Source organism: Streptomyces sp. NPDC030222 (genome assembly GCF_055573115.1).
In genome coordinates this window covers 1-55,301 of the sequence record NZ_JBVICA010000007.1, presented here as the reverse complement: position 1 = coordinate 55,301, position 55,301 = coordinate 1, and the positions used below count along the sequence as shown (strand labels likewise).

The 55,301-nt window shown below is 70.7% G+C and carries 54 protein-coding genes, 1 pseudogene and 1 riboswitch (1 of these 56 running past the window's edge); of the genes and pseudogenes, 19 read left to right on the top strand and 36 right to left on the bottom strand.

The genetic code is table 11. The features are described from left to right. Window positions 1-160: the 5' portion of a helix-turn-helix domain-containing protein gene (locus ACZ4Z5_RS12545; RefSeq protein ID WP_468260672.1), read on the bottom strand. 89 nt of this gene lie to the left of the window's left edge; the window shows 160 of its 249 coding nt (coding positions 1-160); its start codon is at window positions 158-160; its stop codon lies off the left edge, out of view. A 176-nt stretch (window positions 161-336) separates the two neighbouring features. Between ACZ4Z5_RS12545 and ACZ4Z5_RS12540 the strand changes: the two genes are divergently transcribed. The 7 genes and pseudogenes from ACZ4Z5_RS12540 to lnt all read left to right on the top strand — a co-directional run bounded on the left by ACZ4Z5_RS12540 (window position 337) and on the right by lnt (window position 5,966). Next, complete coding sequence (locus ACZ4Z5_RS12540; protein ID WP_468260670.1) at window positions 337-789, top strand: hypothetical protein; 453 nt, start codon at window positions 337-339, stop codon at window positions 787-789. 418 nt (window positions 790-1,207) lie between these two features. Then, a complete protein-coding gene (locus ACZ4Z5_RS12535; protein ID WP_468260668.1) occupies window positions 1,208-2,605 on the top strand; it encodes an integrase in 1,398 nt (465 codons plus the stop codon). Between the two features lie 5 nt (window positions 2,606-2,610). Next, a pseudogene (locus ACZ4Z5_RS12530) lies at window positions 2,611-2,739 on the top strand (undecaprenyl-diphosphatase); the annotation flags it as partial. A gap of 66 nt (window positions 2,740-2,805) precedes the next feature. Further along, a complete protein-coding gene (locus tag ACZ4Z5_RS12525) occupies window positions 2,806-3,003 on the top strand; it encodes a hypothetical protein (protein ID WP_468260666.1) in 198 nt (65 codons plus the stop codon). A gap of 170 nt (window positions 3,004-3,173) precedes the next feature. Beyond that, window positions 3,174-3,350, top strand: a complete 177-nt coding sequence (locus ACZ4Z5_RS12520; protein ID WP_468260663.1) for a hypothetical protein — start codon at window positions 3,174-3,176, stop codon at window positions 3,348-3,350. 136 nt (window positions 3,351-3,486) lie between these two features. After that, entirely contained in the window at window positions 3,487-3,960 is a 474-nt protein-coding gene (locus ACZ4Z5_RS12515) for a nuclear transport factor 2 family protein (protein WP_468260660.1), read from the top strand. A 413-nt stretch (window positions 3,961-4,373) separates the two neighbouring features. Further along, a complete protein-coding gene (gene lnt / locus ACZ4Z5_RS12510; RefSeq protein ID WP_468260658.1) occupies window positions 4,374-5,966 on the top strand; it encodes an apolipoprotein N-acyltransferase in 1,593 nt (530 codons plus the stop codon). On the opposite strand, the gene ACZ4Z5_RS12505 is transcribed toward lnt, so the two are convergent. Further along, entirely contained in the window at window positions 5,887-6,795 is a 909-nt protein-coding gene (locus tag ACZ4Z5_RS12505; protein WP_468260655.1) for a Gfo/Idh/MocA family protein, read from the bottom strand. The genes lnt and ACZ4Z5_RS12505 overlap by 80 nt on opposite strands. Beyond that, a complete protein-coding gene (locus tag ACZ4Z5_RS12500) occupies window positions 6,792-8,021 on the bottom strand; it encodes an FAD-dependent oxidoreductase (RefSeq protein ID WP_468260652.1) in 1,230 nt (409 codons plus the stop codon). The genes ACZ4Z5_RS12505 and ACZ4Z5_RS12500 overlap by 4 nt, the downstream gene beginning before the upstream one ends. Before the next feature lie 90 nt (window positions 8,022-8,111). Between ACZ4Z5_RS12500 and ACZ4Z5_RS12495 the strand changes: the two genes are divergently transcribed. Then, a complete protein-coding gene (locus tag ACZ4Z5_RS12495) occupies window positions 8,112-8,762 on the top strand; it encodes a TetR/AcrR family transcriptional regulator (RefSeq protein WP_468260649.1) in 651 nt (216 codons plus the stop codon). 178 nt (window positions 8,763-8,940) lie between these two features. Then, a complete protein-coding gene (locus tag ACZ4Z5_RS12490; protein ID WP_468260646.1) occupies window positions 8,941-9,429 on the top strand; it encodes a hypothetical protein in 489 nt (162 codons plus the stop codon). Between the two features lie 291 nt (window positions 9,430-9,720). Here the strand turns inward: ACZ4Z5_RS12490 and ACZ4Z5_RS12485 are convergent, their stop codons facing one another. From ACZ4Z5_RS12485 to ACZ4Z5_RS12455, 7 genes are all read right to left on the bottom strand, one after another. Beyond that, entirely contained in the window at window positions 9,721-10,191 is a 471-nt protein-coding gene (locus tag ACZ4Z5_RS12485; protein WP_468260643.1) for a hypothetical protein, read from the bottom strand. A 153-nt stretch (window positions 10,192-10,344) separates the two neighbouring features. Further along, window positions 10,345-11,028 (bottom strand): uracil-DNA glycosylase, encoded by a 684-nt coding sequence (locus ACZ4Z5_RS12480; protein WP_468260641.1) that lies wholly within the window; start codon window positions 11,026-11,028, stop codon window positions 10,345-10,347. Between the two features lie 71 nt (window positions 11,029-11,099). Then, window positions 11,100-12,680 (bottom strand): ABC transporter substrate-binding protein, encoded by a 1,581-nt coding sequence (locus tag ACZ4Z5_RS12475; RefSeq protein WP_468260637.1) that lies wholly within the window; start codon window positions 12,678-12,680, stop codon window positions 11,100-11,102. 109 nt (window positions 12,681-12,789) lie between these two features. Next, window positions 12,790-13,548 carry an SDR family oxidoreductase gene (locus ACZ4Z5_RS12470; RefSeq protein WP_468260635.1) on the bottom strand — a complete coding sequence of 253 codons (759 nt, stop codon included), beginning with the start codon at window positions 13,546-13,548 and terminating at the stop codon, window positions 12,790-12,792. A gap of 17 nt (window positions 13,549-13,565) precedes the next feature. Next, on the bottom strand, window positions 13,566-14,327 hold the full coding sequence (gene fabG / locus ACZ4Z5_RS12465; RefSeq protein ID WP_468260632.1) for a 3-oxoacyl-ACP reductase FabG: 762 nt from the start codon (window positions 14,325-14,327) through the stop codon (window positions 13,566-13,568). Window positions 14,328-14,474: 147 nt separating this feature from the next. Beyond that, window positions 14,475-14,858: a DUF3037 domain-containing protein gene (locus ACZ4Z5_RS12460; protein ID WP_468260629.1), complete on the bottom strand. Its 384-nt coding sequence runs from the start codon at window positions 14,856-14,858 to the stop codon at window positions 14,475-14,477. Beyond that, window positions 14,855-15,706, bottom strand: coding sequence for a HipA family kinase (locus tag ACZ4Z5_RS12455; RefSeq protein ID WP_468260626.1), 852 nt, complete (start codon window positions 15,704-15,706; stop codon window positions 14,855-14,857). Before ACZ4Z5_RS12455 ends, ACZ4Z5_RS12460 begins: the two co-directional genes overlap by 4 nt. 775 nt (window positions 15,707-16,481) lie before the next feature. Here ACZ4Z5_RS12455 and ACZ4Z5_RS12450 point away from each other — a divergent pair. Further along, complete coding sequence (locus tag ACZ4Z5_RS12450; RefSeq protein WP_468260623.1) at window positions 16,482-17,279, top strand: ribosome hibernation promotion factor; 798 nt, start codon at window positions 16,482-16,484, stop codon at window positions 17,277-17,279. 162 nt (window positions 17,280-17,441) lie between these two features. Further along, entirely contained in the window at window positions 17,442-18,374 is a 933-nt protein-coding gene (locus ACZ4Z5_RS12445) for a universal stress protein (protein WP_468260620.1), read from the top strand. Window positions 18,375-18,486: 112 nt separating this feature from the next. On the opposite strand, the gene ACZ4Z5_RS12440 is transcribed toward ACZ4Z5_RS12445, so the two are convergent. From ACZ4Z5_RS12440 to ACZ4Z5_RS12410, 7 genes are all read right to left on the bottom strand, one after another. Further along, the gene (locus ACZ4Z5_RS12440) at window positions 18,487-19,017 is read right to left on the bottom strand and encodes a transposase (RefSeq protein WP_468260617.1); all 531 of its coding nucleotides are present in this window, start codon (window positions 19,015-19,017) and stop codon (window positions 18,487-18,489) included. A gap of 276 nt (window positions 19,018-19,293) precedes the next feature. Then, the gene (locus ACZ4Z5_RS12435; RefSeq protein ID WP_468260613.1) at window positions 19,294-20,823 is read right to left on the bottom strand and encodes a YfcC family protein; all 1,530 of its coding nucleotides are present in this window, start codon (window positions 20,821-20,823) and stop codon (window positions 19,294-19,296) included. Further along, complete coding sequence (arcC, locus tag ACZ4Z5_RS12430) at window positions 20,820-21,773, bottom strand: carbamate kinase (RefSeq protein WP_468260610.1); 954 nt, start codon at window positions 21,771-21,773, stop codon at window positions 20,820-20,822. The genes ACZ4Z5_RS12435 and arcC overlap by 4 nt, the downstream gene beginning before the upstream one ends. 32 nt (window positions 21,774-21,805) lie before the next feature. Further along, window positions 21,806-22,807, bottom strand: coding sequence for an ornithine carbamoyltransferase (gene argF, locus ACZ4Z5_RS12425; RefSeq protein WP_468260607.1), 1,002 nt, complete (start codon window positions 22,805-22,807; stop codon window positions 21,806-21,808). A gap of 71 nt (window positions 22,808-22,878) precedes the next feature. Continuing rightward, the gene (locus ACZ4Z5_RS12420) at window positions 22,879-24,102 is read right to left on the bottom strand and encodes an arginine deiminase (RefSeq protein ID WP_468260604.1); all 1,224 of its coding nucleotides are present in this window, start codon (window positions 24,100-24,102) and stop codon (window positions 22,879-22,881) included. 260 nt (window positions 24,103-24,362) lie between these two features. Further along, window positions 24,363-25,259 carry a universal stress protein gene (locus tag ACZ4Z5_RS12415; RefSeq protein ID WP_468260601.1) on the bottom strand — a complete coding sequence of 299 codons (897 nt, stop codon included), beginning with the start codon at window positions 25,257-25,259 and terminating at the stop codon, window positions 24,363-24,365. 269 nt (window positions 25,260-25,528) lie between these two features. Further along, entirely contained in the window at window positions 25,529-26,182 is a 654-nt protein-coding gene (locus ACZ4Z5_RS12410) for a cysteine hydrolase family protein (RefSeq protein WP_468260598.1), read from the bottom strand. Between the two features lie 120 nt (window positions 26,183-26,302). Between ACZ4Z5_RS12410 and ACZ4Z5_RS12405 the strand changes: the two genes are divergently transcribed. Beyond that, window positions 26,303-26,773: a pyridoxamine 5'-phosphate oxidase family protein gene (locus ACZ4Z5_RS12405; protein ID WP_468261482.1), complete on the top strand. Its 471-nt coding sequence runs from the start codon at window positions 26,303-26,305 to the stop codon at window positions 26,771-26,773. Between the two features lie 80 nt (window positions 26,774-26,853). Here ACZ4Z5_RS12405 and ACZ4Z5_RS12400 read toward each other — a convergent pair whose 3' ends face one another. Further along, entirely contained in the window at window positions 26,854-27,762 is a 909-nt protein-coding gene (locus ACZ4Z5_RS12400) for a LysR family transcriptional regulator (RefSeq protein ID WP_468260595.1), read from the bottom strand. Between the two features lie 74 nt (window positions 27,763-27,836). On the opposite strand from ACZ4Z5_RS12400, the gene ACZ4Z5_RS12395 reads away from it, so the two are divergent. Continuing rightward, window positions 27,837-28,820, top strand: coding sequence for a DMT family transporter (locus ACZ4Z5_RS12395; protein WP_468260592.1), 984 nt, complete (start codon window positions 27,837-27,839; stop codon window positions 28,818-28,820). On the opposite strand, the gene ACZ4Z5_RS12390 is transcribed toward ACZ4Z5_RS12395, so the two are convergent. Continuing rightward, window positions 28,811-30,142 carry an aminotransferase class I/II-fold pyridoxal phosphate-dependent enzyme gene (locus tag ACZ4Z5_RS12390; RefSeq protein WP_468260589.1) on the bottom strand — a complete coding sequence of 444 codons (1,332 nt, stop codon included), beginning with the start codon at window positions 30,140-30,142 and terminating at the stop codon, window positions 28,811-28,813. The two genes, ACZ4Z5_RS12395 and ACZ4Z5_RS12390, sit on opposite strands and share 10 nt — an antisense overlap. Before the next feature lie 36 nt (window positions 30,143-30,178). Between ACZ4Z5_RS12390 and ACZ4Z5_RS12385 the strand changes: the two genes are divergently transcribed. After that, complete coding sequence (locus tag ACZ4Z5_RS12385; protein WP_468260586.1) at window positions 30,179-30,862, top strand: pyridoxamine 5'-phosphate oxidase family protein; 684 nt, start codon at window positions 30,179-30,181, stop codon at window positions 30,860-30,862. 167 nt (window positions 30,863-31,029) lie between these two features. Here ACZ4Z5_RS12385 and ACZ4Z5_RS12380 read toward each other — a convergent pair whose 3' ends face one another. From ACZ4Z5_RS12380 to ACZ4Z5_RS12370, 3 genes are all read right to left on the bottom strand, one after another. Continuing rightward, on the bottom strand, window positions 31,030-31,986 hold the full coding sequence (locus ACZ4Z5_RS12380) for a DMT family transporter (protein WP_468260583.1): 957 nt from the start codon (window positions 31,984-31,986) through the stop codon (window positions 31,030-31,032). A 240-nt stretch (window positions 31,987-32,226) separates the two neighbouring features. Beyond that, window positions 32,227-33,219, bottom strand: a complete 993-nt coding sequence (locus ACZ4Z5_RS12375; RefSeq protein WP_468260580.1) for an EamA family transporter — start codon at window positions 33,217-33,219, stop codon at window positions 32,227-32,229. A 34-nt stretch (window positions 33,220-33,253) separates the two neighbouring features. Then, the gene (locus tag ACZ4Z5_RS12370; RefSeq protein ID WP_468261479.1) at window positions 33,254-33,787 is read right to left on the bottom strand and encodes a peptidase; all 534 of its coding nucleotides are present in this window, start codon (window positions 33,785-33,787) and stop codon (window positions 33,254-33,256) included. Between the two features lie 250 nt (window positions 33,788-34,037). Between ACZ4Z5_RS12370 and ACZ4Z5_RS12365 the strand changes: the two genes are divergently transcribed. Beyond that, window positions 34,038-34,466, top strand: a complete 429-nt coding sequence (locus ACZ4Z5_RS12365; protein WP_468260577.1) for a type II toxin-antitoxin system Rv0910 family toxin — start codon at window positions 34,038-34,040, stop codon at window positions 34,464-34,466. A gap of 99 nt (window positions 34,467-34,565) precedes the next feature. On the opposite strand, the gene ACZ4Z5_RS12360 is transcribed toward ACZ4Z5_RS12365, so the two are convergent. Further along, window positions 34,566-35,150, bottom strand: a complete 585-nt coding sequence (locus ACZ4Z5_RS12360) for a PadR family transcriptional regulator (protein WP_468260575.1) — start codon at window positions 35,148-35,150, stop codon at window positions 34,566-34,568. A 146-nt stretch (window positions 35,151-35,296) separates the two neighbouring features. Between ACZ4Z5_RS12360 and ACZ4Z5_RS12355 the strand changes: the two genes are divergently transcribed. Then, complete coding sequence (locus tag ACZ4Z5_RS12355) at window positions 35,297-36,118, top strand: PhzF family phenazine biosynthesis protein (RefSeq protein ID WP_468260573.1); 822 nt, start codon at window positions 35,297-35,299, stop codon at window positions 36,116-36,118. Between the two features lie 49 nt (window positions 36,119-36,167). On the opposite strand, the gene ACZ4Z5_RS12350 is transcribed toward ACZ4Z5_RS12355, so the two are convergent. Then, entirely contained in the window at window positions 36,168-36,950 is a 783-nt protein-coding gene (locus ACZ4Z5_RS12350) for a CPBP family intramembrane glutamic endopeptidase (RefSeq protein ID WP_468260571.1), read from the bottom strand. Between the two features lie 137 nt (window positions 36,951-37,087). After that, window positions 37,088-38,608, bottom strand: a complete 1,521-nt coding sequence (locus ACZ4Z5_RS12345) for a glutamate-cysteine ligase family protein (RefSeq protein ID WP_468260569.1) — start codon at window positions 38,606-38,608, stop codon at window positions 37,088-37,090. A gap of 487 nt (window positions 38,609-39,095) precedes the next feature. Here ACZ4Z5_RS12345 and ACZ4Z5_RS12340 point away from each other — a divergent pair, with 487 nt between their 5' ends. Both ACZ4Z5_RS12340 and ACZ4Z5_RS12335 read left to right on the top strand, forming a co-directional pair. Continuing rightward, a complete protein-coding gene (locus ACZ4Z5_RS12340; protein WP_468260567.1) occupies window positions 39,096-39,689 on the top strand; it encodes a hypothetical protein in 594 nt (197 codons plus the stop codon). Between the two features lie 355 nt (window positions 39,690-40,044). Then, window positions 40,045-40,251: a DUF5999 family protein gene (locus ACZ4Z5_RS12335; protein WP_468260564.1), complete on the top strand. Its 207-nt coding sequence runs from the start codon at window positions 40,045-40,047 to the stop codon at window positions 40,249-40,251. Between the two features lie 75 nt (window positions 40,252-40,326). On the opposite strand, the gene gcvP is transcribed toward ACZ4Z5_RS12335, so the two are convergent. Then, on the bottom strand, window positions 40,327-43,212 hold the full coding sequence (gcvP, locus tag ACZ4Z5_RS12330; protein ID WP_468260562.1) for an aminomethyl-transferring glycine dehydrogenase: 2,886 nt from the start codon (window positions 43,210-43,212) through the stop codon (window positions 40,327-40,329). A 208-nt stretch (window positions 43,213-43,420) separates the two neighbouring features. Then, a riboswitch (glycine riboswitch) is annotated at window positions 43,421-43,517 on the bottom strand. 113 nt (window positions 43,518-43,630) lie between these two features. Here gcvP and ACZ4Z5_RS12325 point away from each other — a divergent pair. Continuing rightward, entirely contained in the window at window positions 43,631-44,011 is a 381-nt protein-coding gene (locus tag ACZ4Z5_RS12325; RefSeq protein WP_468260559.1) for a PRC-barrel domain-containing protein, read from the top strand. Between the two features lie 362 nt (window positions 44,012-44,373). Here the strand turns inward: ACZ4Z5_RS12325 and ACZ4Z5_RS12320 are convergent, their stop codons facing one another. The 10 genes from ACZ4Z5_RS12320 to ACZ4Z5_RS12275 form a co-directional block, all read right to left on the bottom strand. Beyond that, on the bottom strand, window positions 44,374-45,843 hold the full coding sequence (locus ACZ4Z5_RS12320; RefSeq protein WP_468260557.1) for a DNA polymerase IV: 1,470 nt from the start codon (window positions 45,841-45,843) through the stop codon (window positions 44,374-44,376). A 77-nt stretch (window positions 45,844-45,920) separates the two neighbouring features. Next, entirely contained in the window at window positions 45,921-46,490 is a 570-nt protein-coding gene (locus tag ACZ4Z5_RS12315; protein ID WP_468260554.1) for a MerR family transcriptional regulator, read from the bottom strand. 188 nt (window positions 46,491-46,678) lie between these two features. Then, a complete protein-coding gene (locus ACZ4Z5_RS12310) occupies window positions 46,679-47,152 on the bottom strand; it encodes a bifunctional nuclease family protein (protein WP_067026588.1) in 474 nt (157 codons plus the stop codon). A gap of 53 nt (window positions 47,153-47,205) precedes the next feature. Then, window positions 47,206-47,949, bottom strand: a complete 744-nt coding sequence (gene ftsR, locus ACZ4Z5_RS12305; RefSeq protein ID WP_468260551.1) for a transcriptional regulator FtsR — start codon at window positions 47,947-47,949, stop codon at window positions 47,206-47,208. A gap of 17 nt (window positions 47,950-47,966) precedes the next feature. After that, a complete protein-coding gene (locus ACZ4Z5_RS12300) occupies window positions 47,967-48,854 on the bottom strand; it encodes an FHA domain-containing protein (RefSeq protein ID WP_468261477.1) in 888 nt (295 codons plus the stop codon). A 148-nt stretch (window positions 48,855-49,002) separates the two neighbouring features. Then, a complete protein-coding gene (locus ACZ4Z5_RS12295) occupies window positions 49,003-49,776 on the bottom strand; it encodes a DUF881 domain-containing protein (RefSeq protein ID WP_468261474.1) in 774 nt (257 codons plus the stop codon). 797 nt (window positions 49,777-50,573) lie between these two features. After that, complete coding sequence (locus ACZ4Z5_RS12290; RefSeq protein WP_468260549.1) at window positions 50,574-50,906, bottom strand: small basic family protein; 333 nt, start codon at window positions 50,904-50,906, stop codon at window positions 50,574-50,576. After that, window positions 50,903-51,817 carry a DUF881 domain-containing protein gene (locus ACZ4Z5_RS12285; RefSeq protein WP_468260546.1) on the bottom strand — a complete coding sequence of 305 codons (915 nt, stop codon included), beginning with the start codon at window positions 51,815-51,817 and terminating at the stop codon, window positions 50,903-50,905. Before ACZ4Z5_RS12285 ends, ACZ4Z5_RS12290 begins: the two co-directional genes overlap by 4 nt. Before the next feature lie 89 nt (window positions 51,818-51,906). After that, window positions 51,907-54,402 (bottom strand): sugar phosphate nucleotidyltransferase, encoded by a 2,496-nt coding sequence (locus ACZ4Z5_RS12280; protein ID WP_468260543.1) that lies wholly within the window; start codon window positions 54,400-54,402, stop codon window positions 51,907-51,909. 113 nt (window positions 54,403-54,515) lie between these two features. Further along, window positions 54,516-55,124, bottom strand: a complete 609-nt coding sequence (locus ACZ4Z5_RS12275; protein ID WP_468260540.1) for a CDP-alcohol phosphatidyltransferase family protein — start codon at window positions 55,122-55,124, stop codon at window positions 54,516-54,518. Window positions 55,125-55,301: the final 177 nt, after the last annotated feature.

Genomic DNA, 55,301 nt, shown 5'->3' with positions numbered 1-55,301 from the left:
GCCGCATGCGGGTCCGGTGTCCGAGCTCCAGCTGGTCCAGGTAGGCCCTGCTGATTCCGGCTCTTCGGGCGCACTCGGTGATGGACAGGCCGAGGTGCATGCGGCGTATGCGGATAGCCGCCCCGTTCACCAGGTGGGTGGTGGCTGGGGGTTCTGCCATGCACAGAATCTAGCGGCCACAGATAGACGAAGCTAGAGGAACCGACGGGTAACTTCTAGAAAGCTCTAACTTGCTCTAGGTGATCGACTTAGGTGACCCTTAAGAGTCGGTTAAGTTCCGGTCATGGCCGATAGGCGTTTCTGGCAGTAGCTGGAGGTAGCTGCGATGATGCGGCCATGGCTGCCCTGACAGATCACACGACGACCGAGCTGCAGCGGCTTGCCGCCCTCGTCCGGCAGCGACGCATCACGCTCGGCATCACCAGCAAGGAAAAGGCTGCGCGCGAGTGCGGCGTCGCAGTCATGACGTACCGCGCCGTCGAGGAGGGGCGACGGGTGCGGGACACGACCTACGCCAAGATCGAGGCGAGGTTCGGCATGGTCCGCGACTCCTGCCTCGCCGTCCTCGCCGGGGCCGACTCCATCAAGCTGACCGATGGCAGCGAGCTGATCGAGGGCGCCCTCATCAGCCAGGCCTCCCCGCGCGAGCTCGAGAGCAAGGTGAAGTCAGCGGTCACAAGTGCGGCAAGCCTGACGACGCCGGACATGTCGCTGGAGCGAGTTGAGAAGCTGCGGGAGCAGGTTGTGGAGGAGCTGCGAAAGTGCGGCATCCTGCCAAAGGCATCCTGATCTGCGTACAACCTTTTCGCCGTTACTCAATCGTGACATGCCGACTATCGGTTAAGCCTCAACTACCAGTAGCGACACGCCTGTGACGCGTGACACAGTGGCGTGCACCTGGGGGGTCTCTCACACCACCAAGGGGGAGACCTATGAGTACCGTCATCACTCTCGACCAAGGGCCAGAAGGCCTGGCTCACGCATTCAGGATCAACGACGAGATGGTGTGCGTTCTGACCCCCAGCGCAGCCACGGACCCGGAAGTCCAGCAGAAGGTCCGGAGACTGATGTCAGGTCAGAATGTGGACTGCAGGATCTGCCGCGGGTGCCCCGTCGGCACGGCAGAGTAAGCGCAGTCAGACGCGGAGGCCGACGGCGAGAGGGGCCGCCGGCACCGCTTACCAAACGCCAGCAGCAGGGAGCACGCATGCCCTATGTGGAGTGGCGCGGCGCCAAGTGCAGGGTCCGGTGGGACACCGGCCGGGTACATCCCGAAACCGGCAAAAAGATCTACGACGGCAAGTCCGGCTTCACCGACGAAGACGAGGCGTACAACTACGGCCTCGACAGGGAATCAGACGTCCGCAACGACCGCTACATCAGTCGCCGTGACGGCGCCACCTCGGTCGCGGAGTACGCCAGGACATGGGTCGATACCCTCGATGTCGGTCACCTGCGGGAGAAGGCCATCCGGTCCATGCTGCGGCTGTACATCGAGCCCCGATGGGGCGCGACTGCAATCGGCGACGTCAAGCCTTCCATGTACCGCGCGTGGAAGAAGGACCTCAAGGCTCTGCCCAACGTGGGCGAGAAGTACGGAGAGGAAATCCTCACCGTCTTCTCCATGCTCATGGACGACGCGGTGGACGACGGGCTGCGGCCGGCCTCACCTGTACCGAAGGGGCGCAAGCAGCGCCGCGGCAAGTACAAGAAGAAGCCTCGCGAGCGGAAGCGCGAGATGCGCATTGAGGACGTTCACCAGCTGGCCTGCAATGCCCTGGCCTACTGGGGGCTGGCCGGCTTCGTCTTCATATGGACGATGGCCACCACCGGCATGCGTCCCGCCGAGTTGTACGCGCTCCGCCGTGTCTACTCCCATCCCGCCTGGCCGGCCGCCGATCCGCTCGATGACCCCGACGAGGCCGACCGCGAGGAGCGGCATGCCGAGGAGCTGGAGCGCTACGGCGTGGACCTGATGCCCGCGGTCCGCGTGCAGTGGCAGCACCAGAGGCAGGACGGCGTACTGAAGCTGTTCCCGCCGAAGTACGAGAGCAGGCGGACCCTGGTCGTGCCGCCGTTCCTGGCGGAGCTGCTGGAGCTGCTGCTGAAAAGCCACGACGGCGAGTACGTGTTCCGGTCGATCACCGGCGGCCTGCTGGCGAACGCCAACTTCACCTACCACTACTGGCGTCCGGTCGCCGACGGCCGCGGTGAGTCGCCTGAGTTCGAGAGGGTGCGGCTGGGGCAGCGGCAGACGGTGACGTCGCGGCGCCCGGTGCCGGAGATCCCGGCGACCCCCTACGCGGGCAAGCGCCTGTACCTGTTGCGGCACGGGCACAAGGAATGGATTGACGAGGCGGGCGGCGTGCACTCGCGCATTGCGGTCGAGACGCGCATGGGCCATGAAGTCGCGGGCGTGGAGGGGCTGTACGCGAACGTGACAACGGCGATGGAGCGGCGGATGATGGACTCGTTGCAGGAGCGCTTCTTGCGTTTCGTGCGGGAGACGGGGTGGGAAGCGGCGACCGCTTCTCCCAGTTCTCTCCCACTCGATCTTGCCGAGTGGTGGAAACGGCAGGTCAAGGCCGCCAAGAGCGTTGTCTGATGCATTGGTTCATGAAGTTCATCACCACCAAGAGCTTCATGCCGTTCGTGATCTACCGCATCATCCTCGGTCTGCTCCTGTTCGCCCTCGTGGGCTTCGGCGTCCTGGAGCCGAACGCGGGCCAGTTCGAGTGACGACGATCGGGCCGTGACCCTTCGGGCCGTTCACCGGTTGAAAAGGGCATGAAGAAGCGTGCCGTAATGGCTGTCCTGACCTTCGCGACCGGCGCTGTGATCGCTGCGGTGTCCCCGCCGGCCAACGCCACCCCGGGAGACGGGGGGCTCCTCGACTCGGACCGGCTGAACTCCTCGGGTCTGCTGGACACCGCGGTCGAGGCCGCCGACACGGCCACCGCGACCACCGGGACGCTGCAGAACGGCACCATCGGACAGCAGTGACCTCGGAGGAACGGACCCGACGACCCCGTGTTCCGGTGCGGAACACGGGGTTCGCCGTTCCCGGGCGGTGCCTCGCCGGACACCGAGTGGAGTCCCTTCGTTCATCTACGTGACGGACGCCACCGCGGAAATGGCCACGGGCTGTCAGTGGGGGCCCGTAGGGTTGTCGTATGTCCATGACCCCTCCGGCCCTGAACGCTGTTCCGTCCGAAGCCGCCCTGGCGAACGAGCGCATCCGCGCCCTCGTCGACGAGCGAGCGGACGAGGTATGGCCCGCCGAGGAGTACGAGGTCCTGCTGCTGGAGTGGGCTGCCGCGATCCACGGCAGCATGACCTGCGCGGCCTGACACAGGACGTTCGCTCACGTCCGCGCCTCCAGGACGCGTACGCGCGGGACGCCGGACTCCGCTCCGGACGCCCCCGCTCGCACCCGCCCCCTGCACGGCTCTTGGCCTGTCCGGCGGATTGCCCGACACTGAGCCGATGACGCAGCGTGTGGATCTCGCGACCGTGATGGACCGGCTGGCTGTCGACGCGTTGATCACCGGCTACGCGATGGCCGTGGACGACGCGGACTGGGCGGCGTACCGGGCCCTCTTCGCACCCGGCGGGCGGGCCGACTACCGCGGCGCCGGCGGTGTGGAGGGCCCTGCGGGCGAGGTGGCGGACTGGCTGGCGGAGACCATGCGGATGTTCCCGGTCCGACAGCATCTGATCGTCAACCGGCGGATCACCCTGGAGGATCTCGGCGGCTTCCCGGGCGACCGGGCGGCGGTCCGGGCCGACTACGTCAATCCGATGCGACTGGACCCCGGCGGGAACGGCACACCGGGGACCTCGGGAGCGCCGGACTTCGTGTCCGGTGGCCGCTACACCTTCGAACTGCTGCGGGCGGCCGACGGCTGGCGGCTGTCCAGCGTGGCCGTCCACGAGAAGTGGCGGCATCCGGACCGGTGACGGACTGCCGGCAGCGGGCGATCGGCCGGCGGCGGGTCGGCGCCCTGCGGGAGGCGACGAGCCGGTTGCATGGAGTCCGCGGGTCCCGCATCCGGCAGGTTTCATGGCGCCCACGGATCCGGCATCCGGCATCCGGCAGGGTCCATCGTGTCCTCGGATCCGGCGACGGGCGGGTTCCATCGCGTCCGCGGACCGGCAACCACTGGTTCCGCCGCAACCACTGGTTCCGTCGCACCCACTGGTTCCGTCGCATCCACGGTCCGGCAACCGGCCGACGGCAGGCCAGGCTCCATCGCATCCAAGGGGCCCGTTCCGGGCAGGTGACCGAGTGATCGGGACGGTCCGTGTCCCCTGTGCAGGTCCGGTGCGCTCGCGCACACTGAGAGGGAGCGCGGAAGGCGAGGAGGCGCGGTATGCGGAGCCCGGTCGGCCCGTCGTCCTGGCCGCGCGGCACGGCGGCCGTCGCCGCCGCTGCCGTCGGCGCGCTGCCCGCCCTCACGTTCCCGGCGCCCTCGCTGTGGTGGTTCGCGTACCTGGCCCTCGTGCCGTGGCTGCTCCTGGTACGGTCGGCGACCCGCGCTCGGCAGGCGGCCCTGTACGGCTGGCTGGGCGGGCTCGGCTTCATGCTGGCGGTGCACCACTGGCTCGTGCCGAGCCTGCACGTGTTCACCGTGGTGATCGCGGCGCTGCTCGGGGCGCTCTGGGCGCCCTGGGGTCTGCTGGTGTACCGGCTGCTGGGCGGGACACCGTCCGCGGGGCGGTTCGCGGCGGCCCTGGTCGTGGTACCGAGCGGCTGGCTGTGCATCGAACTGATCCGCTCGTGGGAGGGTCTGGGCGGGCCGTGGGGGCTGATCGGTTCCAGTCAGTGGGAAGTGGCGCCCGCGTTGCGGCTCGCCTCCGTCGGCGGGGTGTGGCTGCTCAGCGGCCTGGTGGTGATGGTCGACACGGCGATCGCCGGGCTGATCGTGTGCGTCGCCGCCGGCCGTCCGGTTCGTCATGGCCGCACGGTGGCGGCGGGCGCGCTCGGAGGCTGCGTGCTGCTCACCGCGGGCGTCTGGGCATGGGCGCCGCGGCCCGAGGCGGCGGGCACCGTCCGGATCGCGGTCGTGCAGCCGGGCGTGGTGGACGAACCCGAGGCGCGGTTCGCACGGAGCGAAGCGCTCACGAAGGGACTGGCCGACCAGGGCGTCGATCTGGTGGTGTGGGGTGAGAGCAGTGTCGGCAGGGATCTGGCCGTGCGGCCCGATCTGGCGGACCGGCTGGCCGCGGCGTCCCGTGCGGTGGGGGCCGAACTGCTGGTGAACGTGGACGCGCGGCGGTCCGACCGGCCGGGGATCTTCAAGAGTTCGGTGCTGGTGGGTCCGTCGGGGACGACCGGCGACCGCTACGACAAGATGCGCCTGGTGCCTTTCGGTGAGTACGTGCCGGCCCGTTCACTGCTGGGATGGGCGACGTCGGTCGGCAAGGCGGCGACGGAGGACCGCAGGCGGGGCGCAGGGCCGACGGTGATGGCCGTGCCGGGGGCCGATGATCTGCGGATCGGTCCCCTCGTGTGCTTCGAGTCGGCGTTCCCCGACATGAGCCGACGGCTGGTCCGGGACGGCGCCGGGGTGCTCGTCGTCCAGTCGGCGACCTCGACCTTCCAGGAGAGCTGGGCACCCGAGCAGCACGCCTCACTGGCGGCACTGCGGGCGGCGGAGAGCGGCCGGCCCATGGTGCACGCCACGCTCACCGGGGTGAGTGCCGCCTACGGTCCGTCCGGTGAGCGGCTCGGCGCTCCGCTCGGCACGGACCGCAGTGCCGCCACGGTCTACGTGGTGCCGCTGGCGAGCGGCACCACGCTCTTCGTGCGGCTGGGCTACTGGGTTCCGTACGGGGCGCTGGTCGTCCTCGTCGCGTTCTGCTCGGCCGAGGGGGTACGGGCGGTCAGGCGGCGGCCTGTTCCACCGCGTCCAGAACGATCCGCTCGCACAGCTCGTGGGTCTGCAGTGCGTCCCGGGCGCTGAGGACGCGGCCGGCGCGGACGGCGTCGAGGAAGGCCAGCACGGCCTGTTCGATACCGCGCTGCCGGGCGACCGGGACCCAGTCGCCGCGCCTGCGGACGGTGGGCTGCCCGCGGTGGTCGACGATCTCCGCGAGATTGACCACCTGGCGTTTCGTGTCCTGCCCCGAGACCTCCAGGATCTCCTCGGTCGAGCCGCTGAGCCTGTTCATGGTGCCGATCGCGGTGAACCCGTCGCCGGCGAGCTGGAGCACGACGTGGTGCATCAGGCCGTCGCGGATCCTGGCCCGCACGTCGACGCGTTCGATCCCGCCGGGTACCAGGAACCGCAGGGTGTCGACGACGTGGATGAAGTCGTCCAGGACCAGGGTCCGCGGGTCCTCCGGCAGGCCGACGCGGTTCTTCTGCATCAGGATCAGGTCGCGGGGGTGCTCCAGGCATTGTGCGTAACCGGGCGCGAAGCGGCGGTTGAAGCCGACCGCCAGGCCGGTACGGTGCTTCTCGGCGAGTTCCACCAGGCCGCGGGACGCATCGAGTTCGTAGGCGAGGGGTTTGTCCACGTAGGTGGGGACACCGGCTTCGAGAAGCCGGGCGACGATCTCCGGGTGGGCCTCGGTGGGCGCGTGCACGAAGGCGGCGTCCAGGTCCTGTGCGAGCAGTGACCCGAGGTCGGTGTGGCAGCGCGCGTCCGGGACATGGTGCGCGGCCGCCACTTCGGCGAGCGTGGCCGGAGTGCGGGTCTGCAGATGGAGTTCGACCCCCGGCAGGGTGCCGAGCACCGGCAGGTAGGCCTTCCGGGCGATGTCCCCGAGTCCGATGCAGCCGACCTTCACCCTTGTCTCCCGTCGGTCTGGGGCTTCGCGTGCATGCCGTCCGTTTCCGCAGCATACGCGTGCTGCGGTGGCCGCCAGTCGGCGATGCCGTCGAAGGACCGGAGGGCGAACCCGGGACCGAGCAGGGAGAGTCCGGAGACGAGGGCGTTGCGCAGGGCGATGGCGGGACGGTTCCTCAGGGTGACGAGCCGGGTGGCGCGTACGGCCTGCCGGGCGATGCGGGTGGTGCGCGGCAGCCGGTCCGCCGTGTGCGCGGCGAGCGCCTCCCCGACGTCCCGTCCCGGGCGTGCGTGGTGGGCAAGGACGACGGCGTCCTCGATGGCCTGGTTGCCCCCCTGGCCGAGCGTCGGAGGCATGGCGTGCGCGGCGTCGCCGATGAGGACGGTGCGGCCGCGGTGGTGAGCGGGCAGGGGGGTGGCCAGATGGTGGACGTCGTGGCGCAGGACCTGGTCGGGCCGAACCGATGCGAGCACGGCGGGCACGGGGTGGTGCCAGTCGCCGAAGAGCCGGAGGAGCTCGGAGCGTTCGTCGTCGGCTGCCCTTCCGCCCGCGGGGACGGCCGCCGCCGCGTAGGCGTAGGTGATGCCGCCCTTCAGCGGATGGCTGCCCCAGATCCGGCCGCGGCCCCAGCTCTCGTGCGACGCGAACGGTTCAGCGGGGGTGGGTACGAGGGTGCGCCAGGTGGTGATGCCGGAGTACGTGGCCCCGGGGTGCCGGGGGAAGAGGCTGAACCGGGTGGCGGAGTGGACGCCGTCGGCGGCCACGACGAGGTCGGCTTCGATGTCGCCCTCGGCGGTGGTGACGACGGCACGGTGGCGGGAGCCGCCCGGATCGGCCAGGGCTGCCCGGATGCCCGTACGGACGACGCCGTCGGGGAGCAGCGCCGCGAGGTGGTCGATCAGCATGGTGCGGGTCACCAGGACGAGGGGGCCGCCGAAGTGCTCGGCCGCGGCCTCGCTGTCCGTCCGGGAGAGCCAGCGGCCACCGGACGTGCGCAGCCCGCCGTCGCCCTGCCAGACGGCGAGGTCCCGGACGGCGTCGCCGGCGCCGATCACGTCCAGGGCCCGCTGGGCGTTGGGGGCGAGGGAGATGGCCGCGCCGGCCGGTGCGAGGGACGGCGCACGTTCGAGGACCGTGACCTCCCAGCCCTGCCGGAAGAGCGCCGCGGCGGCGGTCAGGCCGCCGATTCCGCCGCCGATGACCACGGCTGCCCGGGACTGCTCCATGACTCCCCCTGCTCCTGAGGTTGACGAGCACATTGAACTACATCAGTAGTTACGTTACTACAGCCGTAGTGATGACGATAGGTTGTCCCCATGGCCGTACGTACGACGGGCGCCGCCCGCGCCGAACTGATCGCAGACACCGCCCTCGCACTGCTCGTCGAGCGGGGCATGCGCGGGCTGACCCATCGGGCAGTGGACGAGCACGCCGGGCTCCCCCTGGGGTCGACGTCGAACCACGCCCGCACCCGCCAGGCCCTGCTGGAGGCCGCGGTGCGGCGGCTCGCCGAGCGGGAGGCGAAGGTGCTGGCACCCGAGGAGCTCTCCGTCTCCGCGTCCGGCACGATGGCCGCCCCCGGAACGGGCGGCGCCTCCGAGGCCGTGTCCGCGATGGTGGCCCTGGCGCTGCACCGTTATCTCACCGGTCACCGCGATCTGCTGGTGGCGCGGTACGAACTGGCGCTGGAGGCGACCAGGAGGCCGGAACTGCGCGCCTACTACGACGAGGCGGGGCGGCGGTTCAGGGAGCCGCTGGTGGCCCTGATGACCGCGGCCGGGTCCGCCGAGCCCCGTCGGCACGCGCTGTCCCTGGTGGCCTGGTGCGAGGGCCTGATGTTCTCCTGTGTGGCCGGGGCGTACCACGCGTCGGTCCCGTCGAAGGGGGAACTCCGCGACGGCGTGGACGAGTTGCTGCGCGGGATGCTCGGACCGCGGACGCCCGGGACGGACCGGCCGGGCGAGTGAGCCGGACCGTCCCGCCGCGTCGGCCGGCACGGCGCACGCACGGACCCCTCGGGTACGCGCGGCGACGGTGGCGGGAGGGCTCGAATAGGGGCGCGGGGCGTCTCCCGGTCACCCGTGTGGATCAATTGCGGGCACTTCGTCTCGCGGAGAGGGCCGTGCAACCGCCAGAGTTGCGTGGGTGCATCGAACCAGAGCAGCGGCGGGGCTGCTGATCGGAATGGCCGTGTCGGCCGTGTCCGGCTGTGTGGCCGTGCAGCCGCATCCTCCGGCGCCCGTGCCCGTGGCGGAGCCGGTCCCCCACGCCCCCGAGGCGCAGTCACCCATCGTGGAACCGCCCGTGCGCGAGGCCCTGCGCGACGCGGCGCGCCCGGAGGAACGGTCCGCGGACCCGTCGGCGGCCCCGCCCGCACCGGCACGGCTGCCGAAGGCGCGGACCGTACCTCCGCGCGGTACGACGCAGCAGAGCCCCGCAGGGCGCGGCGGCAGCCACCGGCCACGGCAGGAGCCCCCTTCGAGGGAGTTCCCGATGCCGCGGGGGATGACGCTGCCCCCGGAGATCACGAGGCGGGACCTGGGCGGGGAACTGTGCGCGCTCGGGGAGGGTTATGACGGCTGGCCGCCGGACAGCCCGCAGGCGGCGTTCTGCCGTGCGGTCCGCAGCCGCTGAGAGCGCCACTCCCCCTGAAACGCACAGGACCGGGCGGCCAGCGGCGAGGCAGACCAGGACCGGGGCGCACGGCGGACGGACCAGGAACAGGCGGCGCGCGGCGGACCGGGCCAGGACCGCGCGGCCCGCGGCGAGGCAGACCAGGACCAGGCTGCGCACGGCGGACGGACCAGGAACAGGCGGTGCGCGGCGGACCGGGCCAGGAACAGGCGGCGGACGGACCAGGACCGGGGGCGCCCGGCGGACCGGGCCAGGTCCGGGCGGGCCGGGCGGGTGCACTGGGCACGCCCGTCACCGCTGTTCGAGCCGGTCCTCCAGTCGTTCGAGGGCTCCCCGGATGCCGTCGCCGTAGGCGTCGTCCGCGAGGGCGTCGGAGACCTCCCGGGCACGGTCGAGATGGAGACGGGCAGCCTCGAAGCACTCCAGTTTCAGATAGTCGGCCGCGAGGTTGAGGTGCAGCGACGGGTAGAGCGCCCGGACCGCCGGCAGGGACCGGTGGCCGGGCCGCTCGTCCCGCAGCCCGTCCGCCGCCGCCAGCGCCCGGAGGTCCCAGGCCAGCTCGTCACCCGCGTCGTCCTGCGCGTCCGCCATGAAGTGGGCGAGCGTGCAGCGGTGCAGCGGGTCCCCGTGCTCGCCGATCTCCGACCACAGCTCCACGAACCGGCTGCGGGCCTCCGCCCGGTCGCCGGCGTGCAGGAGGATGGCTGCCTTCCCGATCCTGGTCATGACGGCGTCGTCCGACGCCTCCTGCTGCTCGATCACGGTGGCCTCCCGCGGCGGTCTGCGGCTCGGTGCGACTGTCCGCTCCGACGCTAGCCCGCGGGACGGGAGATCCGGCTGAGGCCCGGGCCGCCGTCAGCCGGTCGGCCCGGTCGTCAGCCGCGACGGCCGCCGGCCGCCGGGGAGACAGGCGCGTCAGCCCAGGTCGGGGAGCGTCCAGTCGATCGCCTCGTGGCCCTGGCGGGCGATCGCCTCGTTGATCTGGGTGAAGGGCCGGGAGCCGTAGAACTTCTTCGCCGAGAGCGGGGACGGGTGGGCGCCCTTCACCACCACATGGCGCTCCTGGTCGATCAGCGGGAGCTTCTTCTGTGCGTAGTTGCCCCAGAGGACGAAGACCGCCGGGTCCGGGCGCGAGTCCACGGCGCGGATCACCGCGTCGGTGAACTTCTCCCATCCCTTGCCCTTGTGGGAGTTGGCCTCGCCGGCCCGGACCGTGAGGACCGCGTTGAGCAGCAGCACCCCCTGCTCGGCCCACGGCATCAGATAGCCGTTGTCCGGCACCGGGGTGCCGAGCTCGTCGTGCATCTCCTTGTAGATGTTCCGGAGGGAGGGCGGCACCTTGACGCCCGGGCGCACGGAGAAGCACAGGCCGTGGCCCTGACCCTCGCCGTGGTAGGGATCCTGGCCCAGGACCAGGACCTTCACCTTGTCGTACGGCGTGGCCTCCAGCGCGGCGAACACCTCGTCGCGCGGCGGGTAGACCGGACCCTTGGCCCGCTCGTCCTCGACGAACTCGGTGAGCTCCTTGAAGTACGGCTTGTGCAGCTCTTCGCCGAGGACGCCGCGCCAGGACTCGGGCAGCAGGTCGGTGTCGGTCACGTCAACAACCTCCGGAATGGGATGGGTTCTCGACGACAGAACCTACCTGTGCCCACTGACATCCGGTCGGGTTACCAGCTGGTCTTGCGGTGCAGCTCCCACAGCTGCATGACGGTCTGCGGGTCGAGGGCCCGCTCGCCGCCGCCGATGTCCTCGCCGACCGCGATGAACATCTTGCCCTGCCACAGGGGCAGCAGCCGGACGTCCTTGACGAAGATCTCCTGGGCCCGCTCGAACTCGCTGATCACGGCCCCGCGGTCGGACTTGCCGCGCGACTTGGGCAGAACGTCGTTGAGGATCTCGGCCTGCTCGTACGGGGTGCCGACCGCGTTCTCCTTGCCGACGAACGGGGCGATGAAGTTGTCCGGGTCCGGGAAGTCGGGGAACCAGCCGCGGCCGAACACCGGGTACTCGCCCTTCTGGAAGCCCACCGTGTAGTCCTTCCACGGGCGGCTCTTCAGGGTCACGGTGAACAGCTTCGAAGCCTCGAGCTGCCGCTTGATCTCCTCGAACTCCGGCTTGGTCGACGAGCCGTACCGGTCGGTGGCGTACCACAGGGTGAGCGCGACGGGCTTCGTGATGCCCGCCTCGCGCAGGATCTTCGCGGCCTTCGGCACGCTCGGCTCACCGAAGGTGTCGAAGAACTCGGTCGTGTGGCCGACGACACCCTTGGGGACCATCGAGTACAGCGGCTCCGCGGTGCTCTTGTAGACCTTGGAGATCAGCTCCGAGCGGTCGATCACCTGGGCGATGGCCTTGCGCACGGCCGGGTCGCCGGCGGCGGGGTCCTTGGGGTTGAAGACCAGGAAGCGGATCTCCGAGCCGACCGTCTCGACGAGGCGGAGCTGCTTCTCCTGGGCCGTGCGCTCCTCGATGTGCTCGACGTCGTCCGCGGTCAGACCGCGGTAGGTCACGTCGATCTCCCGCTTCTTCAGCGCGTCGACAAGGCTGCCGGAGTCCTTGAAGTAGCGAATGGTGACGCCGTCGTTCTTGCGCTGCGCGAAGCCCTTGTAGTCGGCGAACTTCTCCAGCTCCGCCGACGAGCCGGCTTCGTACGACTTCAGGACGTACGGTCCCGAACCGGTGAGTCCGCCGTCCTCGCGGAGTTTGTCCGCCGGGTATTCCTTCGGCGGAACGATCGACATCGCAGGCGTGGCGAGAACGAACGGGAACGTGGCGTCCGGCTTGTTCAGCGTGAAAGTGATGGTGTCGTCACCGCTCGTGGTCACTTTCTCCAGGCTGCCGAGCAGACCCTTCGGACCGGCCGCGACGTCGATTTTGCCGATGCGGTCGATGGAGTGCTTGACGGCTTCCGCGTCGAGCGGGTCACCGTTGGAGAATTTGAGCCCCTTGTGGAGCGTGCACTCGAATGTCGTGCTCGCCGAGTCGGTGAATTCGCACTTTTCCGCGGCGTCCGGCTTCGGCTGGGTGCTGCCGGTCGGGAAGCTCAGCAGGGTCTGGAAGACATTCCGGTACAACTCCCATGAACCGTCCCAGGCAGCGGCGGGATCGAGGGTGCTGGGCTCGCTCGTCGTACCGACGACGATCTTCTTCTCACCGTCCGCACCATCGTCCGACAGCAGTCCGCAACCGGCGAGCAGGGATATGGACGCAAGGGCTGCAGCGGCCTGCAGACTGGTCCGGTTGAACACGTGCGCACGCTCCTCGTTCAGCCATGGGTCGGCCGACCATACCGTAGTGCCCCGCCGGGGCAACCGAGAGGTCCGGCGGGGCACTTCGGGAAATCGGGACGAAATCGTGTCAGCCCACGCCGGCATTCAGGAAAATACCGCCATCGACGACGAGTGTCTGCCCCGTGATCCATGCGGACTGCTCGGAGGTGAGGAACGCCGCGGCGCCCCCGATGTCCGAGGGAACACCCAGTCTGCCCAGCGGATAGCCCGCCACGACCTCGGCCTCCCGGCCTTCGTAGAGGGCTTCCGCGAATTTGGTCTTGACCACCGCGGGCGCGATGGCATTGACTCTGACCCCCGGCGCGAACTCGTGTGCGAGCTGCAGCGTCAGATTGATCATCGCAGCCTTGCTCATACCGTACGCGCCGACGAAAGGAGAGGCGCAGACACCGGCGATGGACGCGATGTTCACGATCGCGCCGCCGTTGTCCTTCTGCCACGCTTTCCAGGTCTGCTGGGCGAAGCCCAGAGCCGAGACGACATTGGTCTCGAACACCTTACGGGCGACGCCGAGATCGAGTTCGGCGATCGGCCCGAAGACCGGGTTCGTTCCGGCATTGTTCACCAGGAAGTCGACCCTGCCGAACGCCTCCATGGTGCGCTCGACGGCCGCGGCCTGGTGCGCCTCGTCGTGGGCCTTGCCGGCGACGGCGATCACCCGGTCCGCGCCGAGCCGCTCCACGGCCTCCTTGAGCGAGTCCTCGTTGCGTCCGGTGATGCACACCCGGTCGCCCCGGGCCACCAGCGCCTCGGCGATGCCGTAGCCGATGCCCCGGCTGCCGCCGGTGACCAGGGCGACGTTGCCGGAGAGTTCCCGTGCGGTCATGTTCTTCGCCTTCCGGATCAGTCGAGCGGGCCACCGGCCACGTACAGCACCTGGCCTGAGACGAAGCCGGTGTCGTCACCGGTGAAGAACGCGATGGCGCCCGCGACGTCCTCCGGCCGGCCGACCCGCTGCACCGGGATCTGGGTGGCCGCGGCGGCCTGGAAGTCCTCGAACCCCATGCCGACCCGGGCGGCGGTCGCGGCGGTCATGTCGGTGGCGATGAAGCCGGGGGCGACGGCGTTGGCGGTGACTCCGAACTTGCCGAGCTCGATGGCCAGGGTCTTGGTGAGGCCCTGCAGGCCCGCCTTGGCGGCGGAGTAGTTCACCTGGCCGCGGTTGCCCAGCGCGGAACTGCTGGAGAGGTTGACGATCCGGCCGAACCCGGCGTCCACCATGTGCTTCTGGCAGGCCCGGGACATCAGGAACGCGCCGCGCAGGTGCACGTTGATCACGGTGTCCCAGTCGGACTCGCTCATCTTGAAGAGCAGGTTGTCGCGCAGCACGCCGGCGTTGTTCACCAGGATCGTGGGAGCGCCGAGCTCCGTGGCGATACGCTCGACGGCCTCCTCCACCTGTGCGCCGTCCGAGACGTCGCAGCCGACGGCGATCGCCCGCCCGCCCGCCGCGGTGATCTTCTCGACCGTGTCCTTGCAGGCTGCCTCGTCGAGGTCGAGTACGGCGACGGCGCGGCCCTCGGCGGCCAGTCGTAGGGCCGTCGCGGCGCCGATGCCACGGGCCGCCCCCGTCACGATCGCGACGCGCTGCTCGGTGGTGGACATGCTGGATCTCCTCGCCTTTGGATGCGGCTCGTGCGGCACGACTCGGAGGTGAGCGACCGCTTAGTACCTACAGCAGTCGAGACGCTAGAAGCCCTGGCACCCGGTGTCAACGGCCCACTCGGGTGCCGTCGTCGGCGTGTGGCGCGATCAACGCACCAGCAGGTCGAGCAGGCGCTCCACCTCGGCTGCCGGATCGGCCGTCAGCCCGGTGTGCACGGGGCCCGGCTGGACGACCGTGCTGCGCGGCGCGATCAGCCACCGGAACCGCCGTCCGGCGTCGTCGCGTGCCGCCTGCCCGGCGGCCTCGCCGCCGTCGCAGACCCCCTCGACCGCGTGCAGCGCGGCCCGGACACCCGCCACGTCCGCCTGCGGGTCCAGCGCCCGCAGCTTGTTCTCGTCGAGGTACGTGCGGGCGGCGACGAAGGACTTCGCCCGGCAGTAGACGATCACGCCGGCGTTGAAGCACTCGCCCCGCTCCACCCGCGGCACCACACGCACCAGCGCGTACTCGAAGACGTCCCGCTCGCTCACTCGCCGCCGTCCTTGTCGTTCTTCCTCTGGTGCGGCCAGGAGGCCAGGTGATCGGTCAGCCAGCCGGGCGCCTGGGAAGGCCGGTTCCCGGTGGGAGCATCCATGGTGATCCGCTCGTGGATGCCGGCGACACGCGGGAGCAGCGCCTCCACGTAGGCGCGCCGTACGGCGTCGGGGCCGTCGAAGCCTGGTTCACCGTCCAGCCAGACGTCGGGGACGTCCTCGGCGACCTCCGTCAGCAGGTCCTCGGTGACACGCGGCGCGAGGTCGGCCGCCGCGGCGGCGATGTCGGGCGCGAACGTCGCGAGCGCGTGGTCGGTCGCGTTGTACGGCTTGGCCGCGGCGGACGCGGCGGTGGGCCAGTTGTGGTGCCAGATCATGGTGGCACCGTGGTCGATCAGCCACAGTTCGCCGTGCCAGACGAGCATGTTCGGGTTCCGCCAGGACCGGTCGACGTTGTTGACCAGGGCGTCGAACCAGACGATCCGGCCGGCTTCCCCGGAGTCGACCTGGTAGGCGAGCGGGTCGAAGCCGATCGACCCGGGCAGGTAGTCCATTCCCAGGTTGAGGCCGCCGCTCGCCTTGAGGAGTTCCTGGACCTCCTGGTCGGGTTCGGCGAGCCCGATGACCGGGTCGAGCTGCATCCGCACCAGCTCGGGGATACGCAGCCCGAGGCGGCGGGCGAGTCCGCCGCAGATCACTTCGGCGACGAGTGTCTTGCGGCCCTGCCCGGCACCGGTGAACTTCATGACGTACGTACCCAGGTCGTCGGCCTCGACGATTCCTGGGAGCGAGCCGCCCTCCCGCAAGGGAGTGACATAGCGAGTCGCTGTCACTTCTGTAAGCATTTTCCCGGGGGTATCCATTCATCAGGCCTTGCGATCGAAGAGACACTCTCCTCCTCTGCGTCCCTTCGGCTCGGCAACCTGGGGCCCTGGAGAGAATCTGGGGAGTCCAACGGGCTCGACGGAGCCCGGTACGCCGGAACCGGCGTCCGAGCGGGGCACAACTCTCAGACCTCGCGGCGATCATGCGGCTGCGCCGACGAGCGCCCTCCCCGTCGATGACACGCACTACCCTTCCAACACGTTGATCACCGTACATTGCCCGGAGCCACGGCCGAGCATGAATTGCGCCCGCTCGCCGCCCGGCCGGAGGCCGATCGACAGGTGCGTCGCCACCTGCTGGATCCTCTGGTCCGTCGAGAGGAGCCGGGCGGGAGCGGAAGGGCGAGCTCTCTGCCGCGCTCCGCTCCACGCCGTCTTATGCTGCGGCGACTTGGAGCCGCCGGCCCGATCCGCGCTGCCCGGCCGTGACGGATCAGCGGCAACCTGCCCGAACCACGACGCTGCTGACGTCCGTTCAGGTCGTCGCCAGATGCTGTCCCCAAGGCGTTCCACGAACCGAAGAGGGCCGAAGGCAAGGGCCGCCGACAGGCCGTCATCGCCCTCGTTCGCCGCCCTGCGAACGTGGGCCGTAGGCCGAACGGCCTTGACCGGCCGCCCGGAGGTCCCGGCTCCGTGGGTGATGGGGGTACCGGTGGGGCTTTCGCGGGGGTCCGGACGGCTCTGCCCGGGAGCGGTCGCCGGCGGACAGGCTGGGAGCGACCAAGGAGGAGTACTCATGAGCGGTCTCAAGACCACCCAGGCGGTCGACGTCCAGGTCCGCAACCGAGGGCAGGTACCCCATGGCGCGGACATCTACGCCCAGGAGAAGGTTCTCGCGGCAGTCGGCCACGTGAGCGAACCGGTGCTGGCCGTCCAGGTGAAGCTCACGCAAGCCGTCAGCGCCTCGGCGAACCGTCCGGCCACAGCTCAGGCCGTGGTGAACGTCAACGGCCGACCGGTACGGGCCCACGTGGCCGCGAACACGATGTTCGAAGCGGTGGACCTCCTGCAGGACCGTCTGACCGCCCGGCTCGCCCGGGCACGGCGGCACGGGTCGCGCGGCCTCCACAGCAGCGGCCCGAACACCCGGGCATGGTGGGACAGCACGGGTCACGAACACCGCCCGCACCGTCACCACCTTCCGGCCGAAGAGCGCCGCATCGTGCGGCACAAGTCCTTCGGCCTGGCCCACCAGACGCCCGAGGACGCCTTGATGGACCTGGAGACCATGGACCGCGACTTCTGGGTCTTCACGGACCTGGTCTCCGGTCACGACAGCGTCATCTACCGCGAGGTCCGCACCGGCCGGTACCGCATGGCATCGCTGGGACCCCTGGGCCAGGAACGGGAGGTCGACGGACTGCTCAGCGTGAGCACGGTTCCCGCGCCCACGAGCAGCGTGGCCGAGGCCGTTTCGCGGTTGCACCACACCGGGTTGCCCTTCGTCTTCTTCAACGACACGGCCACCGGCCGGGGCAGCGTCCTCTACCACCGCTACGACGGCCACTACGGACTGATCACTCCGTCCCGGTAGCCCGTTCTGGGCGATACCACCCGCCACTGCCCGAACCGACACCCCGGTCGGTGGGACCGCCCCAGGGGACCGGCCCGTAGGACGCGGTCATGTGCCTCGCGCCGACGGCCCGTCCCCGGCCCACCACCTCCCGCCATCCGAACTTCTCGCCCGGAGAAAACCATGTCACGTACCGTCATCGCAGCTGTGGACGGCTCGGCCGAGTCACTGGCGGCCGCAGAATGGGCCGCACGCGAGGCGCGGCTGCGCCGCCTGACCCTGCACATCCTGTATATCCGGCAGGACTGGTCGCCGGGTTTCGCCCACGCACCGTTCACCGGCACGGACACCGCGCCCAGCCAGGGGACGACCGCCGCGCAGGACTGGGCCGAGCGTGTCCCGCGCGAGCCGGCCGAACGACTGCGGGAGGGACACCCCGGCCTGGACATCACCGCGGAGGTGGTGTTCGGCCGTCCCGCCGAGGTATTGCTGTCCGCGGCCAAGAAGGCGGAGGTCCTGGTCATGGGTTCACGAGGGCTGGGTGCCCTGGCCGGCTTTCTGGCCGGGTCGGTCTCGTTGCCCGTCATCGCGCACGCGGAGCACCCGGTCGTCGTCGTACGGGCCGAGGAACGGGCCGAGGACGAACTGCGGCGCGGGCCCGGCGACAGCGAGGTCCGACAAGGGCAATACCTCGACGTGGTGCTCGGCCTCGACCTCGCCCGGCCGTGCGACGAGCTGATCGCGTACGCATTCGAAGCCGCCGCCGCGCGCGCGGCCACCCTGCGGGTCGTCCACGGCTGGAGCGTACCGATGGCCGTCGGTCACGATCCCGCAGCCGTCGACCCCGGCCTCGATGTCGCACCGGGGTTCCGTGAGGCAGGCGCCCTCACCGATGCATTGCGGCCGTGGCGGGGCAAGTTCCCCCAGGTCGAGGTCAAGGAGCAGGCCATGGTGGGCCGGCCCGCGGACCATCTTGTGGAGGCATCGCAGGATGCCAGTCTGCTGATCGTGGGACGGCGCATACGCCAGGCAGCCATCGGAGCACACATCGGCCCGGTCACACACGCGGTGTTGCACCACGCCACGACGCCCGTGGCGGTCGTCCCTCATCTCTGACCGGCGCAGGCCGCATCGCGGGACAGGCCGTGACTCCTCCCCCTCGTGGACGAGGGAGCTTCTCGCTGTGCCGGGTTGGCGTCGCGACGGGCCGGCCCGGCCCGTAGGACGTTCAGGGCGCCCACCGTGCCCGCGTGCGCGTGGTGGCCGCACGCCCGGCAGTGGAAGTCGTCCTGGGTGGGCCGGTTCTCCTTGGCGGTGTGCCCGCATGCGGGGCACCGCCGGAGGTGTTGCGGGGGTCCGCCGCCATCACCTGCCGTCCGGCTCCTTCCGCCTTGACGGCCAGGACTGCGAGGAACACCCCCCACCCGGCATCGGCGATCGAACGGTTCAGCCCGGCCTTCACGCCGGCCCCGTCGGGCAGGAAGCCGCCCGGATCACCGGGGGCGGGCCTGGGGGCCGGTGCCTTGCTCATGCTGCGGATCCTGAGGTCTTCGTGCGCGATGAAGTCGTGTTCCCGGACGAGGTCACACGCGGTCTTGCAGGTGTGGTCCAGGCGCTGGCGGCGGACCTTGCGGTGCAGCCGGGCCACCGCCTCTGCGGCCGTGCGGCACCGCTTGCTGCCGCGCCTGCACCGGGAAAGAGCCCGCTGTGCCGCTTCGAGCTTCGCGGCGGCCTTCGCCCCAAGACGGGGATTGGGCACGAACTTGCCATCTCGGCAAGCGCGCCCTGCCGGCCCACGGTGGGCCGTATGAGGAACTTGTACGCACCGATCATCCAGCCCACCCCCTTCCTGGCCGGCTTGCAAAATCCCACTCAGACCGTCACCCCAGAGGCGGAGCGAACTCCGGCGCTGCGCGCCTCCGGGGCAAGGATGCGTATCTCTCCCCTGCTGAAGCCGGGATACCCACACAAGACCACGGGTGGCCGGTCGGTCGATTGGCTCGCCCCGCCGGCCACCTGCCCGGCACGTGCCGGTTCAGCCCACGGCCGCACCGAGTGCGAGGAATCCGGCGACGGCTACCAGCAGGACACCCATCAGTGGTGCCATGAATCGCAGGTACCGGTCGTAGCGGACCTTGGCAAGGGCTAGGCCGCCCATGACGACGGCCGAAGTGGGCGTGACGAGGTTCACCCATCCGGAAGCCGACTGGTACGCGGTCACCACCAGGGCCCGGCTCACTCCGGCGAAGTCGCCCAGTGGAGCAAGGATGGGCATGGCGAGGGCCGCGTGGCCGGACGAGGAGGGGACGAAGAAGGCCAGTGGGAGGTTCACCACGAACATCAGAACGGCGAACACGCTGGAGGACGTGCCGGCCAGCGCACGCTGCAGGGCGTCGAGGACGGTGTCGGTGACACTGGCGTTGTTCATGACGACCGTGACTCCCCGGGCCAGCATGACGATCATCGCTGCTCCGATGAAGTCGCCCGCCCCGGCGGTGATGGCGTTCGCCGTCCCTTTCTCCCCCAGGCCGCCGACCAGCCCCACGGCGACCGCCGCGACGATGAACAGGGCGGCGAGTTCAGGGAAGTACCAGCCGAGTGTGGGCAGGAAGGTGACGTGCAGATCGGACCAGGGGACCACGGCGAAGATCATGAAGAGGAAGGTGACCGCGAAGAGGCACAGGACGGTGCGCTGACGACTCGTGAGTTTCTCTGCATCGCTGCCGTCGTGCTTGATGCGCAGGTCGTCCCCGGTCAGTGGTGTCAGTGAGCGGGAGGGGTCTTCGGTGACGCGGCGGGCGTAGCGCACGACGTAGGCGGCTGCCAGAGCGGTCAGACAGGCCCACATCACCAGCCGCAGGACGATGCCCTCTCCCGTGCCGATGCCGGCGCTGTCGGAGGCCACCCCGGTCGCGAAGGGGTTGACGGTGGAGGCAAGCGTGCCGACACCGGCTCCCACCATGATGACGGTCGCGGCAACCATACGGTCGTATCCCAGGCCCAGCATCAGAGGGATCATCAGCCCGTAGAAGCCGAGGGTTTCCTCGGCCATGCCGTAGGTGGTCCCTCCCAGGGAGAAGACCGTCAGCAGGACGACGAGGAGAAGGGTCCTGCGGTGCTGCAGGCGCTGCGCGAGCCGCGCCACTCCGGCCGTGAGTGCCCCGGTGCGCATCGTGACGGTGATGAACGCGCCCACGGCCAGAATGAAGAGGAACACTCCGGCCGCGCCGGCGAAGGAGCCGGTCCCGCCGGGCGTGGTGAGGCCGGTCCCGGGGTCGGTGACGCCGTACAGGCCGTTGACCGGGGAGAGGAACAGGTCCTTGAGCCGGTCCCAGAAGCCGGTGGTCATCTCTATGGGGTGGTAGCTGCCCGGGACGGGGCTGCCGTCCTTGGTGTCGTAGCGGCCGGCCGGGATGACGAACGTCAGGGCCCAGACCGCCACGGTGACGGCGATCAGGACGGTGAAGGCGGACGGGAACCGAAGCCGCCGCGGTCCGTCGGGCGCGCCGGAGTCCGGACTCGCCCCGGTCGGCTGCGGGGATACGGGTGCGCTGGGGAGAGTCATGTCAGGTCCTGTCGTCTGTCGTGGTCGGCTTTGCGGTAGCGGCCGCTGGGTGTGACGACGGTGCCGGTGGCACCGTCGAGGACGGCTCGGGCGTCTTCGAGAGCGCCGATGGCCGCCATACCGCCGGTGAGCTCGACGAACCGGCACACGGCGTCGACCTTGGGTCCCATTGACCCGGCGGGGAACTGCTGGGCTCTGAGAGCTGCGGGCGTGGTCTGTCCGATGGGCTCGGCGCCGGGGGTGCCGTAGCGGAGCGAGACGTGGGAAACGTCGGTGAGCAGCAGAAGGACGTCGGCGTCGAGTGCCTCGGCCAGCAGAGCGGCGGTGAGGTCCTTGTCCACCACGGCTTCGACGCCGGTCAGCTGCCCCTGTTCGTCACGGATCACCGGTACTCCGCCGCCCCCGGCGCACACGGCGACCGCTCCCGAATTCAGCAGTAGCCGGATCAGCCGGGTCTCCACGACGCGTTGCGGACGGGGCGAGGGAACGACGCGTCGCCAGTGGCCGCCGTCCTGCTTCACCCTCCAGCCGCGTTCGGCGGCCAGTCGCTCCGCCTCGGTCCGGTCGTAGACGGGGCCCACGAACTTGGCGGGGTCGGCGAAGGCCGGGTCGGCGGCGGAGACGAGGGTCTGGTTCAGCAGGGCGCACACCTGGCGGTCGGGCAAGGCGTTCTGCAGGCACTGGAGCAGCCAGTATCCGATCATGCCCTGGGTCTCCGCGCCGAGGACGTCAAATGGATAGGGCCTGCTCAGGGAGTGGTCGGCGGCACTCTGCAGGGCGAGTACCCCGACCTGCGGTCCGTTGCCGTGGGTGATGACGAGTTCGTGCTCGTGTGCGAGGGGGGCGAGGGCGGACACGGCGGCGCGGACGTTGGCGAGCTGCACGGCGGCGTCGGGTCGTTCCTTGCGGCGGAGCAGGGCGTTGCCGCCCAGTGCGACGACTACACGCATGGTGTGTTCTCCGGGGGGCGAGGGGTACCGGCTCAGTCGCCGAGGGTGGCGACGAGGACCGCCTTGATGGTGTGGAGCCGGTTCTCGGCTTGGTCGAACACGATGGAGTGCGGGGACTCGAAGACCTCGTCGGTGACTTCGAGCGCGGTCAAGCCGGTCCGGGCCGCGATCTTGGCGCCGACGGCGGTGTCGCTGTTGTGGAAGGCCGGAAGGCAGTGCATGAACTTGATCGCCGGGTTGCCTGTCGCCTTCAGGGTCTTCGCGGTCACCTGGTACGGCTTGAGCAGAGTGATGCGCTCGTCCCACATCTCGGGCGGCTCGCCCATGGAGAGCCAGACGTCGGTGTAGAGGAAGTCGACACCGGCCACGCCTTCGGTCACGTCCTCGGTGAGGGTGATCCGCGCGCCGCTGACGGCCGCCGCCCGATGTGCCTGGTCGACGACGTCGGAGGCGTTGTGCAGGGAACGCGGGCCGACCATGCGTACGTCCATGCCGAGCATGGCCGCGGTGATCAGCAGGGAGTTGCCGACGTTGTTCCTGGCGTCGCCCAGGTAGGCGAAGGACACCTGGTCCAGGGGCTTGTCGGTGTGCTCCCACATGGTGAGCACGTCGGCGAGCGACTGGGTGGGGTGCCACTGGTCGGTCAGGCCGTTCCAGACCGGAACGCCGGCGTGCCGGGCGAGGTCCTCCACCAGGCGCTGGTCGCTGCCCCGGTATTCGATCCCGTCGTAGTAACGGCCGAGGACACGGGCGGTGTCCTTGATGGACTCCTTATGTCCGAGCTGGGAGCCGACCGGGTCGAGGTAGGTCACGTGCGCGCCTTGCTGGTGAGCGGCCACTTCGAAGGCGCACCGGGTCCTCGTCGAGGTCTTCTCGAAGATGACGGCGATGTTCCTGCCGCGCAGCCGCTGCTCCTCGCGCCCCTCACGGCGGGCCGTTTTGATGGAGGCGGAGAGTTCCAGAAGGTGGCGGAACTCCCCGGGAGTGAAGTCGAGTTCCTTCAGAAACGGGCGCTGGTGCAGGTCGTCGTGCATGGCAGGCTCCTTGACACGTACAGGGGGTGTGCGGCGGACGGATGACCGGGCGGTGGCGGAGCGGTGGGCGCTCAGGCGGCCTCCCGCTCGATGGGACAGGTCATGCACCGCGGGCCACCACGACCCCGGCCGAGTTCGCTGCCGCGCACGGTGACGACCTCGATCCCGCTCTTGCGCAGGTAGGTGTTGGTGGTCACGTTGCGCTCGTAGGCGACGACCACGCCGGGTTCCACGGCCAGCACGTTGCAGCCGTCGTCCCACTGCTCCCGCTCGGCGGACCGGAGGTCCTGACTGGGGGTGAGGACGTTGATGGAGGGCAGGCCCAGGGCATCGGCGATGGCCTGGTCCGTGTGCTCGGGCGCATGGTCGGTGACCTTCAAGCCCTCCCCATCGGTGCCGGGTTCGATCGTGGAGGAGGGCAGCATGCCGAGGCCGGCGTAGCGGGTGAAGGTGTCACCGCTGACCATGGTCATGACGGTGTCGAGGTGCATGAAGCTGCGGCTCTTCGGCAGACTGACGGCCACGACCCGCCGGGCGGAGCCCGCGGCGAACATGCGCAGGGCGAGATTCTCCACGGCCTGAGGGGTGGTGCGCTCGCTCATGCCGACGAGCACCGCGCCGTTGCCGATGACCAGGACGTCGCCGCCCTCGATGGTGGCGGGGTAGGCGTCCTGCCCGTCGGTCCACCGGTGGAACTCCCCCTTCTCGAACAGGGGGTGGTGTCGGTAGATGGCTTCGAAGTGGACCGTTTCACGGCGTCGTGCCGGCTTGTTCATCGGGTTGACGCTCACGCCGTCGTACACCCAGCACGAAGTGTCACGGGTGAACAGATGGTTGGGCAGGGGTGCCAGAAGGAAGTCGTCGGGCGCCATGGCGTGCAGTCGCACGCTCGGTATCGGGCCCGTGCGTTCGAGCAGTTCGCCCTTGGTGACGCCGCCGATGAGGCAGGCGGTCAGTGCGGCCGGCTCCAGGCAGTCGAAGTACGTGCGGAGCCGGTCGGCGCCGAGGACGCCGAACTCACGTTCGTCGAAGACCCGGTCGAGGACGAGCTGCCGCGCGTCGATGGCATCCAGCGTCTCGGTGAGCAGGTCGGCGAGGAGGTGTACGCGCACTCCGCGGTCCCGCAGGACATCGGCGAAGGCGTCGTGCTCCTCGCGGGCACGCTTGGCCCACAGCACGTCGTCGAAGAGGAGGGCGTCCTTATTGGTGGGTGTGAGGCGTTTCAGTTCGAGGTCGGGCCGGTGCAGGATGACCTGCTTCAACCTGCCGGTCTCGGAGTCGACGTGAAAGGGCATGGGGTCCCCCGAAGGTGAGAAGGATGGTGCACGGGGCGAGCGCGGCACAGGACGTGCTGCCGGCCGGGCGTCCGCTGGGGGACGCCTCGGGGAGCACTTGAACTCTGTCACTCGCGTCCCCTCGCTCCCGGCCGCAACGGTCCCTGGTGGCGGGCCAGTCGGCACCCTCTGCGAGGACCGTTCGGTCGGTCCGCAGGGACCTTCGGCCCTGCTGGGCGACCGTCGGTCACCACGTGCGGCGGGGCGGGGCAGACCGAAGGTCAGGCGTCTGCGTGGGGTACCACGGCCACGGGGGACAAGCAGTGGTGCAGCACGGCGTGCGTGACGGCACCCAGGTGCGCGCCGACCGGCGACCGGCGCATGCGGCGGCCGACCACGACCAGCCCCGCGTCCCGTGAGGCGTCGACCAGATCGTGTGCCGGACGTCCGAGGGCGCACTGCGCGGTGACGGGGACGGCGGGAAACTTCCGCTGCCACGGCTCGAGCGCCTCGGCCAGGGCGGCCTCCTTGGCGGTGGCCACCTTCGCCGTCAAGACCTGTCCCACCGGGGTCGACTCGGCTCCGTGGAAGGGCGGAGGGCTCCAGCTGTGAACGGCCCGAACCGTGCCACCGTGCCGGTCGGCGTGAGCGAAGGCGAATGCCAGTACCGCGTCACTCCCGCTGGTGAGGTCCACCCCGACGACGACGGTGCAGGGCGGCTGCGGTTCGTCAGGCATGCCCGGGGAGCTGCAGTCCTCCTGCGACCCGCGAACGAACACGACCGGGCGAGAGGCATGTGCCGCGACGGCCAGGGAGACGGAGCCGAAGACGTATCCGGCTACGGTGCCGAGCCCCCGCGAGCCGACAACCAGCAGTTCGGCTTCCGCCGCCGCGGCACACAGCACCTCGGCCGGGTCGCCGCAGACATATGAGGTCGTCACCTCCAGAGCGGGGTGTGCGGCGCGCACCCGGTCCGCGACGCGGCGGGGGATCCAGTCGGTCTTCCGGTCGTGCTCCGCGTCCGTGCCGACGAGTGGGATGTGAACGTCCGGACGGATGTCCCACACATGAAGAAGTCTCAGCCCCGCCCTGCGGCGTGAGGCTTCGACGGCGGCCCATCGGACCGCCGCCGTGCTTACTGCGGAACCGTCGAGACCGACGGTGAGTGTGCGGGACATGTGCGGACCTCCGGGACGGGGCTGGGTGTTGCCCTCAGCCTGCTGGGCGCGGGAGGTCCGATGCAGGGGCCGCTGGTCCCTCGTCCGGGGCCCGAGCTGCCCTGAACGAGGCATCCGCCGCCACGGCGGCAATGGACGCCCGCCCTTCGACTCGGCCCGCTCGGCGTCGGTGAGGTGCCGGCAGGCTTCGTGGGCAGCGTCCGACTCGACTTGCCCAGCCGCCCCCGCTCCCGGCATCCGTCCGGATCGGGATCGACGGCGGTCCCGGGTCACACCCGCCCGGCCGGCCGGCGGGGCGCCCGCCAGCAGGCGAGCAGGTCGTCCGTCGTGGTGACGGTGGCGACCAGGGAGAGGGTGTGGCGGACCATCGCGGCGGTGTACTCGGCGGGCACACCGGCGATGCCGTCACGGGGCACCACGACGGAGTATCCGAGGTTCACCGCGTCGAAGACCGCATTGGGCACGGCGATGTTGGCCGAAACGCCGGTGACGACGAGGGTGCGGCATCCGAGGTTGCGCAGCAGCGCGTCGACGTCGGTGCCCGCGAGGGGGGACAGCCCGTGCAGCCGCCGCACCACGAGGTCCTGGTCGGCGACCTCGATGGGCTCGGCGACCCGGACCGCCGTGGTCCCGGTGTACTGCTGGACGGGGAGGCGTCCGGCGGCCCGGAACAGCCGGGCGTTGGTGTTCGCGCCGCGCCCGTCGGGCCGGCGCTCCGCGACCGCGTGCAGCACCTGGACGCCTGCTTCGTGCGCGGCGGCGACCAGTCGGGCGATGTTGTACAGGGCGCCCGACGTCCGTGCCTGTTCGGCGAGTTCGGGAAGCGCGCCGTCCCGGCCGACCACGCCCTGCTGGCATTCGACGGTGAGCAGCACCGTGGTGTCCGGTTCGACCTGCTGCGCCAGCTGCTGGTGAGTCGGCATCTTCTCCCCCAGGGTTCGGTCCGGCGTGGGCGCGCGACGCTAGTGCCCATTGCGTCAGGGGGAAAGACCACGCATCATTCCCCTCACCGATTCTGACGTTCCATCAGGTCGAGGGGAGCGATCGCCGTGACACAGCGCCGGGGCCGCCGGATCATGATGACCGAGAGCGAGCGCGACACCTTTCTGACGGCGCAGCGGACGTGCCGGGTGGCCACCGTGGCTGCGGACGGACGGCCCCATCTGGGGGCGTTGTGGTTCGCCTGGGACGGCCGGGCGCTCTGGCTGTACTCCCTCACGCGCAGTCGCCGCTGGGCGCAGCTGCGCAAGGACCCCCGGATCTGCGTCCTGGTCGACGACGGCGAGGCATACGGCGAACTGCGCGGGGTCGAGCTGTCTGGCGCGGCGGAGTTCGTCGGCGATGCCCCGCGGCGCGGTGAGCGGTGCCCTGCTCTCGACGCCCCGGAACGTTTGTTCGCGGGCAAGTACTTCGGCCTGGAGGAAATGCCGCACGACGGGCGGCACGCCTGGCTGCGGCTGGTTCCGGAAAGCGTCGTCTCCTGGGACTTCCGGAAACTGGGCGGCATCGGCTGAAGGGCGGGCCGGCTGAGGGACGGGGCCGACTGAAGGGCGGCCGTCCCCGGAGCGACCGGTCCGCGGGCGGGCCGTCGCCGTCAGTTCCCGGCCAGCTGCTCCCCCGCCGCGTACAGCGCGTCCACGGCCGCCCGGATGGACGGGCGGCGGTCGGCGTCGGCGCGCCAAACCGCGTAGACATGGCGGCGCATGGCGTGGCGCACCGGGACCACGCGCACACCCGGGGGGACGGGGCCGCGGCCGAGCCGCGGCGCGACGCTGACCCCGAGGCCCGCGGCGATCAGGGCGAGCTGGGTGGCGTGCTCCTCGGCGACATGGGAGATGCGCGGTTCGATCTCCTTGCCGCGCAGCGTGAACATCAGCCACTCGTGGCAGAACTCCCCGACCGGCCAGGTGATCCAGTCGTCGTCCGCGAAGTCCTCGAGGCCGACCTCGGTCCGCCGGGCCAGGGGGTGGCCTTCGGGCATCGCCACGTCGGCCTGGTCGTCGAGCAGCGCTCGCTTGGCGAGCCCCTCGGGCAGCGGCAGGGGCTTGTTGTACCAGTCGAGCACGACGGCGAGGTCGAGGTCGCCCCTGACCACGCGGCGTACGGACTCCTCGGGTTCGAGCTCCTCGCAGCGCACCTCGAGCCGGGGGTGGTTCTCGCGCAGGGCGGCCAGCGCGGCGGGGAAGAGTCCCCGGAGCGCGGTCGGGAACGCCGCGGCGCGCAGCTCGCCGACGACCCGGCCCCGCTGGGCCTCCAGGGCGGACTGGGCGATCTCGACCTGGGACAGGATCCGCCCCGCGTGCTCGGCGAGCAGCTGTCCGGCGTCCGTGAGGCGTACGCCGCGGCCGTTCTTGGCGAGCAGCGGCTGACCGGCCTCCCGTTCCAGCTTCGCGAGCTGCTGGGAGACGGCGGAGGTGGTCACGTGCAGCGCTTCGGCGGCGCCGCTGACCGAGCCGTGCCGGGCCACCGCGTCGAGGGTGCGCAGGCGCTCCAGGTTCAACATGTAAGCAACTCTAAGCTATCCAGTCGAGAAAATCTCGCTTGTCCTAAGAGATTGAACGCCGCATGGTGGTGACCATGAGCTCCGCGACCCGCCCGACGACCACCACCTCCCCGACGACCCCCACCACCCGCATCACGGACCGGCCGACCACCCGCTCCGGCCCCCGCCCCGCCGTCGACTGGCGCATCCGCTTCGCGGCGCTCGCTCTGATCTGGGGGTTCAGCTTCCTGCTCATCAAGGTGGGCACCGAGGGCTTCGCGCCGTTCCAGGTGACGCTCGGACGTCTGGTGTTCGGCACGGCGGTCCTGGCGGCCGTGATGGCGGTCAGGCGCGAACGGCTGCCGCGCGGCGCCCGGACCTGGGGGCATCTCGCCGTCGCCGCGTTCTTCCTCAACGCGCTTCCGTTCTCCCTGTTCGCATACGCCGAGCTCACGATCCCCTCGACGCTGGCCGGGATCTGCAACGCCACGTCTCCGTTGTGGGGCATGGCCCTGTCGATCGTGGCCCTGTCCGAGGACCGGCCGACCCGTCGCCGGGTGGCCGGGCTGGGCATCGGCTTCCTCGGGGTGCTGACCGTACTGGGAGCGTGGCAGGGCTTCTCCGGCGTCGACGCCCACGGAACCGCGATGGCGCTCCTCGCCTCGCTGAGCTACCCGGTCGGCTGGATCTACGTCCGCCGGACGCTGGCCGGCAGCGGAAGCTCGCACCTCTCCCTCACCGGCGCCCAGCTGTTCCTGGGGACGCTGCAACTGGCCCTGGTCACACCTCTGTTCACCAGCATGCCGACATCGTTCCCGGTGGTCCCGATGCTCGCGATCCTGGCGCTCGGCGCACTGGGCACCGGTGTGGCCATGCTCGTACAGTACGGCCTGGTCGCCGAGGTCGGCCCCACCACGGCGACCATGGTCACGTACTTCATCCCGGTCATCGCGACCGCGGCGGGTGTCGCGCTGCTCGGCGAGGACCTGAGCTGGAACACCCCGGTCGGCGCGGCCGTCGTGCTGGTGGGTGCCGCACTGACGCAGAGCAGGCCGAAGGCGCAGTCCGGTCAGTCGTAGCGCAGGCCAGGGCCCGGGCGGAGCGCGCGGGACACCGCCTCGGCGAGCGGCTCGATGTCGTCCGGAGCGAGGGTCGAGACGGTGAGGCGCACCCCGGGCGGCGAGGCGATGCGGAAGCGGCCGCCCGGGGCCACCGCCCAGCCGGCGTGCAGCAGTCGCGCGACCGCTCCGGTCTCGTCGGCCACCGGAACCCATACATTGAACCCGCTGCGCCCGTGGGCGACGACGCCCCGCTCCGCCAGCGCACGCACCAGGCCGTCCCTGCGTCCGCCGTAGGAGCGGGCCACCGCGACCGGGTCGACCGCGCCCGACTCCCACAGGTGCACCACGGCCATCTGCAGGAGTCTGCTGACCCAGCCGGGCCCGAGCCGCTGCCGGCCTCGGACCCGGTCGACGGTGTCGGGATCACCGGTGAGCACGGCGAGCCGGAGGTCGGGGCCGTACGCCTTGGCGACGGACCGCACGAACGCCCAACTGCGGGTCGCCCCCGCGAGCGGATGGAGGGGGAGGTCGACGATGCCGTGACCGTGGTCGTCCTCGACGAGCACCACGTCGGGGTGCTCGTCGAGGACGGAGCGGAGGGCGGTCGCGCGTCCGGCGCTCACCGCCGCTCCGGTGGGGTTCTGGGCGCGGTCGGTGACCACCAGCGCCCGGGCGCCCGCCGCGAGGGCCGCCCGGACCGCGTCGGGCAGTGGTCCCTCGTCGTCGGTTGCGACGGGTACGGGCCGCAGACCGAGCGCCGGCACCAGGTCGAGCAGCGAGCCCCAGCCCGGGTCCTCCACGGCCACGGCGTCACCCGGCCGCAGATGCACGGCCAGCACCCGCTCGATCGCGTCCAGGGATCCGGACAGCACCGCGACGGGCCCCTCCGGCACCCCGTCGGCGGCGAACGCCTCGCGGACATGACGGGCCAGCCCCGCGTCGACGGGATCCTCGCCGTACAGGCCGGGTTGCTCGGCGTTGCGCCGGGCGGCGGACGCGAACGCGTCTCCGAGAGGCGGGAGCAGGCCGGCGTCGGGGTTGCCGTCGGCGATGCCCCGGACGCCTTCGGGCACCTCGAAGGCCCGGGCATCCCGGGCGGTACTGGCCGGCCGGGGACGCACCCGGCTGCCGCGGCGTCCGGCCGTCTCGATCACTCCGCGTTCGCGGAGGGTGCGGTAGGCGGCCGCCACCGTGTTGGGGTTCACCTCCAGCCGGGCCGCCAACTCCCTCATGGGCGGCAGCAGTTGCCCGGGGTCCAGCTCGCCTGCGCCGATGGCCCGTTCCACGCTGGCCGCGATCTCCGATGCACGCCGGCCTTCGATCCGATACTCTCCTAGCACAAAGACGATTATGCACTAGTGCAATAGGGAGCGGCGATGCCGGACACCGCAGCCACCACCGACGGCTCCGGGGCCTACACCCCGACCGCGCGCACCGTCCCCACCCGGTCCCGCCACCGGGCGTCCTACGACCGCGAGGCAGTGCACGCCGTACTCGACGCCGACTACGTGTGCCACCTCGGCTTCATCCGGGACGGGGCGCCGGTCGTACTGCCGACGCTGTACGGGCGGGTCGGCGAGCGCCTCTACGTCCACGGGTCGACGGGGTCCCGTCCGCTGCGCATGGCCGGTGAGGCGGATCCCGGTCTCCCGGTCTGCGTCACCGTCACGCACGTGGACGGGCTGGTGCTGGCGCGCTCGGCCTTCCACCACTCGATCAACTACCGCTCGGTGGTGGTCCACGGCGTCGCCCACCAGGTCACCGACCCCGAGGAGAAGCACATCGCGCTCGACGCGCTTGTCGACCAGGTCGTCGCGGGCCGGTCGCGGGACTCCCGGCCGGCCAACGCCAAGGAGCTGGCGGCCACCGCCGTGCTGCGCCTGGACCTGGAGGAGGTCTCCGCCAAGGTGCGCACCGGCGGCCCGAACGACGAACCGGACGATCTGTCCCTGCCGCACTGGACCGGAGTCGTCCCCGTGCACCGGACGTACGGGGCGCCCGTCCCCGCCGACACTCTCGACCCCTCCATCGGGGTCCCGGGCTATCTGACCCTCCGCTGACGGAAGGGGCACATTCACCGGAAGGAGCGCAGGGAAGGCGCCGGAAGAACCCCGGGAAGATCCCGGAAGGACGCCGGGAGACGCCGGGGAAGCGCCAGGAAGAGGAGCCGCAGAGCCGACTCCGGACGCCCCTCCGCCCGTCGTCGGCGCCCGGTCCCGCCCGCCCGTCAGGTCGCAGGCATACGCCGGGCCGCGGCGGCCGCCCGCGTCTCCCCCCACGCGAGCCCCAGCACCGCCGTCAGCAGCAGCGCGGTACCGCCGGCGGTCGACAGGGTCAGCCGCTCGCCGAGCAGACCGACCGCGATGACGGCCGCGCTCACCGGCTCGAGGAGCATGATCACCGAGACGGTCGCGGCACCGACGACGGCCGCGCCGGCGAAGTAGAGGGCGTAGGCGAGGGCGGTGGGCACGGCGGCCACGTACAGCAGCAGCCCGAGGACCCGCAGCGGCTCCGTGGTGTGCGGCAGCAGTCCTTCCACGGAGGCGAGCGGCAGCAGGCACACCGCACCGACGGCGAACGCCCAGGCCGTGGTCCCCGACGGATCGGCCGGCTGCCCGTCGCGGCCCAGCCACCGGGTCAGCAGGGTGATGGCGGCGTACCCGGCCGCGGAGAGCAGTGCGAGGAGCACCCCGGCGAGCCGGACCGTACCGGCGCCGCCGCCCAGGACCAGGACGCCCAGTCCGGCGAGTGCGCCGAGCACCGCCGCGGAGCCGCCCGCGCCGAGCCGCTCCCCCATCGTGAGCCTCGCCCCGAGCGCGATGAACACCGGTCCGGCTCCCAGGGTGACGACCGTGCCGACGGCGAGGCCGGTCGCCTCGACGGCGGCGAAGTAGGCGCTCTGGAAGACCGTCAGGCCGAGGCCGGTCCCCAGGATCCTGAGCAGCCGGCGACGGCGCGGTTCCATGGGGGCCGCGGGCCGCCGCCGTGGCCTCAGCGCACGCGCCGCGAGCAGCAGCAGCAGCAGACCACCGACGCAGCGCCAGAAGGACAGGGCCAGCGGCCCGAGATCACTGACGCCGAAGACCAGGGAGCCGGCCGCTCCCGCGGTGCCCCAGGCGACACCGGCGACGACGAGGTAGAAGAGGCCACGCCCGACGGGCAGGCCGGAGGACGGATGGGACACGTATCTCTCCGCGTACCGTGCTGTCCCGGGGGATCCCGGGCCCCGGCGGGAACCCACGTCACAGGGCCGCGCCGACCCACCCCGCCGGGGGTGTGAGAAGAAGCCGGTCACGCGGCGCCGTACGCGGGCAGTGGAGGACCGCCAGGGCCGATGCCCCAGGACGCGGTTCTCTTCGGAGGACCCGGCCGCCCGCGTTACGCGGTGGGCGGGGGAAGCACGGTCTTGCGCATGACGGGCAGCCTACGTGGCCGCGGGGTCGGGCGCCAACCGGCCGTCGACCGCGTCGGCTGGGGCTCCGCCCCCGCCGGCGACCGGGCCGGACGGCGCCCTGGGCGCAGAGGACTGGGCGATGAACGCCCCGATCAGCACGATCGCGCCGCCGACGGTCTGCGGGAGGGACAGCGCCTCGCCGAGCAGCACCCACGCCAGTACGGTCGCGATGACCGCCTCCAGGCAGGCGACCACCCCGGCGACCTGCGGGGACAGCCTGCGTACCGAGACCACGCCCGTCACGTAGGCGAGAACGGTGGCGATCAGCACGACCCAGCCGAGCAGCAGTGCGGCCGGCACGGGGGTGCCGTTCATGTTCGCCTGCCCGGCCAGCACATGCCAGTTCAGGCCCCAGGGCCGGGCGACCGCGGTGAGGACGACCGTGCCGACGAGCAGTCCGTAGGCGATCACACCGAGCGGGTCGGGGGTGTCCTCGTCCGCACCACCCTGGTCGGAGAGGACGAAGTAGCCGACCTGACAGCCCGCGGCGGCCAGCGCGAGCAGCAGCCCCAGGGCGTCGAAACCGAGCCCGGACCACACCTCGACGACGCACGCCAGACCGCCGACCGCGAGCACGACTCCGAGGGCCGCGGCGCGGGTGACCGGCCGGCGCTGCACGAAGCGGACCCAGCCGAGCACCAGCGCCGGGGCGAGGTACTCGACGAGCAGGGCGACACCGACCGGGATGCGCGAGATCGCGGCGAAGTAGAAGGCCTGGACGCCCGCCACGGCGAGGAGTCCGAAACCGGCGAGCAGGGCGGGCCTGGTGATCAGCAGGCCGCGGTGGCGCCAGGCCACGGGCAGCAGCACCAGCGCGGCTCCGGTCACCCGTAGCCACACCACGTGCAGCGGATCGAGACCAGCTTCGATCAGCGGCTTGGCCGCGATACCCGATCCACCGAACGCGAGCGCCGACAGCAGGGCGAGTCCCAGCCCGGCGCTTCTTCCCTGAGAGGCGTGCATCGGCACATGATGACAGCAATCGTCAGGACCGTCATCAGCGTGACACCTGTCGAGACGGCGGGGCCGGATGACCGGTCAGGGCGGCGGGGTCGAGGCCCGCGTGCCGCAGCACCTCCACGGCCCGGCAGGCGGGGTCCGAGGCGAGCGCGGCGAGCAGATCGCGGCCGTTCGCACGGGCCTCACCCCGGACCCGGGCACGGCACAGCGCGCCGGCGAGGGCCGTCGCGGCGGCGGGCGAGAAGCCGGCGACGCCGGGCGGGAGCACGACGGGCGCCGCACCGGAGTCCTCCACCGAACCCTGCCAGCGCAGCCCGTAGCCGATGCTGCGCTGCACCAGATAGCCGAGGACTCTGGCGCACCGCCGGCCGTCCCCGAGGGCGGCACGTGCCGTGGGGTCCGACTCCAGGAGGGAGTGCAGGAGGTGGGCGGTGTCGGTCTGCCGGTCGGCGTCCCGCAGGGCGCGCCGCCGGGCGTCGGCGACCACCGAGGCCAGTTCGTCCGTGAGCCCGGCGTCGAGGCCGGTGGGACGCGGGCCCTGCTGCGGGGCCCGCCGTGTGGAGAGTTGCACATGTGTCATCCCACCAGTCATGGCGGCCCGGGCACATCCACGCGGGGAAGCATCCCTGCCTCCCACACAAGTCGGGCATCGGCGTCCGGGTTCTCCTCCTTGCGGATGAGATCGCGGATGTGTGCCCCGGAGGGGAGGCGCGGCACCGGCCGGCCTCCCGGTGAGCCGTTCTGACGGTTCATCAGTATTGAATATTGCAGCCCGTGCGGCTACTTTCCGCGACACGTTCCCGACTCGAAGGGGTGGTCGCATGGCCGAAGTCACCGCCGAGGCCCGCATCGAGGCACCGGCCGACAAGGTCTGGACCCAGCTCACCGACTTCACCTCGTACGGCGCATGGAACGCCACCCACACCTCCTTCCCCAAGGGCGGACCTGCCGCACTGGAGGTCGGCGAGACCTTCGAGGAGAACATGAGGCTGATGGGATTCCCGGCCGAGGTGGCCTGGACCATCGAGGAACTGGAGCCCGCCCGCGTCCTCGGCATCAGGGGCAAGGGGCCGATGGGCGTCGTCGTCGGCACCCGCTACTCGCTCACGCCGGACGGCGATGCGACGACCGTCCGCATCGACGGGGAGTTCACCGGCGCGGCCGTCTCCCTGATGGCGGGGAAGCTGAAGGACTCCGCCACCGCCGCGCTCGACGAGTCGCTGCGCAAACTGGCGGGTCTGGTCACCTGACCGCACCCGGGGAAATGCCCCCATGACTCCGGGGAATGACGGGGCCGCCGGGTCGACACCGATCGACGACGACCCGGCGGGCCGGTGCGCACGAGCCGCTCAGTGCTCGTCGGCAAGGATCAGATAGAGCTTCTTGCGGGCTTCGTTGACGACCGCGAGCGCCTTCTCGCGCTGCTCGGGCGTGCCGGTCTTCCAGACCTGTCCGAACGCCTCGAAGAGCCCGAAGCCGGCCTGCCGTATCTCGTTCATGGCCTCCCAGTCGATACCGCGGCCCACCTCCTCCCACGGAGCCTGCGGCCCGGCGTCGGCCTCGGTACGGCCGGCGTCGGTGAGCGTGAACAGCTTCTTGCCACCCTCGCTCTCGCTGGCGATCAGCCCCTCGTCCTCCAGCAGCTGGAGGGTCGGGTAGACGGAGCCCGGACTGGGCTTCCAGGCGCCGCCGCTTCGCTCGCCGATCTCCTGGATCATCTCGTAGCCGTGCATCGGGCGATCCCTGAGGAGCGCCAGGATCGAGGCGCGGACATCCCCGCGTCGCGCCCTGCCACGCGGACCCCCGCGGCCACGGCCGCCTCCGAAAGGCCCGCCGAACGGCGGCCCGAACGGCCCGAACGCGGCCCGCCACCCCTCGTGCTCACCCCGACCGTGATGGCCGGGTCCGCAATGCCCGTGTCCATGAGAGCGCATATCGCACCCCTTCCATCATTGACCTGTCGCGATGCCTCAACGATATATCGGAATAGTTCGCTCGACAATGCCCTTCCAGGAATCGGATGCCACCGGACGGCGATTGGCCTTGGCCCGCGGACTCACCGGGCCCCTAGCTTCGGCCCATGCGGATTCGAATCGTCGACGCCTTCGCCGACCGCCCCTTCACGGGCAATCCCGCCGGAGTCGTACTGCTGGACTCCGGCACCTTCCCCGATGACTCATGGCTGCAGCAGGTCGCCACCGAGGTCAACCTCTCCGAGACCGCCTTCGCCCACCCGCTTCCGCCGGGCGGCGCGGCCGACTGGGCACTGCGCTGGTTCACCCCCGGCACCGAGGTCGACATGTGCGGTCACGCCACCCTCGCCACGGCCCACGTCCTGCGGACGACGGGTGCCGCGACCGGCACGGTCCGCTTCGCTGCACGCTGCGGCGTCCTCTCCACCGAGGCCGACGACAGCGGGGAGATCACCATGGACTTCCCCACCGCACCGCTCACCGCCGTCGAAGCACCCCCGGGCATGGCGGAGGCGCTGGGCGCCGCCGTCGTGTCGTGCCACGACACCGGCGAACACATGGGAGACCTCCTCGTCGAACTCACCGACGAGGGCACCGTGCGCGGAATCACCCCGCACATCGCCGACCTCGCCGCCCGGTCCGAGCGGGGCATCGTCGTCACGGCCGCCGCCGACTCCGCCGAGAGCGGCTACGACTTCGTGTCCCGGGGCTTCTTCCCGAACCTCGGCATCGACGAGGACCCGGTGACGGGAAGCGCGCACACCGCACTCGCACCGTTCTGGTCCGCCCGCCTGGGCCGCACGACCCTCACCGGACTGCAGGCCTCGGCCCGCAGCGGACTGGTGCGCACCGAGCTGCGCGGCGACCGCACCCTGCTCACGGGCCGCGCCGTCACGGTCATCGACGGCGAACTGCTGTCCGCCCCGTAGACGCACCTCGGGGGCGTACGGAGCCCCGTACGCCCCCGACGCCTCCGCATCACGCGGTCGGCAGCCAGTCCACCTTCCCTGCGAGCAGCGCGTATCCGACGAAGGCCACGATGTCGAGCAGCGCATGGGCGGCCACCAGCGGCCCGACCCGACCCCACTTCCGGTAGAGCAGCACGAACACCACCCCCATCACCATGTTCCCGACGAACCCGCCGATGCCCTGGTACAGGTGGTACGAACCGCGCAGCACCGAACTCGCCACCAGCGCGGCATACGGACTCCAGCCCAACTGGCCCAGCCTGCGCAGCAGATACCCGACGACGATCACTTCCTCGACGATCGAGTTCTGCACCGCCGAGAGGACGAGGACCGGGATCTTCCACCACACGTCCGGCAGCGCTTCCGGCACCACCGTCAGATTGAAGCCGGCCGCCCGCGCCAGCAGGTAGAACGCCAGCCCGGTACTGCCGATGACGGCCGCCACCAGCGTTCCCCGGCCCAGGTCGGACCACGGGCGCGTCCGGTCGAAACCGATCGCGCGCAGCCCTCCGCAGCCCTCCCGGAACAGCAGGTGAGCCACGAGCGCGACCGGCACCAGCGCGGTCGTGATGCCGAACAGCTGCCAGGCCAGGTCGAGCCAGGGCCGCCCGGGCGCGTACGAGCCGTTGAGCGTGGCCGCCTGGTCCTTCAGGCCGCCGGGCTTGGTGACCGAGCCGACGAAACTGATCAGCGCCGACGCCGCGCTGGCCCCGAGCGAGAGCGCCAGGACGAGCAGCGTCTCGGATCGCAGGATCCTCCGCGACAGACCCTCCGCCGAAAGAGCCCCTGTCACACGTTCCGTCGCCACCCGCACACCCGCCTCCGCCGTGCCATCGGAGGTCAAGCTTGCCCGACGCGGAGGCACCGACGGTAACCAGGGCGGGCCCGCCCTCGGCGGCCGGACCACGCCGGCGCCCCGCCCGGGCGGGGTCAGACTGCGACCGTCGGCTCGGCCTGCACACCGACCGGCCAGGTGTGGACCGGGTCGCCCTGGTGCATCAGCTCGCAGTAGCGACGCGTGGTCGCCGCCAGCGCCGCGTCCCGTTCCAGGCCGCTCTCCAGTGCCCGGTGGTAGGTGGCGGCCTGCCACGACGCCCCGTTCACCCGCCGTCGGCAGCGCTCCTCGATCACCCCCAGGTAGAAGTCGCGGTCCGCGCGCTCGACGCCCCACGCGTCCAGCCCCGCCTCGGCCAGCGGCAGCAGCTCGTCCCGGACCAGCGTCACCACCCGGACCCGTGACAGACCGCCCGCCCGGCGCGGCGCCGGCCAGAGGACCTCCGCGTCGATGCCGTACCGGCACGCGGTGTCGAAGTTGCTCCCGGCGACGGCGAACGGCAGCCGGGACCACACCGGACGGGAGTCCTCGGCGAGGGCACGGACCAGGCCGTAGTAGAACGCGGCGTTCGCGATGACGTCGACGACCGTCGGTCCTGCCGGGAGCACGCGGTTCTCCACCCGCAGGTGCGGCACCCCGTCGAGCAGCCCGTACACCGGACGGTTCCACCGGTAGACCGTGCCGTTGTGCAGCACCAGCTCCTGGAGCCGGGGAACGCCGCCGTCGTCCAGCACCCTCAGCGGGTCCTCCCCGTCGCAGATCGGCAGCAATGCCGGGAAGAAGCGCAGGTTCTCCTCGAACAGCTCGTAGGCGGACTCGATCCAGCCCTCGCCGAACCAGGTCCGCGGCCGCACTCCCTGGGCCTGGAGTTCCGGCGGCCTGGTGTCGGTTGCCTGCTGGAACAGTGGGGGCCGGGACTCCCGCCACAGCTCCTTGCCGAAGAGGAAGGGCGCGTTGGCCCCGACGGCCACCTGCACGGGGGCGATCACCTGCGCGGCGTTCCACACGTCCGCGAAGCGTGCCGGGGTGACCTGGAGGTGCAACTGCACGGAAGTGCAGGCCGATTCGGGGGCGATCGACGCCGAGGTGCAGGTCAGGTGCTCCACACCGTCGATGTCAAGGGTGAAGTCCTCCCCCCGGGCCTGCAGGATCTGGTCGTTGAGCAGCATGTAGCGGTCGACGTCGGACAGGTTCGCCGAGACCAGGTCGTGCCGCCCGATCGTGGGCAGGATGCCGATCATCGCGATGCCGGCGTCCAGTTCCGCGGCCTTCCGGTGCGCGTAGCCGAGCCCGGTGCGCAACTCCTCCGCCAGCTGGTCGAATACCCGGCCGCCGAGCCGGTGAGGTGCGATGTTCACCTCTAGATTGAACATCCCGAGTTCGGTCTGGAAATCCCGGCTGGCGATCCGCTCCAGCACCTCCGCATTCATCATCCTGGGCATCCCGTCGGCGCCCACGAGATTCAATTCGATCTCCATCCCCATCAGATTCCTGGGCCGATCGAACCTCCCCTCCTCCAACAGCCTCCGCAATCCCTCCAGACACTCCTGGAGCTTTCGGCGGTAGCGCTGCCGATCGGACAGGTCGAAAACGCCTGCCACGACCTTCTCACCCATCGAAGCGTCCCTCCTCGAGCGGGCAGCCCGCAGCTCAGGGGCCACACATGTGGGTCGATACTGCCCAGACAGAGTGATCGATAACGCCCCGGTGACGCTTCGGCGAGTATTCTCTCAGCCCCCTGCATCCGGCACATTCATTCGGCAAGTCGAGCTCCGCTGCACCCCTCGGCCACAGCTGGTGAAATACGCCGACCATTTCCGGCCGTCCGCTACGGCAACCGGTTTCCAGGTCACGGCTCCACGGGTAAAGCAGAACCGGGAGATTCTTCGCGGTATTACCGCACCGGGCAGGCCTGATGCCGACTTGCGGCCTGAATCGGCGGTGACTAGAAGAATCACCGCATGAACACGCGAGGTATACACTCCGCGCACGAGGCAGAGAACCGGCGCCCCGGACGCCTGCCCCCTCAGGCCCCACGTGCTGACAGTGCCGTCCGCACCTGCCCTCGCACCACCGAGTCTCCCAAGTGAGAGGCGACCCACCATGCCGCTGCATGCCCTCCCGGCACCTGCGCCCGCCCTTCGCAGCGTCCTCACGGCTCTCGGTTCCCCCACCGCGGTCCACGAGGCCCGAACACCCGCACTGCGCACCGCCCAGGGGCCGCTGACCCCTGATCTCCCGCTCCCCGTGCACGTGCTGGAGAAGGCCGAACCGGGCACCCCGCCCCGGACCCGGCTGACCGGCTGGCGCTTCCTGATCCGCAGTGGCGAACGCCCCGTGGCGGCCGGGGAGAGCATGCTGACCGCGGACGGATGGACGTTCTCCCATTTCTTCGAAGGTCCCTACATAGAGGCCACCGAACGGGCCCTGCGCCAGGCGGAGGCCCTCAGGGCCGGCTTCCAGCCCCGTCTGCTGTCCGTACCCGAGCTCTACATGCTGACCCTGTGGCTGCACGGGAACGCCACGGCCGAGGCCGCCGACGGGCTGCCCGCGCCGACCGACCTGCTGGTTCCGCTGGCGCCCGCCCCACCGGGAATCGCGGCCCACCGGCCGCATCTCGTCGCCGATCTGCTGCCGGCCCTCACCCTCCGGCTGGCCCGCCCGCGTCCCCTGCCGGAGTCCGAACTCGCCCTCTGAAGCACGGCGAACGGCCCGCGCGGCGCCGCCCCGTGAACGGCCCGTCGCCCTCCGGAGTGACCCCTGCCGCCCCGTGACCCCTCGGTCACGGGGCGCATCGCTGCCGGTCCGGCCCAGGCGGACCAATACGGACTAGCCCGCTGGGGCCACGTCGAACCACCCGAACTGACGGGCCGGTTGAACTGAACCGCCCGCACGGGTGACGCGTCATTGAGCAGTAGGAAGAGCTGCTGTGAAATCCCTGCGGATCGACGCCCGTGGGGGAACACTGGGATCAGACCGAACGACACGGGGGGCGGCCATGACCGCATCGAGCAGCAGGACAGACACCTCTCCACAGCGAAAGAACGCATCCATGTGCCAGCACCAGCCACCTTGCCCATCAGCCGACTCCGCGGACCGGGAGGCCGCCCACGTCGTGGCGCACCACCCGGAACAGGGCTGGAGCCTGCTGTGCAACGGCGTCCTGTTCTTCGAGGACACCGGTGAGCTGCTGCCGGACGGACAGATCATCGCCCCGCACCGGCCGCTCGGCACCCGGCAGGTGATGAGGGCCGCCTGACGCGGCGGGGAAAAGGCCCCGGGGCCGACCCGGGAAGTCCCCGGAACCGGCCCCGGCGCATGCGCGCTGCCGCCGTCAGGCGTCGTACTCGTCCAGCGGCGGGCAGGAGCAGACGAGGTTGCGGTCGCCGAACGCGCCGTCGATGCGGCGCACCGGCGGCCAGTACTTGTCCGCGGCCGAGACGCCGGCCGGGAAGACCGCCTCCTCGCGGCTGTACGCGTGGTTCCACTCGTCGCCCAGCGCCGCCGCGGTGTGCGGCGCGTTGCGCAGCGGGTTGTCCTCGGCGGTCCACTCACCGGAGGCGACCTTCTCGATCTCACCGCGGATCGCGATCATCGCGTCGCAGAACCGGTCCAGCTCGGCGAGGTCCTCGCTCTCGGTCGGCTCGATCATCAGAGTGCCGGCGACCGGGAAGGACATCGTCGGGGCGTGGAAGCCGTAGTCGATCAGGCGCTTGGCGATGTCGTCGACGCTGACGCCGGTCGCCTTGGACAGCGGCCGCAGGTCCACGATGCACTCGTGCGCCACCAGGCCGGCCGGGCCGGTGTAGAGCACCGGGTAGTGCGGCTCCAGGCGCTTGGCCACGTAGTTGGCGGCCAGCACGGCGACCTGGGTGGCGCGCTTCAGGCCCTCGCCGCCCATGAGACGCACGTAAGTCCAGGAGATCGGCAGGATGCCGGCCGAACCCCACGGGGCGGCCGAGATCGGGCCGACACCGGTCTCCGGGCCCGCGGTGGGCTGGAGCGGGTGGTTGGGCAGGTACGGCGCCAGGTGGGCGCGGACCGCGACCGGGCCCACGCCCGGACCGCCGCCTCCGTGCGGGATGCAGAACGTCTTGTGCAGGTTGAGGTGCGAGACGTCACCGCCGAAGCGGCCCGGCTTGGCGAGGCCGACGAGCGCGTTGAGGTTGGCGCCGTCCACATAGACCTGACCGCCGGCGTCGTGCACCTCGGCGCAGATGTCGGCGACGTGCTCCTCGAACACGCCGTGCGTCGACGGGTACGTGATCATGAGCACGGCCAGCTCGTCGCGGTGCTGCCCGATCTTGGCCCGCAGGTCGGCAACGTCGATCTCGCCGTCGTCCGCGGTCCTGACGACGACGACCTTCATCCCGGCCATCACGGCGCTGGCGGCGTTCGTGCCGTGCGCCGAGGACGGGATGAGGCAGACCGTGCGCTGGGCGTCACCGTTGGCGCGGTGGTACGCACGGACGGCGAGCAGACCGGCCAGCTCGCCCTGGGAGCCGGCGTTCGGCTGGATGGAGACCTTGTCGTAGCCGGTGACCTCGGCGAGCCGCTCCTCCAGCTCGGTGATGAGCGTGAGGTAGCCCGCGGCCTGCTCCACCGGTGCGAACGGGTGCAGCTGGCCGAACTCGGGCCAGGTCACCGGCTCCATCTCGGTGGTCGCGTTCAGCTTCATCGTGCAGGAGCCGAGCGGGATCATGCCTCGGTCCAGCGCGTAGTCGCGGTCGGAGAGACGGCGCAGGTAACGCAGCATCGCGGTCTCGGAGCGGTGCTGGTGGAAGACCGGGTGGGTCAGGTACGCGTCGGTGCGCAGCGCGCTCTGCGGGAGCGCGTCCGGGGTCTCCGCGTCGAGGGCCTCGATGTCGGCTTCGACGCCGAAGGCGGCCCAGACGGCGGCGAGCCGGCCGCGGGTGGTGGTCTCGTCGCACGCGACGGAGACGTGGTCGGCGTCGACGAGGTGGAGGTTCACCCCGCCCTCGCGTGCGGCGGCGACGACGTCGGCGGCCCTGCCGGGGACGCGCAGGGTCAGGGTGTCGAAGTAGGTGTCGTGCACGACCTCGACGCCGGCGGCACGCAGGCCCGCGGCCAGCAGCACGGCGTAGCGGTGGGTGCGCAGCGCGATGTCCTTCAGGCCCTGCGGGCCGTGGTAGACGGCGTACATGCCGGCCATCACGGCGAGCAGCACCTGCGCGGTGCAGATGTTGCTGGTGGCCTTCTCCCGGCGGATGTGCTGCTCGCGGGTCTGGAGGGCCAGGCGGTATGCCTTGTTCCCGTCCGCGTCCACGGAGACGCCGACGAGGCGGCCGGGCAGGCTGCGGGCATAGGCGTCGCGCACGGCCATGTAGCCGGCGTGCGGGCCGCCGAAGCCCATCGGCACACCGAAGCGCTGGGTGGTGCCGACGGCGATGTCGGCGCCGAGCGCGCCCGGCGGGGTGAGCAGGGTCAGCGCGAGCAGGTCGGCGGAGACGGTGACGATCGCGCCGAGCTCGTGCGCCCGGTCGATCAGGGGCTTGATGTCGCGCACCGCGCCGGAGGCGCCGGGGTACTGGAGCAGAACGCCGAAGACGCCGCGCTCGGCGATCTCGTTCGGGATGCCCTGGCCGAGGTCGGCGACGACGATCTCGACGCCCGTCGGTTCGGCGCGGGTCTCGATGACGGCGATGGTCTGCGGCATGACGTCGGCGTCGATGAGGAACACGCCGTTCTTGACCTTGCCCACGCGGCGCGACAGGGCCATCGCCTCGGCGGCGGCGGTGCCCTCGTCGAGCAGGGAGGCGCCGGAGGTGGGCAGGCCGGTGAGGTCGGCGACCATGGTCTGGAAGTTCAGGAGGGCCTCGAGCCGGCCCTGGGAGATCTCCGGCTGGTACGGCGTGTAGGCCGTGTACCACGCCGGGTTCTCCATCACGTTGCGGAGGATGACCGGCGGGGTGAACGTGCCGTAGTAGCCGAGGCCGATCATCGGGGCCAGGACCTGGTTGCGGTCGGCCAGCGAGCGCAGCTCGGCCAGTACCTCGGCCTCGGTCCGGGCGTCCGGGAGGGCGAGGGCTTCGGCGTTCTTGATGACGTCGGGGACCGCGGCGGTGGTCAGCTCGTCGAGCGAGCCGTACCCGACCTGGGCGAGCATCTTGGCCTGGGCCTCTGCGTCGGGGCCGACGTGGCGCTGCTCGAAGGGGATGCCCCGTTCCAGCTGGGCGAGCGGGATGCGGTTGGCGGTCATGCGGAGGCCTCCTGGTCTCTACGACCTGCGAGGGGCACCACGACGCGGATGCCCGGACGGCCTCCCCCTCTGTCATCTCAACCTGAGAGCTTCACCGGGCCGTCCTTGGACGTTCCGGTTTTCACCGTCGGTGAGGTTGGGTTCCGTCCCGGGCTGTGCCCTTCCGGGCACGTGCCTGTCCGACGCCCACCCTGCTTTCCAGAGTGACCTCGTCCGTGCGGTACGGGTGCCTGAGAGATTCCGGGGAGGATTTGCTCCTTCGGCGCCTCCGGTCGGGGACCGGAGGACTCTCCCGCACGGGGTCAGCAGCCGCTGCCAGGGTACCAGCGAGGTTGCCGCTGTCCCCCTCGAGTGGCCGATACCACGGTTGTGCACTTTCGTAGTGGTACCAGGCTGATTGCGACCACTTGGAGGGACCGTGCAGACCGACATCGATCCGCGCAGCCTGATCGGGCGCAAGGCTTTCGACCGCGACGGTCACAAGATAGGCATCGTGGACGAGGTGTACCTCGACGACGCCACGGGCGTGCCGGAGTGGGCGGCCGTCCGTACCGGTCTGTTCAGCCGCGACGCGTTCGTGCCCCTGGAGCCGAGCAAGGTCGTGGACAACGCGCTGCGGGTCCCGTTCGAGCGGGCGCTGATCAAGGACGCACCGGACTTCGGCGTGGGCCGCCATCTGTCGCCGGAGCAGGAGCTGCAGCTCTACCACCACTACGGGCTCGACATCGAGTCCCCCGCGCCACCGTCGGCGTCCGGCAGGGACGAGGACTTCGGAAAGCTGGCGGGCGACCAGGACTGACCGTCGGGCGGCGCCCCGCCGCCCGAATGAGGTCCGGGCGCGGCGCCCGTGCGCCGGCGCAGCCGCCACCGTCGGCCGGTTCGCCCCGGCCACTGGCCCACGAGGAGCGTCCCGGCCCCTACTGGCCGCCCGAGACACAGGCTCGGTGAATCCCGCGAACATCCCCCATGGGCTGCGCCAACTGCGGGCCCGACCGGCCGCACGGGTTCGCACAGCCCCGCCGACCCGCGGGCCACCCGCGCCCGGCCGGACCTGGAAGGCCGGGCACTGGGCGGCCCGCTCCGCCTCGTCGTGCCCACAGCCGACGCCCGGCCGCCCGGCGCGCGCGACCACACAGGCCCGGCAGACCCCACCACACGCGACTACACGGGCCCGGTGGGCTGCTGGGCGGCACGGCCGGGCTCGGCCCGCTGGGCTGGCTCTGCCGGGCCGACGGGCGGTTGCCCGGGTTCCGAGTCGGTCGGCTGGTCGGGGGCCGCGGGAGCATCCGCGGCCTCGCGGACCAGCGGAAGCGGCTCCGAGGGCGACAGCTCGGGATCGTCGGTACGGAAGGTCCGCACCCGGCCCGGCGGCGAGTCGGGGGTTTCGAAGCGCACGGTCACCCTCCCCAGGCCGCTGCCCTGGACCCACCCCGGGCCGTACACCGCGTGCCGGACGTCATGACCGGGCGCCCACCGCCGCTCAGCCGGCGCCGGCGCCTCGGGGGCTTCGGCCGGCGCCGCGGGTTCGTGCGCCCCGCCCTCCTGTGCGACCGGCTCCCCCCCGGCCTGCGCGAACAGATCCTCCTGCGTGTAGTCGGCCAGACCCGACACGCCGACGCCCAGCAGCCGTACACCGCCCGTGGTGTCCACGGACTCCAGGAGCCTCCCGGCCGCCTCCCGCACCACCGCCGGATCGTCGGTGGGCCCGCGCAGCGTCTCCGACCTCGTAAGGGTCGAGAAGTCGTAGCGGCGCACCTTGAGGACGACGGTGCGGCCGGACCTCCCCGCCGAGCGCAGCCGCTGGACACAGCGGTCGGCCAGCCGGTCCACCTCGGTCCTGATCCGGATCCGATCGTGCAGGTCGACGTCGAAGGTGTCCTCGACGGACACCGACTTGGCGTCCCGGTCGGCCACCACGGGGCGTTCGTCGTGTCCGACGGCCATCAGATACAGCGAGGTGCCGTGGGACTTCCCCAGCAGCCGCACGAGCTCGTCCTCGCCCGCCTCCACCACATCGTGGACGGTCGTGATGCCGGCCCTGCGCAGATGCTCTCCGGTGGCCGGTCCGATCCCGGGGATGACCCGCACGGACATGGGTGCCAGCAACGCACGCTCGGTGCCCGGTTCGACGAGCACCAGGCCGTCCGGCTTGGCCTGCTCGGAAGCGATCTTGGCGATCATCTTGGAGGCCGCGAGACCGACGGAGCCGGTGAGGCCGGTGGCCGCCCTGATGTCCCTGCGCAGCTGCTCACCGGCCGCCCGCGCGCCGGCGCTGTCGTGGGCCGCTCCGCCCGCCTCCAGGTCGACGAACGCCTCGTCCAGGCTCAGCGGCTCCACCAGCGGCGACAGTACGGCCAGCAGGCCCATGACGCGCTCGCTCACCGACCGGTAGAGCTGGAAACGGGGGGTGAGGTACGCGGCGTTGGGCGCGAGCCGCCGGGCCTGCGCCATCGGCATGGCGGAATGCACCCCGAACCGCCGTGCCTCATACGAGGCCGTGGCGACCACTCCGCGCGGCCCGAGTCCGCCGACGACGACCGGTTTGCCGCGCAGACTCGGCTTCGCCGCCTGCTCGGCGGCGGCGAAGAACGCATCCATGTCGAGATGCAGGATCGTCGGGGCGGCTCTCACACCACTGATGCTGCCTCACAGCACTGACAACGCGACCGCACAACCGTGCGAACGAGGAGTGAGCACCGGGCGGTGCCTCAGACGGCCCGGTTGCGGCGTCTCGCGAGCTCGTCGCCGGGATGGTGGCCGATCAGCGTCTCGCCGGTGTCCACGCGCTCTCCGTGCAGCTGGGACAGCGCCGCCTCGACGTCCCGCCAGACGACGCCGACCGCGATGCCGAACACACCCTGACCGCCCTTGAGCAGGTCGACGACCTCGTCGGGCGACGAGCACTCGTACACCGTCGCGCCGTCGCTCATCAGCGTCATGCGTTCCAGGTCGCGGAAGCCGCGCTCCCGCAGGTGCTGCACGGCCGCCCGGATGTTCTGCAGGGCGACGCCGGTGTCCAGGAACCGCTTGACGATCTTGAGGAGGACCACGTCGCGGAAGCCGTACAGCCGCTGCGTACCCGAGCCGTAGGCCGGACGCACACTGGGCTCGACGAGACCGGTGCGCGCCCAGTAGTCCAACTGCCGGTAGGTGATCCCGGCCGCCGCACACGCGGTCGGCCCCCGGTAACCGACGCTCTCGTTCGTGGGGTCGGCCGCGCCACTGTGGAGCGGATACAGCCCGCCCCCGGCCGCCGTACCGTCGCCGCTGCTACTCACGCCGACCCTCCGTCCTTGACCTGCCACTCGACGGTAGGCAGTCACTCGGGGTGCGTCAACGATCGCCACACTCGGCACGCCGAGTGATAATCACCCTGAGAGTGGTTTCCCGTGTCCGAATTCCGGGAAAAGCTACTCGAATGTGCCGATCGGTCACGCCCAAGGCGTCGGATCGAACGTCGGCGACGTCACTGATTGCTGGTGCCGAAGTCCTCGGGCGAGATCTGGTCGAGGAACTCGCGGAACTTCTCCACCTCGTCCTCCTGCTCGTCCGGAATCGCGATACCCGCGTCGTCGAGCACCCCGTCACTGCCGTAGATCGGCGTACCGGTGCGCAGGGCCAGCGCTATGGCGTCGGAAGGCCTGGCACTGACCTCGACACCGCTGGCGAACACGAGCTCCGCGTAGAACACACCCTCACGGAGGTCCGTGATGCGCACCTCGGTGAGCTCTTGGCCCACCGCCTCCAGCACGTCCTTGAACAGGTCGTGCGTCAGCGGCCTGGCCGGAGCCATCCCCTGCTGAGCGAAGGCGATGGCGGTCGCCTCCCCAGGACCGATCCAAATGGGGAGGTATCGGTCGCCTCCCACTTCACGCAGAAGCACGATCGGTTGGTTGGAGGGCATTTCCACCCGGACACCCACGACGTCGAGCTCGTTCACACAGCAACCCTAGGACGTGCCTGCCGGGTTTGGGTAGTCGGGCTCCCCCGAGGTCAGTGCCGGCCCACCTTCAGAGCCGTACGGACCAGCGCCGCGTGCAGCCGGACGGACAGCCCGGCGAGATCCTTCGCCGTGGCCTCGGCATGCGCTCTGGTCTGCGGATTCCGGTGCCGGCGCAGCGGCGCCACCACCTGCTCGACCAGTCCGGCCTCACGGTCCGCCGAGGCCTTCATGGCCCGCAGGTGCCGCGGCTCCAGGCCGTACCGCCCAAGGTCGGCGACCAGCCGGGCCACCGTGACCGCCTCCGCGTCGTACCCGCCGTCCGGGCCCGCCTCGACCAGCCCGTACGACTCCCACTCGGCCAGCGCGCCCTCGTCGATCCCGGCGGCCGCCAGCAGCTCGGCGCGGCCTACACGGGCGGCCGTCACCCGGTCGGCCTCCGGCTCCCACGGCACGTCGAGCGCGTCCCGCGACCCGGACGGGGGCGGCAGCGCGACCTGCTCCCCTCGGTCCAGCGCGTCCAGGTGCTCCCGGATGACCTTCAGGGGCAGGTAGTGGTCACGCTGCATGCGCAGCACCTGGGCCAGCCGCTCGACGTCCCCGGCACTGAACTTGCGGTATCCGGACGGCGTCCGCTGCGGTTCGACCAGCCCCTCCGCCTCCAGGAAGCGGATCTTGGAGATGGTCACCTCGGGGAACTCGTCGCGCAGCAGGTTCAGCACCGTACCGATACTCATCAGCCGGTCGCCCGCGGTGGCGGTGCCGCTTCCGGCACCGCCCGTCGGTGTGTGCAGCATGGACCTTCCCTGAAAGGTCAGACGCTCCGCTGACTCGCGTAGAAGACCAGCCGGTACTTACCGATCTGGACCTCGTCACCGTTCGACAGCTCGACCGAGTCGATCCGCTCCCGGTTGACGTACGTGCCGTTGAGGCTGCCGACGTCGGCGACGGTGAACCGGCCGTCCGGACTGCGACGGAACTCCACATGACTCCGCGAAACCGTCACGTCGTCGAGGAAGATGTCGCTCTGCGGGTGCCGGCCCGCGGTCGTCAGGTCGGCGTCCAGGAGGAACCGGCTGCCCGAATTGGGACCACGCCGGACCACCAGCAGAGCCGAACCGTGCGGCAGCGCGTCGACCGCCGCCTGGGCCTCCGGGGACAGCGACGGCGGCGCGGCCGTCTGCCCCGTCATCTCCGCGTCGTACGCCTCGAGTCCGGAGATCGAAATCGTCGAGGTCGTCTCCGACGCGCGCTCACCGGCCACTCCGGGCCGCAACGGCGCACCGCAGTTGGAGCAGAAACGGCTCGCCTCTGCGTTCTGGTGCCCGCACCTCGTACAGACCAAGGCAGACATGGACGGATCCTCCTGCCGCGGCTGCCCCGCGGGGGCGTTGGACGTGTACGGGCCGGCAGCAAACCCTCCACCCGTACTTGAGGTTGATGCTTCCTCGAAACCTATGCGGCCGACACCGGCAGGGTCAACAGAAGACGCGCCCTGCGCGCCGGAAATGTCACCACCCGGACCAGCGACCTCGTCACGGAACAGCGGACGCTCGGCCGGCTGCTCCTCCGTCTGACCGTGCCGCGGAGCGCGATGACGTGCCGAGCCGCCATCGTCCTCACGTGCACTCTTGCCGAACAACTTCGCAAACAACTTCACGGGCGATTCCCCTTGACCGAAACAGACCCGCCCGTGGGGCAGGACGAACCCTCAATGAACACACCTGCCGACCCGGACAACATCACAACGTCCGTAACCGCTCGACAGTTTCCACCACTCGTCGCTCTTGTGATGCGCCGACCCCCCGCAACGTCTTGCCCTCGTCCGCCGGCCTTCGTCCACGACCGGATCACTGCGATGACGACCGAGCGTAGTCAGGCCGCTTCACCGGTCGCAAGGCGTCGACGACGATCTTCTCCGACCGGGTCACAGTGGCGGTGGCCTGCTCCTTCTCCAGAGTCTGCACCACACCACCGGGGATGTTGAGCGCAGGTTCCAGGTCCTGGGGCTTGCCGATGACCTTGAACCGGTAGGGCGCGGTGACCTTCTCGCCGTCCACCGCGATCCCGCCGGCGACGTCCGAGAAGAACGTGCCCGCCACCACCCGCACCCCGTTCACCTGGATCGCCTCCGCACCCGCCGCCCGAAGCTCCTGGATCGCATCGAGCAGCATGTCGGCCTCGGCCCCGCGGGCCGGGTCCTCGATGGACAGCTCGATGCCCGGTCCCTCGGCGGCCACCGTACCGGCCAGGACGCCGAGCTGCCGCTCCTTCTCGCGGGTCTGCTTCCGGGCCTCCTCGGCCTGGTCGGAGCTGCTCTCCAGCTCGGTGCGCTGGTCCTCCAGGCGCTGCTTCTCGTCCTCCAGCCGCTGCGTGCGGTCGTCGAGTTCGTCGAGGATGCGGACCAGGTCCTCCTGGCGGGCACCGCTCAGCGCGCTGTTGTCGCTGTTCGAGCGCACCTGAATGGCGAGACCGAGGCCCAGGACGAACAGCAGCAGCGCGACGACGAGTTGGGCGCGGGTGACCCTCGGCGGCCACAGCGAGGCGACGAGCCGCTGCCGGCCCGTGAGCGGCTCCTCCCGGGCTTCTGCGGGCCCGCCCGGGATCTCCTGGGACGCCTGCACCGGCACGGACGCCCGGGGATTCCGGGGCGGCTCAGGGTCCCGCGCAGCGCGCACCGGCTTCGCGGAGCCGGCCGGGTTCGCGCAGTTCACAGAGGCGGAGTTCACAGAGTCCGGGTTCGTAGGGTTCGCGGGGTTTGCGCGGTTCGCAGGGCTGCCGGGGTTCACGGCGGTCCCCGAGACCACGGGCCGCCTGCCGGCAGCCGGGCCGCGGGTCGGGCCGGGGTTGCCGGTGGCACCGGGGTGGCGGGGAACCCCGGGCTTCCTGGACTTCTCGGCCTGGTCCGTCGCCGCCTCGGGGGCGGTGGATGCAGCGGCCGCCGGGGACGGTGTGCGTTCCGCGGACGTCCTGGGCCCTTCGGACCGGTTGGGCCTCAGGGACACCCTGGGCACGTCGGACACCCTGGGTCCCTCAGACCCCTTGGGGCCCGCGGACGTCCTCGGCCCATCGGACGTCTCGGGCCCTGCGGACGTCCTCGGCAGGTCGGACGCCTTGGGTCCTGCGGACGCTGCCCTCGGCACGTCCGAGGCCTTCGGCTCCGACGTGTCGGTGGTCGCGTCGTCCGCCCCCGACTCCGCAGGCCGGTCGACCTGTTGGGCACGCGGCACAGCGCCGGTCACGGGTGCATCGCCCTCCGGCCCGCTCGTACGCCGAGCCGCCGGCCTCGTGCGCGGCTCCGGACGGGGCGAGGGCGACGGACGGTCCGACGGTTCCGGACGCGGCGAAGGCACCGGACGCTCCGCCTGCACCTGCTGCTCGGAGCCGTTGCCGTGGTTCTGTTCTTCGTTGCTCATCGGCCTCACGCCCGGAAGACATGCCGCCGGATTGCCGCGGCGTTGGAGAAGATCCGGATACCGAACACCACGACGACACCGGTGGACAGCTGCGCGCCCACGCCCAGTTCGTCCCCCAGGAACACGATCAACGCGGCGACGACGACGTTCGACAGGAAGGACACGACGAAGACCTTGTCGACGAAGATCCCGTCGAGCATGGCCCGAAGGCCTCCGAAGACCGCGTCCAGGGCGGCCACGACGGCGATCGGGAGATAGGGCACGACCACGTCCGGCACCTCGGGGCGGACCAGCAGTCCGACCACGACTCCCACGATGAGGCCCAGTACGGCGATCACGATGTGCCCTTCCCTGTGTCGGCCGCGCCCCTGCCGGCGCCGGCCTCCTTCGGCTGTGCTGTACGTACGATCAGACTCGGCGCGGCCGGCAGTGTGGCCTTCTCGAGCACGGAGATGCCTGCCCTGATCCCGTAGTTCTCCTGAAGAACGTGCAGGTACTGGCCGTCCGCGCTGTTCTGGAAGACGGTGCTCAGCTTCTTCCCGCTCCCCACCGCGAGCACCGTGTACGGCGGCACCAGCGGCCTGTTGTCGACCAGTATCGCGTCGCCCGCGGCCCGGATGGCCGAGAGCGCGGTGAGCCGCTGGTCGTTGATCGAGACGGCCTCGGCACCGGACTCCCAGAGTCCGTTCACGATGCGCTGCATGTCCCGGTCACGGACGCGTCCGGTGTCGGCGAAGCTGCGGTTCTCCCGCGGGCCGCCGCCGCCCTTGTCCGCTTTCTCGGCGTCGTCCACGACCAGCCGGATCCCGGGGCCGCTCACCGGCGTCGCGCCGGAGAGCAGAGCCACCAGGTCCGCCTGGTCTCCGCCGTGCTCCTTGAGCGCCTTGCGCTGCCGCTCACCGACCTCGCCCCTCAGGTCGTCGACGGTTGCCTGCAGTCGGTCCGCCGCTGCCGTCCCGGTCTCGATGCGGTCGATGAGCTCCTCGCGCTCCTTCGCCACCACCGGCGCGGTGACGCGCGCCTGGGCCGCCCCCAGGGTGACGACCAGGCCGGCGAGGACGAGCCCGGCCGCGAGGGCGAGCTTGGCGCGCAACGGCCGGGGCAAACCGGCCTTTCCCTTGGCGTCCCGACGTGCGGCGGCCTCGGCGTAGCCCTCGTCGAGGCTGTGATCCATGACATTGGTCAGCAGCGACATCGACGCGTCGGGGCGCGGAGACCATGTGCTCCGAATGGGGGGCTGCTGCGGCATGCCGCACATAGTCGCACGTCGCAGCTGCAACCGCCGAATGCCCCCATGGGTGTGCCGGGCGACGCCCTTCGGCGACGCCCGGCACCGGGTCAGCGGCCCGCGCTCTCCACGATCTGCGACCACTCGTCGAGCAGCGCCTGTGCGGACGCGTCATCGGGACCCTCGGCCCACAGGTGGGTGACGGCCTCGGCCACGTCGGGCAGGACCAGCACCCACCGGCCGTCGGCCTCCACGACCCGCACACCGTCGGTCGTGTCGACGAAGCGGTCGCCCGCCGCCTCCACGACCCTGCGCATGACGAGCCCCTTCACCGCCCACGGGGTCGCCAGGTCACGTTTGAGGACGTGCGCCTGCGGTATGCGGGCATCGATCTGGCTCAGCGTGAGCTGGGTGCGCGCCACCAGTCCGATGAGCCGGACGAAGGCGGCCGCCCCGTCGAAGACGCTGCTGAACTCCGGCACGATGAAGCCGCCTCGGCCGTCTCCGCCGAAGATGGTGTTCTCTTCTCGGCCGACCCGGGTGAGGTCGTCCGGCGACGTGGTCGTCCACTCGACCTGGGTGCCGTGGTACGCGGCGACCTGCTCCGCGATCCTCGTCGTGGTGACGGGCAGGGCCACCCGGCCGCTGCGGCGTTCGGCGGCGACGAGGTCGAGCATGACGAGCAGGGCCCGGTCGTCCTCCACGATCCTGCCGCGTTCGTCGACGAGCGACAGCCGCTCGCCGACCGGGTCGAAGCGCACGCCGAAGGCCGCCCGAGCCGACGCCACTATCTCGCCGAGCCGGACGAGGCCCTGCCGCCGTGCCTCCTCGGACTCGGTGGGCCGTGACTCGTCGAGCCCCGGATTGATCGTCAGCGAGTCGACCTTGAGGCGGCCCAGCAGGCTGGGGAGCACGAGGCCGGCACTGCCGTTGGACGCGTCGACGACGACCTTCAGCCCGGACTCCGCGATACCGGTGGTGTCGACGTTGCGGAGCAGGGAGCCGGTGTACGAGTCGAAGACACTGGCGGGGAAGTGCAGATCGCCGATCTCGCCGGGGAAGGCCCGCCGGTACTCCTGCCGGGCGTAGACACGGTCCAGTTTGCGCTGGCCCGCCTGCGACAGGTCGGCCCCTCTCTCGTCGAAGAACATGATGTCCACGGAGTCGGGCACACCGGGCGAGGTACGGATCATGATCCCGCCCGCACTTCCGCGGGCCGTCTGCTGACGGGCCACCGGCAGCGGCACGTTCTCCAGGTCGCGCACGTCGATCGCACTGGTCTGGAGCGCCGAGATCACGGCACGTTTCAGGGCCCGGGCACCACGGGAGTGGTCACGGGCGGTGGTGACCGTGGCGCCCTTCTTGAGCGTGGTGGCATACGCACCGGCGAGTCGGACGGCGAGTTCGGGAGTGATCTCGACGTTGAGGATGCCGGACACTCCGCGGGCGCCGAAGAGATGTGCCTGACCGCGGGACTCCCAGATCACCGAGGTGTTGACGAAGGCGCCGGCCTCGATGGTCTTGAACGGGTAGACCCGCACATTGCCCAGGACAATCGATTCTTCACCGACGAGGCACTCGTCACCGATGACCGCGCCGTCCTCGATACGGGCCGCGCGCATGATGTCGGTGTTCTTCCCGATCACACATCCACGGAGATTGGCCTGCTGCCCGATGTAGACGTTGTCGTGGACCACGGCCCGGTGCAGGAATGCCCCGCTTTTCACGACGACGTTGGAGCCTACGACGGTGTGCTCGCGGATTTCGGCGTCCGCCTCCACTTTGGCGTAGTCGCCGATGTAGAGCGGTCCCCGCAGATCGGCGTCCGGATGTACTTCGGCTCCTTCGGCGACCCAGACTCCCGGGGAGATCTCGAATCCGTCGATCTCCACGTCGACCTTGCCCTCGAGGACGTCGGCCTGGGCCTTCACATAGCTCTCGTGGGTGCCCACGTCCTCCCAGTAGCCCTCGGCGATGTAGCCGAAGATGGGCTTGCCCTCCTTCATGAGCTGCGGGAAGACATCACCGGACCAGTCGACCGGAACGTCCGGTTCGACGTAGTCGAAGACTTCCGGTTCCATCACGTAGATACCGGTGTTGACCGTGTCCGAGAAGACCTGTCCCCAGGTCGGCTTTTCCAGGAAGCGCTCGACCTTTCCCTCCTCGTCGACGATCGTGATGCCGAATTCGAGGGGGTTGGGCACACGGGTCAGGCACACCGTGACCAGTGCGCCCTTCTCCTTGTGGAAGTTGATGAGATCGGTGAGGTCGAAATCGGTGAGTGCGTCGCCCGAGATCACCAGGAACGCATCGTTCTTGAGGGCCTCCTCGGCGTTCTTGACGCTGCCTGCGGTACCGAGTGGCTTTTCCTCGTTGGCGTAGCTCAGCTCCATGCCGAGCTCCTCACCGTCGCCGAAATAGTTCTTCACCAGCGAAGCGAGGAATTGCACGGTGACGACGGTCTCGTTCAGCCCATGCCGCTTGAGCAGCCGAAGCACGTGCTCCATGATGGGCCGGTTAACCACCGGCAGGAGCGGCTTGGGCATGCTCGACGTCATGGGGCGAAGGCGAGTGCCCTCGCCGCCGGCCATTACGACGGCCTTCATGTCGGAAGCGTCCTCCTTGAAGAGACGACAGTCCAGCCGACTTCACCCGTCCGGGTACAGGCCCTCATGACGTGCGCGGGCCGGCCACACTGCACGGCGCCGCTTCGACGAGCTCAATCGGCCACGTTGTCCGCCCTCACGAGTCGGCGGACCTGAACTACGTAGAGGATCCCTGCCCACCAATACAGAGTTGTACCCCATCCGGCGAACGCCCATCCGAAAATCGCAGCGAGTGTGGCGAGCCACCCGCTTCCGTCGCTGAGGAGGAGCAAGGGGAAGGCGTACATCAAGTTGAAAGTCGCAGCTTTCCCGAGGAAGTTCACCTGTGGCGGGGGATAGCCGTGCCGCCGGAGGATGGCGACCATCACCAGCAGCATCGCATCGCGGGCCAGCAGCACCAGGGTCAGCCACAGCGGGAGGATCTCCCGCCAGGTCAGACCGATGAGGGTCGACAGAATGTAGAGGCGGTCCGCGGCCGGGTCGAGCAGCCGGCCGAGACTGCTGATCTGGTTCCATCGACGGGCGAGCTTGCCGTCGAGGTAGTCACTCACCCCGCTGAAGGCCAGCACCAGCAAAGCCCAGCCGTCGCTGTTCGGGCCACCGAACTCGGGCCTGAGGATGAGCCACAGGAACACCGGCACACCGGCGAGGCGGGCCATGCTGAGGATGTTGGGGATGGTGAACACGCGGTCCGTCTGAACGCGCGTCTCCTGGACCTCCACCCGGGGGCCTCCTGTGGGAACGCAGAAACAATGCCCCCTGACCCTACAGTCAGCGAACCCCGGACCCTGCAGGGGGGTACCCCACAACGCAGGGAAGCCCCGCACCTCACGGTGCGGGGCTTCCCCATTCACAATTAGTTCGGCGGCGTCCTACTCTCCCACAGGGTCCCCCCTGCA

Coding starts and splice junctions, on each gene's coding strand:
- ACZ4Z5_RS12420 (WP_468260604.1), bottom strand. CDS start 24,102: ATGCCCTTTCACGTCGACTCCGAGACCGGCAGGTTGAAGCAGGTCATC.
- fabG (WP_468260632.1), bottom strand. CDS start 14,327: ATGTCCACCACCGAGCAGCGCGTCGCGATCGTGACGGGGGCGGCCCGT.
- ACZ4Z5_RS12500 (WP_468260652.1), bottom strand. CDS start 8,021: ATGGAGCAGTCCCGGGCAGCCGTGGTCATCGGCGGCGGAATCGGCGGC.
- argF (WP_468260607.1), bottom strand. CDS start 22,807: ATGCACGACGACCTGCACCAGCGCCCGTTTCTGAAGGAACTCGACTTC.
- ftsR (WP_468260551.1), bottom strand. CDS start 47,949: ATGCTGCACACACCGACGGGCGGTGCCGGAAGCGGCACCGCCACCGCG.
- ACZ4Z5_RS12495 (WP_468260649.1), top strand. CDS start 8,112: ATGGCCGTACGTACGACGGGCGCCGCCCGCGCCGAACTGATCGCAGAC.
- ACZ4Z5_RS12385 (WP_468260586.1), top strand. CDS start 30,179: ATGCCGGACACCGCAGCCACCACCGACGGCTCCGGGGCCTACACCCCG.
- ACZ4Z5_RS12415 (WP_468260601.1), bottom strand. CDS start 25,259: ATGTCCCGCACACTCACCGTCGGTCTCGACGGTTCCGCAGTAAGCACG.
- ACZ4Z5_RS12340 (WP_468260567.1), top strand. CDS start 39,096: ATGCCGCTGCATGCCCTCCCGGCACCTGCGCCCGCCCTTCGCAGCGTC.
- ACZ4Z5_RS12540 (WP_468260670.1), top strand. CDS start 337: ATGGCTGCCCTGACAGATCACACGACGACCGAGCTGCAGCGGCTTGCC.
- ACZ4Z5_RS12335 (WP_468260564.1), top strand. CDS start 40,045: ATGTGCCAGCACCAGCCACCTTGCCCATCAGCCGACTCCGCGGACCGG.
- gcvP (WP_468260562.1), bottom strand. CDS start 43,212: ATGACCGCCAACCGCATCCCGCTCGCCCAGCTGGAACGGGGCATCCCC.
- ACZ4Z5_RS12355 (WP_468260573.1), top strand. CDS start 35,297: ATGCGGATTCGAATCGTCGACGCCTTCGCCGACCGCCCCTTCACGGGC.
- ACZ4Z5_RS12345 (WP_468260569.1), bottom strand. CDS start 38,608: ATGGGTGAGAAGGTCGTGGCAGGCGTTTTCGACCTGTCCGATCGGCAG.
- ACZ4Z5_RS12395 (WP_468260592.1), top strand. CDS start 27,837: ATGAGCTCCGCGACCCGCCCGACGACCACCACCTCCCCGACGACCCCC.
- ACZ4Z5_RS12285 (WP_468260546.1), bottom strand. CDS start 51,817: ATGCCGCAGCAGCCCCCCATTCGGAGCACATGGTCTCCGCGCCCCGAC.
- ACZ4Z5_RS12400 (WP_468260595.1), bottom strand. CDS start 27,762: ATGTTGAACCTGGAGCGCCTGCGCACCCTCGACGCGGTGGCCCGGCAC.
- ACZ4Z5_RS12470 (WP_468260635.1), bottom strand. CDS start 13,548: ATGACCGCACGGGAACTCTCCGGCAACGTCGCCCTGGTCACCGGCGGC.
- lnt (WP_468260658.1), top strand. CDS start 4,374: ATGCGGAGCCCGGTCGGCCCGTCGTCCTGGCCGCGCGGCACGGCGGCC.
- arcC (WP_468260610.1), bottom strand. CDS start 21,773: ATGCGTGTAGTCGTCGCACTGGGCGGCAACGCCCTGCTCCGCCGCAAG.
- ACZ4Z5_RS12450 (WP_468260623.1), top strand. CDS start 16,482: ATGAGCGGTCTCAAGACCACCCAGGCGGTCGACGTCCAGGTCCGCAAC.
- ACZ4Z5_RS12365 (WP_468260577.1), top strand. CDS start 34,038: ATGGCCGAAGTCACCGCCGAGGCCCGCATCGAGGCACCGGCCGACAAG.
- ACZ4Z5_RS12435 (WP_468260613.1), bottom strand. CDS start 20,823: ATGACTCTCCCCAGCGCACCCGTATCCCCGCAGCCGACCGGGGCGAGT.
- ACZ4Z5_RS12410 (WP_468260598.1), bottom strand. CDS start 26,182: ATGCCGACTCACCAGCAGCTGGCGCAGCAGGTCGAACCGGACACCACG.
- ACZ4Z5_RS12455 (WP_468260626.1), bottom strand. CDS start 15,706: ATGCTTACAGAAGTGACAGCGACTCGCTATGTCACTCCCTTGCGGGAG.
- ACZ4Z5_RS12280 (WP_468260543.1), bottom strand. CDS start 54,402: ATGAAGGCCGTCGTAATGGCCGGCGGCGAGGGCACTCGCCTTCGCCCC.
- ACZ4Z5_RS12515 (WP_468260660.1), top strand. CDS start 3,487: ATGACGCAGCGTGTGGATCTCGCGACCGTGATGGACCGGCTGGCTGTC.
- ACZ4Z5_RS12525 (WP_468260666.1), top strand. CDS start 2,806: ATGGCTGTCCTGACCTTCGCGACCGGCGCTGTGATCGCTGCGGTGTCC.
- ACZ4Z5_RS12375 (WP_468260580.1), bottom strand. CDS start 33,219: ATGCACGCCTCTCAGGGAAGAAGCGCCGGGCTGGGACTCGCCCTGCTG.
- ACZ4Z5_RS12535 (WP_468260668.1), top strand. CDS start 1,208: ATGCCCTATGTGGAGTGGCGCGGCGCCAAGTGCAGGGTCCGGTGGGAC.
- ACZ4Z5_RS12360 (WP_468260575.1), bottom strand. CDS start 35,150: ATGCGCTCTCATGGACACGGGCATTGCGGACCCGGCCATCACGGTCGG.
- ACZ4Z5_RS12445 (WP_468260620.1), top strand. CDS start 17,442: ATGTCACGTACCGTCATCGCAGCTGTGGACGGCTCGGCCGAGTCACTG.
- ACZ4Z5_RS12520 (WP_468260663.1), top strand. CDS start 3,174: ATGTCCATGACCCCTCCGGCCCTGAACGCTGTTCCGTCCGAAGCCGCC.